Source organism: Paenibacillus sp. KS1 (assembly GCF_001680695.1).
GTDB classification, from domain to species: domain Bacteria; phylum Bacillota; class Bacilli; order Paenibacillales; family Paenibacillaceae; genus Paenibacillus_B; species Paenibacillus_B suaedae.
This window is the reverse complement of sequence record NZ_MAIS01000052.1, coordinates 1-43,607: the sequence shown is the minus strand read 5'-3', so window position 1 is coordinate 43,607 and position 43,607 is coordinate 1. Positions and strand designations below refer to the sequence as shown.

At 44.8% G+C, this 43,607-nt stretch carries 38 protein-coding genes and 1 other annotated feature; of the genes, 24 read left to right on the top strand and 14 right to left on the bottom strand.

The annotated features are described in order from the left end of the window. Positions 1-333 (bottom strand): hypothetical protein (locus BBG47_RS29985; protein ID WP_175400564.1); only part of this gene is annotated, 333 nt, incomplete at its 3' end. 235 nt (positions 334-568) lie between these two features. Here BBG47_RS29985 and BBG47_RS17600 point away from each other — a divergent pair. Genes BBG47_RS17600 through BBG47_RS17590 form a run of 3 tightly spaced genes read left to right on the top strand, consistent with a single transcriptional unit; the run spans position 569 to position 3,841 of the window. After that, the gene (locus BBG47_RS17600) at positions 569-1,534 is read left to right on the top strand and encodes a sugar phosphate nucleotidyltransferase (RefSeq protein ID WP_065292782.1); all 966 of its coding nucleotides are present in this window, start codon (positions 569-571) and stop codon (positions 1,532-1,534) included. Positions 1,535-1,539: 5 nt separating this feature from the next. Continuing rightward, positions 1,540-2,835, top strand: coding sequence for a UDP-glucose dehydrogenase family protein (locus tag BBG47_RS17595; protein WP_065292781.1), 1,296 nt, complete (start codon positions 1,540-1,542; stop codon positions 2,833-2,835). A 55-nt stretch (positions 2,836-2,890) separates the two neighbouring features. Then, a complete protein-coding gene (locus BBG47_RS17590) occupies positions 2,891-3,841 on the top strand; it encodes an NAD-dependent epimerase/dehydratase family protein (RefSeq protein ID WP_065292780.1) in 951 nt (316 codons plus the stop codon). A 50-nt stretch (positions 3,842-3,891) separates the two neighbouring features. Here the strand turns inward: BBG47_RS17590 and BBG47_RS17585 are convergent, their stop codons facing one another. From BBG47_RS17585 to BBG47_RS17575, 3 genes are read right to left on the bottom strand one after another with little or no spacing between them, the layout of a single operon-like run. Beyond that, positions 3,892-5,028: a glycosyltransferase family 4 protein gene (locus tag BBG47_RS17585; RefSeq protein ID WP_065292779.1), complete on the bottom strand. Its 1,137-nt coding sequence runs from the start codon at positions 5,026-5,028 to the stop codon at positions 3,892-3,894. A gap of 20 nt (positions 5,029-5,048) precedes the next feature. Continuing rightward, positions 5,049-6,773, bottom strand: a complete 1,725-nt coding sequence (locus BBG47_RS17580) for a CotS family spore coat protein (RefSeq protein WP_065292778.1) — start codon at positions 6,771-6,773, stop codon at positions 5,049-5,051. A 16-nt stretch (positions 6,774-6,789) separates the two neighbouring features. Then, a complete protein-coding gene (locus BBG47_RS17575) occupies positions 6,790-8,082 on the bottom strand; it encodes a glycosyltransferase (protein ID WP_065292777.1) in 1,293 nt (430 codons plus the stop codon). A gap of 198 nt (positions 8,083-8,280) precedes the next feature. On the opposite strand from BBG47_RS17575, the gene BBG47_RS17570 reads away from it, so the two are divergent. The 8 genes from BBG47_RS17570 to BBG47_RS17535 all read left to right on the top strand — a co-directional run bounded on the left by BBG47_RS17570 (position 8,281) and on the right by BBG47_RS17535 (position 16,614). After that, entirely contained in the window at positions 8,281-9,270 is a 990-nt protein-coding gene (locus tag BBG47_RS17570; RefSeq protein WP_065292776.1) for a phosphotransferase, read from the top strand. Between the two features lie 171 nt (positions 9,271-9,441). Next, positions 9,442-10,137 carry a response regulator transcription factor gene (locus BBG47_RS17565; RefSeq protein ID WP_065292775.1) on the top strand — a complete coding sequence of 232 codons (696 nt, stop codon included), beginning with the start codon at positions 9,442-9,444 and terminating at the stop codon, positions 10,135-10,137. Beyond that, complete coding sequence (locus BBG47_RS17560; protein WP_065292774.1) at positions 10,130-11,248, top strand: HAMP domain-containing sensor histidine kinase; 1,119 nt, start codon at positions 10,130-10,132, stop codon at positions 11,246-11,248. Before BBG47_RS17565 ends, BBG47_RS17560 begins: the two co-directional genes overlap by 8 nt. A 199-nt stretch (positions 11,249-11,447) precedes the next feature. Next, a complete protein-coding gene (locus BBG47_RS17555) occupies positions 11,448-12,314 on the top strand; it encodes a carbohydrate ABC transporter permease (protein WP_065292773.1) in 867 nt (288 codons plus the stop codon). A 50-nt stretch (positions 12,315-12,364) separates the two neighbouring features. Then, positions 12,365-13,234 carry a carbohydrate ABC transporter permease gene (locus BBG47_RS17550; protein ID WP_065292772.1) on the top strand — a complete coding sequence of 290 codons (870 nt, stop codon included), beginning with the start codon at positions 12,365-12,367 and terminating at the stop codon, positions 13,232-13,234. Positions 13,235-13,258: 24 nt separating this feature from the next. After that, positions 13,259-14,428, top strand: a complete 1,170-nt coding sequence (locus BBG47_RS17545) for an efflux RND transporter periplasmic adaptor subunit (protein WP_065292771.1) — start codon at positions 13,259-13,261, stop codon at positions 14,426-14,428. A gap of 33 nt (positions 14,429-14,461) precedes the next feature. Next, a complete protein-coding gene (locus BBG47_RS17540; protein WP_065292770.1) occupies positions 14,462-15,790 on the top strand; it encodes an ABC transporter substrate-binding protein in 1,329 nt (442 codons plus the stop codon). Between the two features lie 299 nt (positions 15,791-16,089). Further along, positions 16,090-16,614, top strand: coding sequence for an NAD(P)H-dependent oxidoreductase (locus tag BBG47_RS17535; RefSeq protein ID WP_065292784.1), 525 nt, complete (start codon positions 16,090-16,092; stop codon positions 16,612-16,614). A 67-nt stretch (positions 16,615-16,681) separates the two neighbouring features. Here BBG47_RS17535 and BBG47_RS17530 read toward each other — a convergent pair whose 3' ends face one another. Next, positions 16,682-17,044 carry a winged helix-turn-helix transcriptional regulator gene (locus BBG47_RS17530; RefSeq protein ID WP_065292769.1) on the bottom strand — a complete coding sequence of 121 codons (363 nt, stop codon included), beginning with the start codon at positions 17,042-17,044 and terminating at the stop codon, positions 16,682-16,684. 53 nt (positions 17,045-17,097) lie between these two features. Continuing rightward, on the bottom strand, positions 17,098-17,730 hold the full coding sequence (locus tag BBG47_RS17525) for a hypothetical protein (protein WP_065292768.1): 633 nt from the start codon (positions 17,728-17,730) through the stop codon (positions 17,098-17,100). A 328-nt stretch (positions 17,731-18,058) separates the two neighbouring features. Here BBG47_RS17525 and BBG47_RS17520 point away from each other — a divergent pair, with 328 nt between their 5' ends. The 4 genes from BBG47_RS17520 to BBG47_RS17505 all read left to right on the top strand — a co-directional run bounded on the left by BBG47_RS17520 (position 18,059) and on the right by BBG47_RS17505 (position 21,961). Then, positions 18,059-19,234 (top strand): oxalate decarboxylase family bicupin, encoded by a 1,176-nt coding sequence (locus tag BBG47_RS17520; RefSeq protein WP_094183181.1) that lies wholly within the window; start codon positions 18,059-18,061, stop codon positions 19,232-19,234. 305 nt (positions 19,235-19,539) lie between these two features. Continuing rightward, a complete protein-coding gene (locus tag BBG47_RS17515; RefSeq protein WP_065292766.1) occupies positions 19,540-20,001 on the top strand; it encodes a CcdC protein domain-containing protein in 462 nt (153 codons plus the stop codon). Positions 20,002-20,376: 375 nt separating this feature from the next. Beyond that, complete coding sequence (locus BBG47_RS17510; protein ID WP_065292765.1) at positions 20,377-21,291, top strand: sensor histidine kinase; 915 nt, start codon at positions 20,377-20,379, stop codon at positions 21,289-21,291. Then, on the top strand, positions 21,281-21,961 hold the full coding sequence (locus BBG47_RS17505; RefSeq protein WP_065292764.1) for a response regulator transcription factor: 681 nt from the start codon (positions 21,281-21,283) through the stop codon (positions 21,959-21,961). Before BBG47_RS17510 ends, BBG47_RS17505 begins: the two co-directional genes overlap by 11 nt. Before the next feature lie 175 nt (positions 21,962-22,136). Here the strand turns inward: BBG47_RS17505 and BBG47_RS17500 are convergent, their stop codons facing one another. Beyond that, positions 22,137-23,801, bottom strand: a complete 1,665-nt coding sequence (locus BBG47_RS17500; RefSeq protein ID WP_065292763.1) for a multicopper oxidase family protein — start codon at positions 23,799-23,801, stop codon at positions 22,137-22,139. A 357-nt stretch (positions 23,802-24,158) separates the two neighbouring features. Between BBG47_RS17500 and BBG47_RS17495 the strand changes: the two genes are divergently transcribed. The 6 genes from BBG47_RS17495 to BBG47_RS17470 all read left to right on the top strand — a co-directional run bounded on the left by BBG47_RS17495 (position 24,159) and on the right by BBG47_RS17470 (position 32,993). Continuing rightward, positions 24,159-25,214, top strand: a complete 1,056-nt coding sequence (locus BBG47_RS17495; protein WP_065292762.1) for a FecCD family ABC transporter permease — start codon at positions 24,159-24,161, stop codon at positions 25,212-25,214. A 3-nt stretch (positions 25,215-25,217) separates the two neighbouring features. After that, positions 25,218-26,252 carry a FecCD family ABC transporter permease gene (locus tag BBG47_RS17490; RefSeq protein WP_065292761.1) on the top strand — a complete coding sequence of 345 codons (1,035 nt, stop codon included), beginning with the start codon at positions 25,218-25,220 and terminating at the stop codon, positions 26,250-26,252. A gap of 324 nt (positions 26,253-26,576) precedes the next feature. Next, positions 26,577-27,455, top strand: a complete 879-nt coding sequence (locus BBG47_RS17485) for an endonuclease/exonuclease/phosphatase family protein (RefSeq protein ID WP_065292760.1) — start codon at positions 26,577-26,579, stop codon at positions 27,453-27,455. A 167-nt stretch (positions 27,456-27,622) separates the two neighbouring features. Continuing rightward, complete coding sequence (locus tag BBG47_RS17480; RefSeq protein WP_094183178.1) at positions 27,623-28,702, top strand: alcohol dehydrogenase catalytic domain-containing protein; 1,080 nt, start codon at positions 27,623-27,625, stop codon at positions 28,700-28,702. A gap of 202 nt (positions 28,703-28,904) precedes the next feature. After that, entirely contained in the window at positions 28,905-30,071 is a 1,167-nt protein-coding gene (locus BBG47_RS17475; protein ID WP_254659851.1) for an MFS transporter, read from the top strand. A 501-nt stretch (positions 30,072-30,572) separates the two neighbouring features. Continuing rightward, a complete protein-coding gene (locus tag BBG47_RS17470) occupies positions 30,573-32,993 on the top strand; it encodes an endo-beta-N-acetylglucosaminidase (RefSeq protein ID WP_175400563.1) in 2,421 nt (806 codons plus the stop codon). Between the two features lie 46 nt (positions 32,994-33,039). Here BBG47_RS17470 and BBG47_RS17465 read toward each other — a convergent pair whose 3' ends face one another. From BBG47_RS17465 to BBG47_RS17440, 6 genes are all read right to left on the bottom strand, one after another. Further along, the gene (locus BBG47_RS17465) at positions 33,040-34,230 is read right to left on the bottom strand and encodes a Ger(x)C family spore germination protein (RefSeq protein WP_065292758.1); all 1,191 of its coding nucleotides are present in this window, start codon (positions 34,228-34,230) and stop codon (positions 33,040-33,042) included. After that, entirely contained in the window at positions 34,227-35,738 is a 1,512-nt protein-coding gene (locus BBG47_RS17460) for a spore germination protein (protein WP_065292757.1), read from the bottom strand. The genes BBG47_RS17465 and BBG47_RS17460 overlap by 4 nt, the downstream gene beginning before the upstream one ends. After that, complete coding sequence (locus BBG47_RS17455; RefSeq protein WP_065292756.1) at positions 35,725-36,834, bottom strand: endospore germination permease; 1,110 nt, start codon at positions 36,832-36,834, stop codon at positions 35,725-35,727. Before BBG47_RS17455 ends, BBG47_RS17460 begins: the two co-directional genes overlap by 14 nt. Positions 36,835-37,024: 190 nt before the next feature. Next, entirely contained in the window at positions 37,025-37,888 is an 864-nt protein-coding gene (locus tag BBG47_RS17450; protein WP_065292755.1) for an MBL fold metallo-hydrolase, read from the bottom strand. Next, a complete protein-coding gene (nhaC, locus tag BBG47_RS17445; protein ID WP_065292754.1) occupies positions 37,881-39,305 on the bottom strand; it encodes a Na+/H+ antiporter NhaC in 1,425 nt (474 codons plus the stop codon). Before nhaC ends, BBG47_RS17450 begins: the two co-directional genes overlap by 8 nt. 98 nt (positions 39,306-39,403) lie before the next feature. Then, positions 39,404-39,598 (bottom strand) — a binding site (T-box leader). Positions 39,599-39,707: 109 nt separating this feature from the next. Beyond that, positions 39,708-40,592: a LysR family transcriptional regulator gene (locus BBG47_RS17440; protein WP_065292753.1), complete on the bottom strand. Its 885-nt coding sequence runs from the start codon at positions 40,590-40,592 to the stop codon at positions 39,708-39,710. A 170-nt stretch (positions 40,593-40,762) separates the two neighbouring features. On the opposite strand from BBG47_RS17440, the gene BBG47_RS17435 reads away from it, so the two are divergent. Further along, positions 40,763-41,512 carry an SDR family NAD(P)-dependent oxidoreductase gene (locus tag BBG47_RS17435; RefSeq protein ID WP_065292752.1) on the top strand — a complete coding sequence of 250 codons (750 nt, stop codon included), beginning with the start codon at positions 40,763-40,765 and terminating at the stop codon, positions 41,510-41,512. A gap of 88 nt (positions 41,513-41,600) precedes the next feature. Here BBG47_RS17435 and BBG47_RS17430 read toward each other — a convergent pair whose 3' ends face one another. Beyond that, positions 41,601-42,095, bottom strand: coding sequence for a hypothetical protein (locus BBG47_RS17430; protein ID WP_065292751.1), 495 nt, complete (start codon positions 42,093-42,095; stop codon positions 41,601-41,603). A 198-nt stretch (positions 42,096-42,293) separates the two neighbouring features. On the opposite strand from BBG47_RS17430, the gene BBG47_RS17425 reads away from it, so the two are divergent. Beyond that, on the top strand, positions 42,294-42,743 hold the full coding sequence (locus tag BBG47_RS17425) for a DUF3888 domain-containing protein (RefSeq protein ID WP_065292750.1): 450 nt from the start codon (positions 42,294-42,296) through the stop codon (positions 42,741-42,743). A 90-nt stretch (positions 42,744-42,833) separates the two neighbouring features. Beyond that, positions 42,834-43,607, top strand: a 774-nt coding sequence (locus tag BBG47_RS30780; RefSeq protein WP_065292749.1) for a collagen-like triple helix repeat-containing protein, incomplete at its 3' end; no start/stop codon positions are given.

Sequence of the window (43,607 nt, the reverse complement as noted above, 5' to 3'; positions counted from 1 at the left end):
ATCATCATCATCGTCGCTGACATACTCATCATCGTCTTCGTCGTCAACGTCGTAACTGTCAGCCTCATCACCATCATCGTCGTCATCATCATCGTTGTCGCTATTCAGTTCGTCTTCCTCGTCATCACCCAATTTAATGCCAGTCTTCTCACCATTAACTAGCTCGACTTCGACATCCTCAACATGATCCCAATCGATTTGTTCTAGAAAAGACGCAAGGTCACTGCCTTCATCAGTCTTAAATTCGACTTTCTCCCCGTCGGCATATTCGACTTCAACGCTGTCGATATCCTCCAACTTTTTAATCTTGTTTACATATTCATTCTTACTCAATCGGATCAATCCTCTCTTGATTGATTTGGAAGCAGTATGAGCGTTCCTTCTATTCTATGTTCATATCCTGTAAGGGTATGGACAAATAAAAGTGTTAGAGTGTGGAATTTTCATATGTTTGTAGTACAGATGACAACCGTATATTTTCATCTATAAACCTCCAGAAGCCCTTACTTGGGAGAGTTGAGAATCATATAGTGATGTATGGCTGTTAACAGATAAAGGAGCGAGCAAAATGAAGGGGTTAATCCTCAGTGCTGGCAAGGGTTCACGGGTTCAACCATTTTCATTCACGACCCCTAAACCTTTGCTTCCCGTTGCCAATGTTCCGCTTCTCTATTACTGCATCGAAAAGCTTATAGAAGTGGGGATACGAGAGGTTGGAATCGTGATTCAACCTGGACACCATATGTTATTCCAGGAACAGTTGGGAAGAGGGGAACGTTGGGGAGTAGAGATTACGTATATTTTCCAATATACGCCTCTTGGTATTGCAGATGCAGTTAGACAGGCGGAAAGCTACATTGGCTGGAGTGATTTTGTACTTATGCTCGGAGATAATCTAATCACGGAGTCACTATCAGGACTCGTGGAAGTTGTAGCGCACAAAAAACACGATGCGTGCATGCTACTAGGACAGGTTGCTCATCCGCAAGATTATGGAATCGTAGAAGTTAGGGATGATCAAGTAGTAGGACTAGAAGAGAAGCCGAAGCATCCAAAATCAAATTTAGCTTCTCTCGGGGCATATGTGTTCACGCCGCAGCTATTTCAAGCTGTACGTTCGATATCTCCCTCTCCGAGGGGAGAATATGAGATTACACACGCCATTCAATGGTTGATAGACCATCAATTCTCAATTGGCTACACGATTACGGACAAGAACCATACTGATATTGGAACGATAGGACGATGGCTGGAGGCGAACCACTGGGTACTGGAAGACATAAGGGATAGAGATTTACATGAATTGCGGTTGCAATATCCGGGATGTCGCCTGATCCCACCAGTTGTAATCGATTCTACCAGTGAATTGAAAGACTGTATCATAGGACCCTATGTAACTATTGGTCCAAGAGCTAAGATTAATCACTGCAGTATCGAGAACAGCATTGTGCTTCAGGATGTCAGCATCACGGATGTACAGCTTAATAATGTGATCGCGAATCAACACGCTATCGCATCACCATCCGGGGGGTGAACAGCATGGATATTTTAGTAGTAGGTCTCGGGTATGTCGGAACAACGACTGCTCTAGCTTTTGCTGAAAATGGTTGGAAAATAGCAGGATTTGATACGGATCATTCAAAGCTTTGTTCTTTAGAGAAGGGAGATCTTCCTTTCTACGAGCCCGGTCTAGTAGAACTGTTGCAGAAGTATGTGGATCAGGGCAACATCCAATTTGTAAGCGATGCTAAGGAAGCGATTGAGAAGCATCACATTCTTTTTATTTGTGTGGGTACACCGTCACGAGAAGACGGGAGTGCTGATCTAACATATATACAGCAGGTGTCCGAATGGGTTGGCGAACATATGCAGGAACACAAAGTCATTGTAGTCAAAAGTACAGTGCCAGTGGGCACTCAGAAACGAATCAAGGAATGGGTTGCTAACAAGCAAACCAAACCAATCTCATTCGACGTCGTATCCAATCCCGAATTCCTCCGAGAAGGCAGTGCACTTCATGATGCGCTCCATCCTGATCGAATTATTCTAGGCAGTGATTCGCAAGCTGCGGCCGATGTCGTAAGCAGCCTGTACCGAAGGTATACGTGTCCAATCATTCGAACAGAGCCATCTACTGCAGAGCTCATCAAATATGCCTCGAATGCCTTTCTAGCGACCAAAATTTCCTATGTAAACGAACTGGCCAGACTGTGTGATCAATGTGGTGTATCGATAACAGATGTAGCACAAGGAATGGGGTTAGATCCTCGAATCGGTTCTTCCTTCTTACGTGCAGGCATCGGATACGGGGGTTCGTGCTTCCCTAAAGACGTCAACGCATTGCTGAGTTCAGCAGAGCAGTATGGCATCCATCTTAGCTTGTTAGAGAAAGTAGTTCACATTAATCGAACGCAGTTTGCTTATTTTCTTACAAAGCTGACAGCGAAGCTCGGCACCCTTGATGGAAAAAAGGTCGCAATCCTCGGACTAACCTTTAAACCAGGAACGGATGATTTACGAGAAGCGCCTTCGCTAGCGATCATTACCCAATTATGGAACAGCGGTGCCACTATAAGCGTTCATGATCCCGTCGCTGCACTTCCTCCCAACTATCCAACAGCTAGGTTGACACAGTATTCTCATATTTTGGATGCATTGCACAATGCGGATGCTGCTATCATTTGCACCGAGTGGGCGGTATACGAATCTATGAATTGGAGTGAGGCCCTCCCTATCATGCGAACTCCTATTCTGTTAGATGGCCGAAATATGCTCAGAGCAAATGAGATGCAAGCAATTGGATACGATTATGAAGGAGTGGGTGGGCACAAGTAGAGAGAAGAGTATGAAATGTTCCGTTAGAAATAGATAAGGAGGAGAGTAGTCGAATATGTATATATTGGTGACGGGAGCTGCTGGATTCATCGGCTCCCATCTCTGTGAACGGCTGCTGCTGGATGAACATGTACACGTTATTGGCATTGATGGCTATATTGACTCGTCAACACCGCGCCCTCAGAGGGAACTCAATCTAAGCTCATTGCGAACTCATGATAGATTTACCTTTCACGAAACAAATTTATTGCAATCTAATAATGAACTGCTGCTGAAGGATGTCGACGTCGTGTGCCACCTCGCAGGCATGCCGGGCGTGAGATCGAGCTGGGGGCCGGATTTTCTTCACTATGCCTCTCACAATATTGTGGCAACACAGCGGCTGTTGGAAGCGTGCAAGTCGAGCCCGGTACGCAAATTTATTTATGCTTCTACGTCATCCGTGTATGGAGAAAAGACGGGGAGAGTGGATGAAGGGGCGATCACGGAGCCATTGTCGCCGTATGGCGTCAGCAAATTAACTGGGGAGAACCTGTGCCGCGTATATTTGCATAATGATGGGATTCCCGTAACGATACTTCGCTTTTTTACTGTATATGGGCCAAGACAGCGTCCTGATATGGCCTTTCACCGCTTTATTCATCAAATGATTCACGGTGAACCGATCACCTTATTTGGTGATGGAAGCCAAACACGCGACTTTACTTATGTATCCGATTGTGTTGAGGGAATTGCAGCCGCTGTTCATACGGATGGTATTCTGGGACAAATATTGAATATTGGCGGCAAGCAGCGAGCGTCAATAATGGATTGCATTCATATGTTGCAGCAGCTGATTCCACATCAAGCAGGCATTCAATATATGGGAAGAACTTATGGGGAGCCAAGCCACACATGGGCAGATATCAGTAAGGCGCAGAAGCTGCTCGCTTACGATCCACAAATCGATCTGCTACAGGGGCTAGAGCGGGAGGTTGCATCGATTCGACAATTGTACGGACTATAACGGAGGAGGTGGCGCCGAGTTGCCGGCGCCACAGTTATGACAGCAGTAAATCAACCCCATACCTCTAATATTTCTTGAGCGACACGCTGCCACACGAACCGTGTCTCTGCAATTCTTCTTCCTCGCAGCCCCATTTGTCTGCATTCATCCATATTTGCAAGAAGATGATTCAGCTTATTCGCATATTCTAGTGGATTCTCTGGGTCTTCAACTAGAAGACCATTTCCCTGAAGAATCACTTCAGGATTACCGCCGCGAGAGGTCGTAAGGAATGGAAGGCCAGCTGCCATCGCTTCATAATGTACTCTCGCGAGTGGTTCATTCCATATTGAGGTGCATACAAATATATCTGCTGCACAGAACCAGCGATGGACTTCGTTCGCCTGCACATAGCCGGTTGTAATCACAGGAACAGGAGAGCGAGCCGCAATTGCTCTTACGTATCCAATATAGTCACTGACTTTATTATCGCTGTACCATGCGCCGCCAACTACGACTAATACAGCATCTGAATGTTTCAGATGTGACATCGCACGCACAAGCACATGCGGGCCTTTATTACGAGACAATCGCCCAACAAATAAAATAACTTTCTTCGAATTCAGCTGATACTCTGTACGAAGGCTATTGCGTGCCTGGCGAGCAGAATCGGATTCAATCCAAGGAGCGAATAGGGAGAGGTCTGCTGCGGAATATATTGTACGTATTTTCGCTGCGGCGTGAGGGTGATATCTGCATATTTCCTGTCCTATATAATTGCTTATGGTAATAATAGCATCCGTTTGTTCGACAACGGCTCTTCCTTCTTCCGGATGAATCTTGCCAGGATGGAACATGTCATTGTGCATACTTAAGACGATTCGGGCATGAGGTGCTATACTCCGCACAGGGAGAACAAGTCGTGGGCGATTAAAGATATGGATCAGATCGTATTGCTTGCCATTCTGAGCGAGAAATCGAATAACTCCTTCGGCATATACCTCGAATAGTCCCTCCGAAGGAATGCGAACATACGGAATCCCATCGACCACTTCAACATCAGGCAGTTCCGGATCCGATCTACCGACTATCGTAAGGTGATGACTCCGGCTCAACAGCGAGCTTACTCCTCCGATATAGGTCTGAATGGCGCCGCCCCTAATATTCGGGACAGGAAGCTTCTCTGTACAGATCATTAATATGTTCACGCCGTATGCTTCCTCCTGTCTTATCCCGTTTTACCGGAACGTGATTTTTTTCTAGATTTGCGTATCGCTGCTGAACGGGAGATCCGCTTCTTCCGACCGACGAATGTGCGGGACAACTTTGTTCTCTGGATTCGGCGCAGGATCGAAGATTTTTTGCGGCGCTTGCGGCGAATAGCAAGACGTCTTCGCGTAAGCACTCTTCTTGAGCGGTGGCGGCGTATTCTTCTACGCTTGCGGCGAGCAGTTCTACGGCGGCGGACGGCATAGATCGTATCAGGAGTAAGAGTGAGGGTAGGGAAGAGCGGAAGCGCTTCATTAGCGGAAGCGGCAACGGCTGTCTGCTCGGCGTGTAGCTGCTGTGCAGGGACCTCTTGAGGGACAGCTGCGTCAATTACTTCAGCTGGTAATAGGCTCGACACTGCATTCTCGAATTGACCGACGGCATCAGGTAGTAGGGTAGATATTGTATCAGGAACAATTTCTCCGGCTGGCTGAAGAGCAGGATCAGATGATTGTTCGGGTAGCGAAGGAAGCTTGTCGAATACAAGTTCTCCGTTAGCATATTCGATACCAGGCATGGTAAACTGCCACATTGATGATTCAGGAACTTGCGAATAATCTCCGGGTTCATAATTTTCGATGTCGCCAGCAAGCTCGTTTAGGGCCTGCCATTTGGTGCTCTCTGTAGCAAGTACACGTTGCAGAATACCTTCCAATTCCATACTCATGAAGGTGGTTGGGTCAAATACGATTTCTTTGACATGCTTATAGAATTCGTTCGGGAACGCCATATCCAAGCAGAGCAGCTCGAACGTTTCTCGATCCATTGGGTTCGCTTCATGATAAGCGCCTATCATTCCGCGAATCCAGGTTGTATCCCAGTAGCCCATATCATCCATCGTACTTGTAATCAGTTTGCGTAAATCACGAAAAGGAAGGTCGTATGCGACCCCATCCAAGTCAATAACCCATATTCCACCTGGGCCCATTTGGCCATTAGACCATCCATAGTCTTGATGCACTAATCCCCAATAGGGTTCACCCATTGCCACCATTTTGAAATATTTCGATACATTCAGCAATCGATCTAATGTCTCTTTGGCCTGAGTTTCGAAACTATCTACGACTTCGAGTAGTTTCTGACTGACAGGAAATTCGGTATAAACGGCGGCAATGTCACGGAACCAGCCGATTTTGGCGATGATCTTCTCATAATATGCTGGCCATGTGTATAGTCTTGAGGACTTGCCGGCACTTGAAGGAGGAATGTATCCTTTCGAGAACTTATGGAATTCACCGAGACCGTAGCAGAGAAGAGCAGCTCCTTCTAAGTCAACCTTCGACACAGGCTGCATGGGCTCAACCCAGTCCGTTACAATCCACAGCTTTCCGCCAGTCTCAACATAGATATCGTTCTCAACCGTCCGGATGAGTGCTGGTACGCGAGCACCTTGCTCAACCAGATATTGCTGTGCACCGATGCTGAATAGACTGCGAGCAGGAGTACGATGAAGGACTTTAAGGCTTCGTGGCCCATGATTCGTTTCAATTCGCCAGATCGCACCGCCCTTGTCAGGTTTAGAGGTAATCAGCACCATGCTGGACACATGCATATCATATTTCGTTATCACATAACGTGCTGCTTCTTCAACCTCGGGAGGCACATATTGTTCCAGAATCGTGCCGGGTGGTACGGTATCAATAAGATGTTCCCACGGTTCTATATGAAATTGAACCAACGGCATTCCCTCCACATCGATTTTAGTCACGCTTAGGAAATAGTAATTGACGATACACATCCAGCATTTTACTTGTGATTTGTGCGACATGAAATCTTTGCATGACGAATGTTCGTCCGGACTGAACCATCGCGTTCTTTTCTTCGAAGTCCATATTCCAGATTCGTTCAATATGTGCCGTCAATAGTCCCTTCGGTACGGAATTGGCAGCATGGTGATCCCCGAACCAAGAGTTCCACGCTTGTTCATAACAGCTTGCATCTACGACCCCAAGATAACCTTTACTCCCCGAACAAATAAGAGGACGTTGACAGGCCATTGCTTCTAATGCGATGCGCCCCGTACCGATCACACAATCGCTTATGGCGTAACAAGCCCTCATATTCAGCATTTCTCCCGGATAGATGATGAAGGAATCTCCAGCTTGATGACGCTCCTTCTCGACGAGCTTAACGACCTGTTCTTGATGGATACCGCCGCCTACAATCAGAAGGACGATAGGGCTGCCTGATTTTTTGCGTAGTGCAGATGTCGCTTGGATGACGTCTTTGCATATATCTGCCTTCTCCCATGTTAGACGGCCTACATACATGACGACGAAGGCATTATTTGGAATGCCCAGTTTGCTTCGCAAATACCGCTGATAGGCTTCGGGGTAACTGCTGAATTCCACTGCATCGAGTCCATTCGGGATAAGATGGGACGTAATGCCATCCATGTTCAGTGAGTGCTCGATCGCTGGACTGACACTTACAAAAGTGGTATTTGGCTTCAACTTCTGCATATGCGATGCATCATAATAACAGCCATGAACGGTAAAGACAAAGGGGATATTCATCTCCTCAGCTGCGCGCTTAGCAAGCTCTCCGGAAGGGTGTTGATGCGCGTGTATAATTTGAATGCGTTCCGTGCTAATAATCATTTTTAATACATCGAGATGCAGCTTTGCATTTTGGACATCAGGCTCATAATTATCAAGCACGAAATCAACCTCATAGTACGGACAGCCGAGACCAATGAAGGAATCCAATATCTTGCCTCGCTTGCCTGCTACTGCTACGACTGCCCCGCTCCGAATAAGCTCTCGCGTCAATGAGAGTGTGTAAGTCTCGGTACCTCCAATATTGAATTGATCGATGATCATTAATATACGCGGTGGCCATTGTACAGGAGGGGGGCGATATAAGGGGGCAGCAGGTTCTGAAAGGGTAACCGAAGTAGAGTGTCGTATGGTATTGATAATCTTTTTGCGTCTAGGATTTTCGCGCTTTCTTTGATTCTTTGTTACATTCGGTGTCCGTTTTTTTCTCTGCATTGGTTCACGCCCTTTATAAGGGGATTAGCGTATAGTATATTCATATGTCATAGGAACAAAAGTGAAAGGTACAATCGTATATTTTGGAAATTGTCCTGCTTATTCCACCATTGTAATGCCAATACTGAAGTAGTTTCGAATATAGTGAATAGCAGAGTCTACTTGCTTCGTGTTAAGCAAGAAGAAGGAGATGTGAGTATGGAGCCATCACTCGATATGATCACAGACGAATCGCTGCGAACAGCAGCAGCTATCGATTTCGTTTGTCAACATTTCTCCTTAGGGGAATTGGTAGGCATAGGAGATAGGTTAAAAGGCTCATATAATATTAATCTGAAAATAACGACAACAAATGGGGAATTCGTTGTACGTTTTATTAGCTCATCCGTAAGTGAAGCTCACCTTCAATATGTCTCGAATCTGCTTGCGAAGCTAGAGAATGAAGGGATTCCTGTACCTCGTCCTGTTCAGGATGAGAAGGGTATGAGCTTTGTAGAGCTTGATGGGAAGCGGGTTCAAGTTACTCCATTCGTACAAGGCAGATCGTTCTTGTGCCGGGAGCAGCAAGTGCATTCGAGTGCAAGTATGCTTCGAAGATTCCATCATATTCTGGGAGATGAGCCGCCGGGCCCACTTCCTGAATGGTCATTCTACCATAAAAGCAGCGATTTAAGGGAACGGTTGAGCCGGCTTCGAGAATTGCCGACAATTCCTAGCAAGGAGCATGCAGAAGTATCGCGTGTCATGAACCGAGTACTTCATAAATACGACAAAGATGCATCGTTGCTGCCTCGGACAATCATCCACGGTGATTGGCATTTCTGGAATCAGAAGTACATTCGCAATGAAGTGAGCTGTGTGCTGGATTTTGACTTTGTACGGAACGGAACACGCCTCTTCGACATTGCCTATTCGATATGGGTAATCTACTTATTGCTGCCGAATTATGCGAGTACTTTCGACGCCCGTTTTCTGGCTGGATATGGGAAGCTGTCCGATATTGAGTTATACTTGCTCCCTGCTGCTGTGTCTCGAATCAGTTTGTTTTTCCTATGCCAATCCATTCATTCCGCAGAACCCGATGTGAAGTGGAAGCATCAATATAGGAAGCAAATGCCGTTTCTGGAATGGATGGAGAAAGAGGGGAAGGCTAGGATTCGAAGCTTGGCTTCAGCAGTTCAAGCATAGGTTGACAAATCCGATCACAGCGCACAAAATGGGCAGCACTCCTTACATGAAGCGACTATAGCTTAGCTAAGCAGGTGGTTGATCATTCTTCGATGCCTGCTTAGCTCTGTAATTGTAGTGAGGATCTGTTACAATGGGAGGAAATGTTACCATTTCACAGGAGTAGATCGCATGAGAGAAATTACGATACTTATTGCAGAGGACGAGAAGGAAATAGCTGATTTAATCGCTTATCATCTTGAGAAGGAAGGCTATCATTGTATCATTGCAACAGATGGTGAGGAAGCAGTACATGCTGTTCATCGCCATTCCATTGATTTGGCGATACTCGATATTATGATGCCGAAGCTGGATGGCTATGAAGTTACCCGGCAAATCCGAGAACAGAACCATATGCCCATCATATTTGTAAGCGCCAAGACAAGCGACTTGGATAAAATCACGGGTCTGGTTAGAGGAGCGGATGATTATATGACCAAGCCGTTCAACCCCATGGAGTTGGTTGCTCGGGTGAATGCACATCTGCGGCGCAGCATGCAGTTCAATTCTTCTGCTGCATCAGCTCGCAATGTACTGGAGAACGGCGGACTTGTTATGAACCTCGAGCAGCGCTCGGTTCGGCTGTATGATGAACCGATTGAACTTACACCGAAAGAATTCGATATCTTGCACCTGCTCGCGAGCTCCCCGAAGAAGGTATTCAGCTCGGAGCATATTTTTCAACAGGTGTGGGGCGAAGCTTATTTTGAGAATGCGAATACGGTCATGGTGCATATTCGTACACTTCGCAAAAAGTTGAAAGAAGATACCGCGAAAAACAAATTAATCAAAACAGTCTGGGGAGTAGGTTACACGTTCAATGGGTAAAATCATTCGCAGCTTCCGTGCTAAAATGCTGTTCCTTTTTGGTGTCAGTATCCTTCTATCCGGAGGAATCATTTTCTTACTATACAAACTTCTTCAGATGTATTATCACACCATGAAGTACGAACATCCATTAACCTCCGTTCGATATTTCATTAGGGATATAGGGGATATTAATTTCTTTTTACTTATTTTCACACCGCTTGCGATCTTGTTTTTCTTCTTGCTTACGAAGCGGTATGCAGTATACTTTAACATGATTTCTGATGGAATTAACCAGCTTGCCAACGGAGATTTCGCAAGTCCAGTACATATCGAATCCAAAGATGAATTCGGGGTTATTGCGAAAGACATTAACTTGGCCAAGATTAAGCTGCAGCAGGCGGTTGAGAGAGGAGACTTTGCTGAGAACAGCAAGGATCAATTGGTCATGAATTTGGCACATGATTTGCGTACTCCACTAACGTCTATCCTTGGGTACCTGGATCTCATTCTTCGAGATAAAAAATTAACAGAAGAACAAATCATCCATTACACGGAAATTGCTTATACTAAATCGCAACGATTGGAGAAACTCATCGATCAGTTATTTGAAGTAACGAGAATGAATTATGGTACAGCGGCCATTGAGAGGCATCGAATGGATGTAAGTGAGCTTCTCATACAGGTTACCGAGGAACTATATCCCGTTCTAGAGAAGAATGGTTTACAGGTTCGTTTGAATATACCGTCACACATGTATATTTGCGGAAATGGAAAGATGCTAGCGAGAGTATTCGAGAATCTACTGTCTAACGCGAATCGCTACGGAAGTGATGGGAAGTTTGTAGATATTCAAGCCCAAATCGTGTTGAATGAGGTGATTGTGAAGGTGATTAATTATGGGGATCAAATCAAGCCGGAGCATATCCCTCATTTGTTTGACATGTTCTATACCGCTGATCAAGCCCGATCCCAGCAAGGGGATAGCACAGGCTTAGGCTTATTCATTACGAAGAATATCATTTCACAGCATGATGGAACGATATCCGTTCAGAGTGATGCGGTACGAACGATGTTCGAAGTGCGCTTGCCTTATCACAACGATGATTCTCTCTTAGCCCAAAAACGTTAATTTAAGAAAAACTTTATTTTTACCCCACTTTTTCTTTAAACAGTTTGCTCTATTCTAAGTGCAGGATAAGAGAAGCGTTGAGAGAAAGTGGGTTTTTTCATGTTTATGTGGATGCTTCATACTACGTAGAGTCTGATATCAACTTCCATAGTTTATATGAAGAATTTTCATTTGGGATAGGAATGATGGGGGATGTGAAATGACAAAATGGCTCCGCAAGGATACACCTGCAGCTTTTATGTTTCTTTTGCCTAGCGGAATAGGGTTTGCGATCTTTTATTTCATCCCTTTTGTACAAGGGATGATGTATTCATTTCAGAACAACGCTGTTCAAGGACAATTTGTCGGACTTGACAATTATCGCGAACTGCTCGATAGCGACTCTTTTCGCAAAGCTTTTTTACATACGACATATTTTACAGTTATAAGCGTTCCGATCCTCATCGTGCTGTCCCTATGCATCGCTATTATGTTGAACAAACACATCTATTGCCGCAACATTCTGCGTACAGCCTATGTATTGCCGCTCGTCGTTCCTACGGCGTCTATCGTGCTCATTTGGCAGATCCTCTTTGACTGGAATGGTTCCCTTAACGCTTGGTTAGGCACTTGGATGCTTGAACGTGTGGATTGGATGAAGACTGACGCCGCTCGCTATGTAATCATCGGTGTATACATATGGAAAAACATTGGCTATAACATGATTCTATTCTTGGCAGGCTTACAGCAGATTCCGAAGGACTATTATGAGACAGCCTATATAGAAGGGGCAGGCCGCTTCCGTCAATTCAGAAGCATCACGCTCGTGTATCTAACACCTACGATGTTCTTTGTAGTCCTCATGTCGATTATGAATTCGTTCAAGGTATTTCGGGAAACATACTTAGTTGCCGGCGACTATCCGCATGACAGCATTTATATGCTGCAGCATTTTATGAACAATATGTTTGTGTCCTTGGACATCCAGAAGCTTACGGCGGCGGCCTCATTAATGGCAGCTTGCATCTTAGTCATCGTATTCGGGATGTATTTCATAGAGCGTCGTGTTCGACATTCGTTGGACTAAGCAACAGATAGAGCAGCAGACATGAGAAAGGAGGTAACGAGATCAATCGTATGAGAAGAATACAAAAAATCGTAATGACGGCCATTATGGTAGTGTTTGCTGGATTGTTATTGTCACCAATTGTGATTACATTCACAAATTCAATAATGACAGAACAAGAAATTGAAATGAATTATGGATTGATTGGCCATGTAGGTTCAACTGTATCTGCTTTTGCCCAGCAGTTCGTGAATTTGAAGCTGCTTCCGGATCAAGTGTCCATAGAGCAGTATTCCATGCTATTGATACGGAACTCGAAATATATAGCTATGTTCTGGAATTCTGTATTTATGGTGGTGCCGATTATCGCTGGTCAAACCTTAGTTGCAGCTCTGGCCGCATATGCATTCTCCAAACTGCGTTTTCGTGGTCGCGAGCTCCTATTTCTTGTTTACCTGTTCACGATGCTAATGCCTTATCAAGTTACGCTTGTTCCCCATTATATGATGGCCGATCAACTTGGATTGCTGAATCATCCTAGCTCGGTTATTCTTCCTGGGATATTTGCCGCCTTCGGTGTATTTATGCTTCGCCAGTTCATGATGCACATTCCGTACGATTACATCGAGGCAGCTAAAATTGATGGGGCTGGTCACCTCCGAATTTTCTGGTCGATTATCGCACCCTTAATCAAACCAGGAATAGCGGGTCTTGTCATTTTGCTATTTGTGGATTATTGGAACATGGTGGAGCAGCCTCTTATTTTCCTGCACGATGCACTTAAGCAGCCACTCTCCGTATATTTATCGAACATCAATAAAGGGGCCAGGGGAGTCGCTTTCGCTGCTTCGATGCTGTATATGGCCCCCATGGTGCTCTTGTTCTTATATGTGGAACCTTACTTTATCGAAGGTGTCCAGTTGTCAGGCATCAAGGGATAGATTGGTTTGAAGGGAGTATTGGAAGTGGGGAGTGAAGGACAAGTCGCTGCTACAGAGAAAAAGCGTCAACGAACGATAGTCATTTTGTTCGGGTTATTTATCGGACTGTTAGTGTTCTGTACCTTATTCAGCAATACATTGGAATCGTTAACGCTCCCCAAGGTTGTTACTGAGAAAGCGGCACTAGGGAGCCTTGATTATAAGCTTGAAGCAAGTGGTATCCTGCGGCCTGTGTCCGAAGTAAAATTAGCGAATGCGGCACCGTGGCGGGTTAGCAAGATCTACGTGAAAGAAGGGAGCTACGTCCAAAAAGGTCAGACGCTGCTGACTTATGACAGCAGTTCCGCCGAGCAAGAATTGCAAGATGAGATTGCCCATCTAGAGAAGCAAAAGATCGAGCTGCAAACCTATCAGGATCGATATATTCAATCTGCGACATCAGAAGAGGATGACATGAAGCTGCGCGCCGCGTCGCGCGAAATACAAACACGTCGTCTGGATTTGGGGATACAAACTCGTAAAATTAACGAATTGAAAAAGAAGTTGGAACAACAAAAAGAAATCAAAGCTCCATTCGATGGCATTGTGACGAAGATTAACGCGGTAACAGGCGTAGTGTCTTCTGGGGCGGCGGATATCATTCTAGCCAATAGCAGCCGTGGGTATCAGTTGGACATTACGATTGATGCTGAATTGTTGAATTTACTCGCGATATCGATAGGGGAGAAGATGCCGGTTGTAATAAAGGGGGACAAAGCGAACAAGTCACAAGAGTATCAAGCATTGATTATGGATATCGTCGATAATGAACGGCGATCTGCAGCTGCTGATGATCTTGTGACGAATGCGAAATCAACCATTGCACAGAAAACGGTTCGTCTCCAAATGGTGAACTCCGCTTTGAAAGGCGGCGAGGAAGGTCGTGTACATATTACGAAGCGTTCTCGTGAAGAGGGAATTCTCATTTCAAATAAAGCGATTCATCGAGAGCGAGAAGGACTGTACATTTATGCAGTTGAGGAGCAGTTGGGGCCGCTTGGCAACGTCTTTTTGGCACGCAAGGTTCCCGTCACATCAAGTGAAAGCAATGACAAGGTAACGTTAATCACATCAGGAAATGTCTATGAACAAACACTAATTATTGTAGACAGCAGCGAGCCTTTGCAAGATGGCAATCGGATTCGGCTCCAATAGATTTCAAAGATGGAATAGAGGAGAGATCATATTATGAATAAGCGGCTTATCATTATTTTCACTAGTTTGTTGCTCGTTACAATGACAGTGGCATGCGGTTCATCGAATGAAGGGGACAAGACGAACAAAACGAAGGAAGGCAAGACGATCGTAACGATGTCCTTGTTCAATCCAAATTCCTGGTATGTATCTGCAATAAAGAAATTTGAGAAACAAAATCCAGATATTGAAGTTCGTCTTCAATTGTTTAAGCAAGAAAATGAGAAAGTGGAGGAACAAGATGACGACAGGTATGTGCAAAAAATCAATACGGAGCTATTATCTGGCGCAGCGGCGGATATCATTGATGTTGCCAACCTGCCTGTCGAGAAATATGTCAATAAAAAGCTGCTCCTCAATATGAATGACTTTATCAAAAAAGAGAAGCTGCTGGAAAAGGGCGATTTGTACCCGAATATCGTGGATGAGATGAGGATCGATGGTGGGCTATATTCGATGCCGCTTAGCTTACACCTGCATACCTTCCTAGGGGACGGCAATATACTGGAGAAGGCTAACGTTCAGGTAGATGATCAGAAATGGACATGGCAGCAATTTGAACAAGTAGCGAAGCAGATTATGAAGAGCATGGATGAAGGCGATTCCCGATATGCATTGGCGAACACACCGCCTGAGGAGCAGCTGCTTGACATAGTCATCGATCAGTCTTCCGAGTTCATCGATCGCAGCAATCAAAAGGCTAACTTCGATTCTCCAGGCTTTATAACTCTTATGGAGCAAATCAAGAGCATGTATGACCATCAAGTTGCTACTTCGAAGGAGGCAGATTACGGAAAGCAGTTGTTCAGCTCGATAACACTGGTATCTACTCCTGACTTTATCTTTTGTCCCCATACGCTTTATAAAAAACCTGTGTTGCTGAATAAGCCGCATGCTGCAGGACAGACAAGCGGAGTTTCTTTTTCTGCTCCAAAACAGCTTGCAATTTCATCCAAGTCGGTAGTTTCTGAAGAAGCTTGGAAATTGATATCCTTTTTGGCATCTGAGCAAGCGCAATCTATGCCAGAGAGAAGTGGGTTTTCCGTACTTGCATCGGTGAATGAACAGGAGCTTAACGAAAGACAGAAGCAAGTGGAAAGTGGAGAATTTAAGCTGGAATCGGGCCAAGCTGTTAAGGCGACAGAGGGATATTTCATAAAGGCCAAGCAGCTGCTGGCAGCAGCGGGCGGTTATCGGTCTAGTGATGACAAGCTGTCCGCGATCGTAACCGAAGAAGCGAAATCGTATATTGCTGGTCAGAAATCTGCCGAAGAGGTAGCAAAATTAATCCAAAATCGGGTGACAACGTATTTGAATGAGTAAGGAAACAGAGAGGACGTGCACATGCGCGAGCTCTCTGTTTATGTTGCACATGGTATTGAGGATAGACATCTCCATTGTAACAGGTACTAGCCTCCGAACAGGCCTCTTTCATCAATGGAAGCAATCTTCGGGTGGACGGGGGATCGGTTTCCAGCATCTAGTCAACTGCACAAGTGTTGTCGGTTTTGACCATTTGATACTAACCTTTATGTAAGTACCTGAACTAAAAGTGCGTACTTACAAATAGATAGTTTACAGCATATACTCAAGAGGCAAACCAATCTATGGAGGTCAAATCGATGAAAACACTTGTTGTCTTAACTCATCCTAACTTAGATACGTCCGTTGTCAATAAACGCTTGGCCAAAGAACTCAAGAAGTACCCGGACAAATATACAGTTCACGAATTGTATAAGGTATACCCTGATGGCAACATTGATGTTCAGCAAGAACAACAGTTGATTGAATCTCATGGCAATCTTGTCTTGCAGTTCCCAATCTATTGGTTTAATTGCCCGCCTCTTCTTAAAAAATGGCTTGATGAAGTATTTACTTATGGTTGGGCCTATGGTTCAAGTGGCGATAAACTGAAAGATCGCAAAGCTGCATTGGCTGTATCTGCCGGAATTAAAAAAGAGGATTTCGAGGAGGGGAAATATCGTTATACATTCGAGCAAGTATTATCCCCATTCGAATTAAGCTTTCAGTATTGTAAAGCAGATTATCGCTCGTTCTATGCGTTTTACGGGGCGGAGCATGAGCCGTCAGCAAGCAAGCTGGATCAGGGGGCAATTGAATACGTGAAATTCATTGACAATCTGTAAGTTATTCTTTTTATCCCGTCTAATAGCAAAAGAAGTATTTCCTCATGCAGGAGATACTTCTTTTGCATTATGAATGTTCCACAGTTTCTAAGGGTGATAGTCTGTTCTTCTCTCCCCAATCACACATCATATCTACTATAGGGATGAGCGATAGACCACGTTCCGTTAAGGAATATTCGACTTTTGGCGGCACTTGTGGATATTCCTTGCGTTGGATAAGGCCATCTGCCTCCATCTCTTTTAACATAACGCTCAATGATTTGAATGAAATGGTACCGATGCTTCGCTTCAGCTCATTATGCCGCATGACCTTATGCTCGGACAGCCAATACATAATGATCATTTTATATTTGCCGCCTATTAAAGACAGTGTGTAGCCAAACGGGGTGTCTTTGACATCCACACCAGTAGGAAGACATGGTTCTTGCACAAACAACACACTCCTTCGTGAATGATAGTAGCATAAACATGATGTACCGTAAATTAATCATCAAACCGCAAAGTGAAGAGGATCGCCTGCTCGACTTTGCTTAGTGATTCCTGTGAGAAATCTGCAGTAATCATGTGATTTGCACTCGTCATTTGCATGCCCCATACCCGAATCGTACCCTGTGCAATAAAGGATTGAGGCTCATGATATGAAATGATCCCCCGTCCCATCACCTTATGATCTGTTGGGGGCGAAAGGCCGTACAGGGTTGTACCAGATTCATGGACGATGCCAATCTTGATATGATTCATATTGTCCTGTCCTAAGACAGCAACGGTATCAATAGATATGATAAGCTCAATCTCTTTCCGATCCTCCTTATTAGGTGTGAAGAATATGTCTCCAATGCCGCCAACGGATTTTACTTTCTTGCCATAGTTCCAGATCTCAATATCCAAGTTTACTTGCGTTTTTTTGCCATTGCTATCATATCGCAAAATAAACGCCCCTGTCATATTGCCGAGGAAAGGCTTTAATTTAGCTGCTTCACCTTGAAATGGATCTGTAGGAGTTAAGGTTATCGTTGCGGGAGTATTAATCAGCTCAGGAACGGATGATCTCGGTATACAGCCAGTTACCAGAGACAAAATGAAGAAAACAAATGCCGATACTCGGTAGTGTTTCACCTCGATCCCTCCTTCAGTTTACTATACCATAATGCGGGGAGATAAATAACAATAAATACCATTTAAATCAAGGTGCTTGTATATACCTCAGATAAGGGATCACTCGTTGTTGTTGAAACATATCCATTTTCCTAGTCCTGAATTGCATCCGAACGCGGATATTACAGCATAATCGAAGCATCATGTTCATAAGGATCAATGGAATCGTTGCCAGTTCCTTGAGTTGTTAATCAGGCAACATTATATGTAGGCAACATCTCATTAGCGTTGTTCGATAAGTTTCAGAGAAGGGAGAGGTGGGATCGTGAATATACATGATTCGAAGCAGATGCATATTCCGCAGCCCATTCGCGAAAGTGACGGTGCAGGGGCAACTGATCTCGGTCCACGCGATGTTATGCGGGATATGGAAAATCCAGATATGCTCGTTCCTCCGCCAACGGATGCAGGACTTGTTCCGAATTTGAAGTTTTCCTTTTCCGATGCACACATGCAGCTGAATAAGGGGGGGTGGTCACGCGAAGTCACGGTAAGAGAACTGCCGGTAGCGAAGACGCTGGCAGGTGTCAATATGAGGCTTACTCCAGGTGGGGTAAGGGAGCTTCATTGGCATCAACAGGCAGAATGGGCGTTCATGATCCTGGGGAGCGCCCGGGTGACCGCGGTCGATCAGAACGGTCGTAATTTTATCGCAGATGTTAGACCGGGAGATCTGTGGTACTTCCCTCCCGGCATTCCACATTCCATTCAGGGGCTAGAGGAGGGCTGCGAGTTCCTGCTCGTGTTCGATGACGGGAGTTTTTCGGATCTAAATACCCTTTCGATATCGGATTGGTTTGCGCATACACCGAAGGAGGTTTTATCAGCTAATTTTGGTGTACCGATAAGTGCATTTGAGCACATTCCTTCTGAGCAGGTGTACATTTATCAATCTCAAGTACCAGGATCGATTGAGAGTCAGCAGGTGCCTGATCCTTACGGGACGATTGAGCCGGGTTTCGTACATCGCTTGATGGCTCAGCCGCCAATCACAACTCCCGGTGGGACAGTTCGCATCGTGGATGCAACCAATTTTCCAGCTTCACGAACGATAGCTGCAGCACTTGTTGAGATTAAGCCTGGCGCCATGAGAGAGATGCATTGGCATCCTAACAATGATGAATGGCAATATTATCTTACCGGACAGGGCAGAATGACTGTTTTCTCGGGGAATGGTGCAGCACGGACTTTTAACTATCGGGCAGGGGATGTCGGATACGTTCCTTTTGCGTTTGGACATTATATTCAGAATACAGGGACAGACAGCTTATGGTTCCTCGAAATGTTCAAAAGTGATCGGTTTGCAGACGTGTCCCTCAATCAATGGATGGCACTTACGCCGAGGCAGCTCGTCCAACCGAATGTGAATGCTTCGCCTGAATTAATGAATGCCCTGCGAACGACGAAGTGGCCAGTCGTGAAATATCCGGGAATCCCGCCAGTTGTCGAGCAACAACATCAATAATATCGGATAACTGAACGTCATTCGTCACTGGAATTACATACAGAAGCAAATGAACATTATGGTGTACATCCTCACATTCTGCAGGCAGCAGCTTGTTTTTGTGAGGAAGTGCACCGTTTTTTTGTAACACGCTGTAATGGCTATGAATGTCTAATTCAACCATTGGCTCTACGATGAACAGCGTGCAGCAATGAACCAACCTGCATACTATTTATCAAAATTCAATCTGTAGGTGGACTTCAATATGCAGCATTCTGTTTATACTGCTAATTAGAAAATCAAATATAAGGTAAAGAGGAGATATCATGACATCTGCTTCAACTTTTATTATTGTGCTGGCAATTGTACTTCTACGCATGGGAAAGGAAAAGGAATTGCGCCCATCACGCATGTGGATCACTCCAGTATTGTTCATTTGGGTAACCTTTACGACAATCTCACAGACTGCGAACTTGACTTGGATGAGCTTCCTGCTATATGCGATCTGTCTTGTTCTTGGCATAGGGCTGGGCATGTGGAGGGCTTCCCTGGAAAAACTCCGTGTTCATCCGGTTACTGGGAGAATAACTTCACAGAGTTCAATTGCAGGCGTCATTATTTTTATGGCTGCAATGCTTCTACGCTTGGCAATTGGCTATTGGGGGAGAGAGCATGCTCTGGTATCATTAAGTAATGCACTCGTTATGATTCCGCTTGGCAGTGTATGTGCGAGACGCTTTTTTCTATTTTTACGCTATCGGCAGCTGCAAGGCCACGGGAGAATATGAGGCATGAATCCCTCTCTCAGAAGGTGTGATCTGCAATCTATGCGAGTCAATCGACCCATAATTCCATATGAGAAGCCTATGCATAGCCGATTGAGGGTGATTATATTAAGTCTAATCATCCTCATCATCTTTATTCCGTATGAGAATTCTTCTTCAGTTTGGAGTATCGGGACAGGACTGGCGATGTTCGTCTCGTACGTCTTCCTTCTGATATGGACCCCAGGCGGACGAGTTCGGAATACACAGAACTATTACATAATCATCCTATTACTATGGTTACTTACCATGTCTTCATGGTTGTTCTTTGATACAGTACGAACGTCAGCATCATTAGTAATTTACCTCATCGCATACATCGCATTGAGGCTAAAAGGGATGCTTGCAGCTGTGCTTGCAGCTGTAATCACGGCTGTTAGCGCAGTTATGTTGTTTTATACCAGCCATTCACCTGAATATGGAGTAGGAGTCTACATGCTTCTGCTCGTCGGCATCTATGTCATCTTCTGGGGAGCGCGTACGAGACGTGAGGCGCACCAACAATTGAGCGACATGCATATCGATATGGAGCAGGCGCATCTTGAATTGAAGCGTGCTCATTACGAACTGGAAGAGGCTACAAGCCGCCTGCTTCAATATGCTGTATTAGAAGAACGAACCCGTATTGCAAGAGACATTCATGATAGTATCGGACATGGATTAACCTCGGTTATCGTCCAGCTTCAGGCATTGCCGTATATGATGCAAGCGAATAAGGAAGAAGCCGAGCAGGCTATGGCCACTGTGCTCGAAGTAGCTCGAAATTGCCTGACCGAAGTCCGTGCGGTCGTGCATCAAATGACAGATCATAACCAGATTTATGGCGGAATGAATGCGCTGGAGAAACTTATCCAGCAAGTTAGAGAACAGAGTCAGTTATTGATTACATTTGAAGCTGTAGACTGCGGCAGTGCTTGGACACCATACATCACTGAACTACTATACCGGGTTCTTCAGGAAGCATTGACAAATGTCATCCGTCATGCTGCTGCGACGGAGGTCAAGATAACAATCGTGGAGCGTGACGAGGAGATTAGAATGACTGTACAGGACAATGGAAAGAACGATAGCCAGACGCCTATAATTCCAGGGTTTGGCTTATCTCATATGGAGATGAGATGTAAGGCGGCAGGAGGAACCTTGCGATTAGTACACATACATCCTCATGGGCTTGCGCTATCCGTAGCGATACCGACTCACGATTACGTAGATCACGATCCTATTGTAGAGGAGGGAAGCAGGGATGAGGGATGAGTTGATTCGAGTCGCGATTGCAGATGATCAAGAGCTTGTTCGCAGTGGTTGGAGCCATATTATTAATGCTCAGTCAGATATGGAGATGGTCGGTTATGCAGCCAATGGTCGCGAAGCAATTGCCGTAGCAGAACAAGTACAGCCGCATGTATTTTTAATGGATGTTCAAATGCCGAAATACAGCGGGATTGCAGCAACACGCGACATTGTTGCATCATTTCCCGAACTGAAGGTAATCATTCTCACAACATTTGAACTTGAACAATATGTATACGACGGCATTCGTGCTGGCGCTGTAGGATATATGCTCAAAGATGCTACCCCCCATGAACTGATTGAGGCGATTCGTGCAGCACATCGTGGAGAAGCGATCTATCGTACAGCAGTTGCATCCAAAGTAATGAGTCAAGTCATACGAATGGGTGAGAAGTCTGCGCTTCAACGATTTGGACCATTATGCCAGGATGAGCGTGCGGAATCATTTACCGGAAGAGAAATTGAAGTGCTTCAACAAATGGCATATGGATGGCGCAATGAAGACATTGCTTCAATACTCCACATCAGTGAAAGCACAGTGAAAACACATGTTCACCGGATCTTGCAGAAGCTGGAAGTCGAAGACCGTACACAAGCAGTCGTAAACGCACTTCGGAATGGGATTGTCCAGTAAAATGCCATTAAACAGTAATAGCAGTAGAAATATCGCTCTCGATATAAAGCTAGTACACAATGTGACATGAAATTACGCCATGAAATCAATCAACGTCTATTTATGCTGATACCCTGTGAACAGCCAAGCCTATTGACTCTCTAACCAACAGGCTTGGCTGTATTCATTTCGTTCATTATTCAGGTTTATTGTCGACATTCGAATCTGGTACATACGTACTCTTATAGTCTTTGTATTTAACATCTGTCACCATGCCTGCCGAAGCATGATGCAGGTCATGGCAATGGAACATCCAATCTCCGGGATTATCTGCTTCAAAAGCGATAACATACTGCTCACCGGGTTTAACGTTCAATGTATCCTTGACGACAGGAGAGCCTTGTAAAGGCTGCCCGTTTCTGCTCAATACCTGAAAGAAATGTCCATGCAAATGCATGGGATGATCATCGGTTGGTGATTGATTAACGAAGGTAACCATGACTTTGTCACCCTTGGCAACTTTGATTTTGTCTGTGTCCGGAAATACCTTGCCGTTAATGGTATAAACCATCTCGCCATTTCGTTTTTCTGTGTTTAGATTCATCAGAACCTGTTGATCATACTTCTGGTCGAGTGTGAATGCCGTTTCCGCCATCTTGCCATACGCAGCGAGATTGAAGTGAGGCAGGGTTTCCAATGCATCGGATTTGGCAGCCTGCTTCGTGAAGTCCTCATATTGAATGACAGCTCTCATATTGCGAGCTCGATCCTCTTTGCTGTGTTCATCCAACAGCCACGTACCGGGGTTGTCAGCAACGAACTCAAGGTCGTATCGTTCGCCAGGCGCAATTGATATCACTTGATCTTGAATGACAGCAGGACTGTTGACGTATTGACCATCCATAGCGATGACCTTGAATCCATGCCCTTGCAGGTGCATCTGATGTGAGAGATATCCGGCATTGATTAAGCGAATCCGGACCTTTTCTCCTTGCTTGACCATGAGCGGTTCTATTGCATCACCCGATTTTCCATTCATAGTGAACAGGTCGTACATGCTCATATCATGACCGCCCATTGACATCGTTCCATGATCCATGCCACTCATGCCGGATTTCGACATATTCATCTTGGAGTGATCCATGCCTGACATATCTGATTGAATATTCGATTGATTTTCATCTGCTCGCTCCGTATTCATCTTTCCCATGCTTATCCATTCATCCAGCACAAGCGTAAAATCTCGATCAACTTGCTCCTTCGGATCTTCGACGATGAGCGAGCCATACAGTCCTTTGTCTACTTGATTTACACTGTCTTGATGCGAATGGTACCAATACGTTCCCGGTACCGTTGCTTTGAACTCATAGATGAAGGACTTCCCAGGCACAACAGCATCTTGGGTGACGCCAGGAATACCATCCATACCATTGGGAACGGGATATCCATGCCAATGGATTGATACAGGCTCCGGCAATTCATTTTCCAGCTTAATCTTGACAATATCGCCAACCGTTACTCGAATCTGCGGCCCAGGAACTGAGTTGTTAAATGTCCATACGGGCAGCACCACCCCATTGGATACTTCCAAGTTACTTGGTTGAGCAGTAATGGTTAGGGATGTGCCATCAACAGTGGGTGTAGTTACAGTACGCTTCACTATTTCTTTTACTATATCTGTGTCGGTATTCGATGTAAGCTTCGACTCTTGTTTGTTCGACATAGAAGCATGATCCATGTTGGTATGATCCTTGGCAGTTCCTCCGTTCCAGCATCCACTTGCTAGTAATGCAATTATCCCGGTGACGACCATGGTTTGGAGCATCCGATTGCGAGTTGAGAATAAGCTTTTCAATTCCATGCCTCCTGAATTATCATTCTTGTAGAATACAGTCTCAGTATAGACAGCAAATATGGAGAAATGATGGAGATTCATAAAAAACACAAATTTATGCAGTATTGTGAATATACAAAGCTTGAACATCGAGGAGGAGATGCACAGCGGCAAAATTTTGGTCGTGGACGACGATTGGAAAATGAGAAATTTAGTCCGCATCTATTTGAAAAAAGACGGATATGAACTGAATTAGTAGTGACAATTGTACAAAAAATCAATTCATTTTCTCCATTGCCACAAGAGGAAAAATGTCCTAAAATATATCTTAATGCAAATGATAATCAATATCATTTTAATTTAGAATCAGCAAGGGTGGCATGTATGGGTCAAGTGGCTAAGTCTTTACCTAAGGAAGCTGCATCGCAAGCATTTGAATTTCGCTCACGTCCAATGGCAGCAACACTTATTCTTATTGGTGGTTCCTTCGCATTGCTGTTAGGGATCGCTATATCTGTATCGTTCGGTGCGGCAGATATTCAGATGTCTACCGTATGGGAGGCAATTTTTCGCTTCAATTCAGAAGTAACACAGCATCAAATTATTCAAGAAATTAGACTTCCGCGTGTATTGGGCGGGGCAATGGTAGGAGCCTGCTTCGCGGTTGCCGGAGCTATTATGCAAGGCATGACTCGCAATCCGCTGGCGGATTCAGGCTTGCTTGGCCTGAATGCAGGTTCAGGGTTCATGCTGGCCATATGCTTCGCATTTTTTCCAGGTCTGCCTTACATGTATTTAATTTTGTATTCTTTTCTTGGCGCAGGCTTGGGCGCAGGGCTAGTGTATGGAATTGGATCATTGGCTAAAGGAGGATTAACCCCTGTTCGAATGGTATTGGCCGGGGCGGCACTCAGTGCTCTCTTATCCGCACTGAGCGAAGGCATCGCATTATATTATCGAATTGGACAGGATTTGGCTTTTTGGTACGCCGGTGGAGTAGCGGGCACGAAATGGCCGCAGCTAGAAGTGATGTTTCCGTGGATTGCAGCTGCTCTTGTAGGGGCGATTGTATTATCACGTTCGATTACAATGCTCAGTCTTGGAGAGGAGATCGCCAAGGGACTGGGGCAGAGAACACGCCTCGTAAGATTGGCAGGCACGGTCATTGTGCTTATTTTGGCTGGTGCAGCCGTATCTGTTGTTGGAGCTGTTGGCTTTGTAGGCTTGATTATTCCACATGTTACCCGTTATTTAGTTGGCGTGGATTATCGCTGGATTATCCCATGCTCAGCCTTGCTTGGCAGCTTGCTGGTTATATTCGCTGATCTTGCCGCTCGCATGGTGAATCCGCCATACGAAACACCTGTTGGGGCATTAATCGCTTTAATCGGTGTACCCTTCTTCCTCTTCTTGGCACGTAAGGAAAGGAGGGGGCTGTAAACGATGACAAGTCTATCTTTACCGATGATTCAAAAACGAAAGAAGCAGCGGAGCATCGCGATTATGATTACGATAGCCGTGCTGATTGTCATTATGGTTATCATTAGCATGAATACAGGATTTATTCGCTTATCCCCCATGGATTTGCTGCGTACATTGTTCGGTTCAGGAACAAAAAAAGAAGAGCTAATCTTATTCGACTTCCGATTACCGCGCATTGTAATTTCATTGCTTATCGGTGCAGGTCTGGCGGTATCCGGCTGTGTCATGCAGGCCATATCGCGCAACGCATTGGCTGATCCAGGCATTTTAGGCATTAATGCGGGCGCTGGTCTTGCCGTAATGTTGTTCATCTCGTTTTACCCGTCAACTGCACAGGCTCCAATCTATTTATTGCCTGTGTTCGCGTGGCTTGGGGCTGGACTTACAGCAGCTCTCATCTGCTTGCTATCCTTCAAACGGCATGAGAATATATCGCCTACACGATTACTGTTAACTGGTATAGCGGTAGCTGCCGGCATCAGTGCAGCTATGATCGTTCTGACATTAAAGCTTAGTCCCGAAAAATATCAAACGATGGCGACATGGCTTGCCGGAAGCATCTGGGGAACGAATTGGAAGTATGTACTTGCACTTCTTCCGTTCATCGCCGTGCTATTACCCTACATTTTCTACAAAGCTCGAATCATGAATGTTCTAAACTTGGGTGAACAGACGGCAACTGGGCTGGGGGCATTTGTATCGAGAGAACAAATTTTGCTGTTGGCAGCAGCAGTAGGATTGGCAGGCTCATGTGTGGCGGTCAGCGGTGGCATCGGCTTTGTGGGGCTTATTGGACCGCATTTAGCTAGACGACTTGTGGGCTCCAAACACCAACTCCTTCTGCCGACTTCGGCTTTAGCCGGTTCCTTGCTTGTGATTACGGCAGATACAATTGGGCGATGGATATTACAGCCATCAGAGGTGCCCACGGGAATTGTCGTCGCTGTAATTGGCGCCCCTTACTTTCTGTATTTATTAACTCGCTCGAAAGCATAAGGTTCACCGGCCGAGATCATGACGAATTAGGTGTTGCGAGGTTAATGCATGAACGGCACATTCGATTAAATGTGCCGTTTTCTGTGATATCTTCCTTCAGCCTTGTTCCACGCAGAACCATGCAAGTACTCATTGCATGAGCAATAAGACTATTATTATCGTCAGCCGGTTCAGGCACTACTTCTATCCCTCTCATCCGTTAACATGGCAATCTGGCATTCCGATTTCAATCATGCGATAATGAACATACTTCTGGAGTTATTTTAGCTCTATGAATTGGATTAGTGCATAAGTAAGCTTAGCATCAGGAGGAGTGCAGAAAGTATGAAGAGCAATGTTGGAGAGCAGCATATCAGATTCATGACTTTTAACGTCAAGTATGACGACGCTTACAAACAAGATTGCGAGAATAGCTGGAGCCGCAGGTCAGGTATGGTGGCTAGCATGATTCGTTACCATCAGATAGATGTGGTTGGCACACAAGAGGCATTGAGGCATCAGGTTGCTGATTTGGAACGAATGCTTCCTGAGTTCGGCTGGATTGGGGCAGGCAGGGACGATGGTGCAGACACAGGAGAATTCGTTGCTATATTCTATCGCAAGGATCGCCTTGAGCCGCTAGAGTTCGGAACGTTTTGGCTATCCGAGACACCCGAAATCCCAGGAAAACGAGGATGGGATGCCGCTTGTCCACGCATTCTGACGTGGGTTCAGTTTTTGGACAAGCTGACAGGAACCAAGTTCATACATTTCAATACGCATCTTGATCATATTGGAACCGTTGCGATGAAGCAGAGTGCCTATATGATCTTGAACCGGATTCCCGAATTGGCTGGTAATGAACCAGTAGTAGTAACAGGAGACTTCAACTGCACGGAATCGTCCGAACCTTATCAGATTCTCACGACGGGCAAGGCTAACGGCAAAGCGGTGCTGAGGGATTCGCGATACGCCGCTAAGAACTCCCACATTGGGCCTTCGTTCACGTTCCACGGTTATCAGTTGACACAATTAATCAACTGTCTATACTACAATGGACCAGTATTCAAAGGGGATAACGGGGAGGAGCTAGATTCGCCTATCGACTATGTATTTGTGAACGAGCATGCCGATGTTCTTCAATATGCAATTCTTTCGGATCAGGCAAATGGTCAGTTTCCATCCGACCATTTGCCTGTAGTTGTAGACCTAACATGGTGCTAATTTTTCATATTCATACGATAGAATACAGGCCGCCTCAGCGCGGCTTTTTTCATGCCAATATAGAAGTCCGTGTTATTTTGAATAACTTACTAACCCTGATACATAATATCGATGATTATATTGTCTCAATAACGGAATAACATACAACCATAGCGAAGTGCATCATGATGAAAGCCGTAACATATCAGGGAGCAAATTCAATCGAAGTAAAAAACGTAGATGACGCGAAGATTGAAAAGAAAGATGATATTATCGTGCGGATTACAAGCACATCCATTTGCGGATCAGATCTTCATTTATATCAAGAAAATTTTCCACTGCCAAAAGGCTATATCATCGGTCACGAACCAATGGGAATTGTGGAAGAGGTAGGATCGGAAGTAGCTCGAATGAAGAAGGGTGATCGTGTTGTAATCCCCTTTACTGTAGCCTGTGGTCAATGCCATTACTGTACGCACAATTTGGAGAGCCAGTGCGATAATAGTAATCCCCATTATGATTCGGGAGGCTATTTCGGATATTCTGAGAAGTTCGGCAATTACCCCGGCGGTCAAGCGGAATACCTTCAAGTGCCTTTTGGCAATTTTACGCCATTCGTTATCCCCCCGTCCTGCGAGCTTGAAGATGAGCCGCTTCTATTCCTGTCTGATGTGCTTCCGACAGCCTATTGGAGTGTGGAACATGCAGGTGTCAAAGCAGGCGATACCGTAATTGTACTTGGATGCGGTCCTGTAGGATTGATGGCTCAACGCTTTGCTTGGATGAAAGGGGCCGAACGCGTCATAGCTGTTGATCATCTTACCTATCGAATGGAACGTGCCAAGCAAATAAATCGTGTCGAGACGTTTGATTTTACGAAGAATGATGATATGGGGGAGCATTTAAAGGAAATTACACATGGGGGAGCCGAAGTAGTCATTGATTGCGTTGGTATTGACGGGAAGAAATCAACACTTGAATATATCGAGCAGAAGCTGAAGCTGCAGGGGGGAACGCTTGGACCGATCCAAATATCGACGAAAGCGGTTCGCAAATGCGGCACAGTCCAGATAACAGGTGTATATGGAGGCAATTATAATTTGTTTCCGTTAGGTGCTTTTTTTGCAAGGAATATTACACTAAAAATGGGACAAGCACCAGTAATCCATTATATGCCGGGGCTGTATAACAAAATAATGGAGGGCAGTTTTGATCCTACAGCCATCATTACGCATCGAATGCCGTTGGATCAAGCAAGCCATGCGTAAAGGTCGTATTAAAGCCATAAGTGTTGCTTAGATGTACCCATACTTCGCTTTAAATCCGTTTTAATTCATCGGAATTAGAGAATAAAAGGATTGAGGAAGTGTACAATAATTCTAAAATGACGTGGATACCCCACGGAGGTGTGCCCAAGTGCAAGCTGACAAACGTTTTGACTTATTAGCACTTTCATCAATTCCTTTGATAATGACGTTAGGCAATTCAATGCTAATTCCCGTATTGCCTGAAATCAGGAGACAGTTGAAGGTGAGCTCATTCCAAACAAGCCTGCTCATTACCGTATATTCCGTAATGGCGATTTTCCTCATACCCATTGCCGGCTATTTATCTGATCGAATTGGCCGCAAGGCAGTCATTATTCCCAGCCTTATCATAACAGGCATTGGAGGTGGTGTGTGCGGCGCAGCAGCGGTCTGGATGGATCATTCCTATTCAGTCATTTTATTGGGAAGGGTTCTGCAGGGAATTGGTGCTGCTGGAGCAATGCCCATCGTTCTGCCGTTAGTAGGGGATATGTTCAAAAGTGAAAAAGATGTGAGCAGTGGTCTCGGCATTATCGAAACGGCCAATACATGCGGTAAAGTATTGAGCCCTATTTTGGGAACAGCCCTGGTAGCAATCGTTTGGCATCTTCCTTTTTGGGCCATTCCAGTATTGTGTCTAATTTCGATTCTGCTCGTCCTTTTTTTTGTCAAGCAGCCCAAAGAATCTGATTCTGATTCCGAACCAATACCCGTTCGCGACTTTTTAATACAAGTGATGAAGTTGATTCGAGAGAATTCGCGTTGGTTAATCGCCATATTTGTTATCGGGGGACTCGGCATGTTCATGCTGTTCAGTTCGTTATTTTATTTATCGGAATCGCTGGAAGACAAGCATGGGTATAAGGGAATTGTAAAGGGTCTGCTGCTTGCGATACCGTTGGCTGTATTGAGTACTTCCTCTTTTATTGCTGGAAAATGCATAGGAAGTAATAAAATCGCGATGAAATGGATCATTGTGTGCGGATTGGCCTTAACAGCAGCAGGACTTGGCATGTGCATACCAACGAAATCTGTTGTATCCCTGTTCATTTGGCTAAGCGCTGCTTTCCTCGGAATAGGAGCATCCTTGCCCTGTCTCGATTCCTTTATAACCGCAAGCATTGAGAAGAAGCATAGAGGTACGATTAGTTCCTTGTACAGCAGTATGCGTTTTGTCGGCGTTGCTGCCGGCCCAATGATAGCAGCACTGGTGATGAATCATACACAGATCAATTTATTTCTGGTCTTATGTGCTTGTGGGATAGCTGCTGCACTTTCCGGCTTGTTTGCAATCAGAGCTTCAAGCGGTTCACAACAATCGCAAGGCTAACTCTGTACGGCAGTTGTTTCTCGGCAGAGCTAGACTGTCAGAGAACAGGCCAGGGAAAATTTCTGTAGGAAGGTATTACTGAGGTCGAGACCAATAGAACAGGGGGATATTCATCTCGTTGGTCTCGCTAGCCATCATCGAAGCACTATACAGAAAATGTAATTTAACGAATTGAGTAAACACTCAAATCAGACAGTATAAAGCAGTTGAGTTGACCACTGTAAACGGCTACTCCCCCAATATCTAAATTATCAATATCTTCGTAATTGACTTCAGCACACTGATCGCCTCTCAATGCAAGAGATTTCTTTTTCAAGCACAAGTAAAGAGGAGTGTTTTAAATTTTGATTGATATGTATATAAATACCAGATATACAATTCAAACACACTATACTTTATACATTGAATATAAGTTAATTACACTTATGTAAGCGCTTTATTTCTAGTAGATTTAAATTGTATTCGAATATAGCACCTCATGGTGCGAGGAGGAGACTTACAGTGGTCAACACGATGAAAAAGAAAGTTAAGCTTCTACTCATCACCTCGCTTCTGGCTATTTCCACATTCGGCCCGGTGATGGCTCCCACTACATATGCGGAGCAGCCGCACACCTCATACTGGCATCCAGCTACTCTCCTAGAGTGGAGCCCAACAACCGACAAGGATGCGAAATTCAACCGTGGAACGATCTCACTTGCAGATCGATTCACAGGACAGAAAGTAAATCCGAATGCGCAAGACCAATCCAGGCTTGTTGCATTGTCGGCGCTGAATGATAATACGAGTGGTGTTCCGTCTCAAGGTACAGGGCAGTTCCGTACCGATGCCTTCGGTTACTGGCAATATGTTGATGTTATGGTGCTGTGGGGAGGATCAGCTTCCGAGGGCCTGATCGTTCCGCCAAGTGCAGATATTATTGATGCAGCACACAAGAATGGAGTTCCGATTCTCGGAACCATCTTCTTCCCTCCAACTGCATATGGTGGCCAATACCAATGGGTAAAACAAATGCTGCAGCAGAAACCGGATGGTTCCTTTCCAGTAGCTGACAAACTGATTGAAGCAGCCAGCTACTTCGGCTTCGATGGTTGGTTCATCAACCAAGAGACAGCTGGCGGGAATTCTTCGGACGCCACGAAGATGCAGCAATTTATGCAATACTTGCAAGCGCATAAGCCATCCAATATGCAGATCATGTGGTATGACTCAATGACGAACGGCGGCAGCATCAGCTGGCAAAATGAATTAAATGCACGAAATCAAATGTTCCTGCAAAATGGTGCGCAAAAGGTTGCAGACAGTATGTTCCTCAACTTTAATTGGTCCGCTTCGATGCTTCAGAACTCTAAAAATAAAGCGATCAGTTTAAATCGCGATCCTTATGATTTATATGCCGGCATTGATACAGAGGCGAATGGCTACAACACGAACGTCAACTGGGCTGGAATCTTCCCTAGCAATCAGAAAGCTGCTACCTCACTCGGCATTTATCGGCCAGATTGGGCATATCGCAGTTCAACGAGCAATGATGAATTCTATACGAAGGAGATGAAATATTGGGTAGGTCCGAACAGCGACCCGCGCAATACGACAACATCTTCGAGCTGGAAAGGGATCGCTAATTACTTTGCTGATAAATCATCAATTCAGCATCTGCCGTTCACGACTACCTTTAATACGGGGCACGGCAATCAATTTGCAGTCGATGGTACCGTCCTAAGTATGAAGGAATGGAACAATCGCAGCTTACAGGATGTACTGCCAACTTGGCGTTGGATTACAGAAAGCTCCGGTACAGCGTTGAAGCCGAGTTTCGATTGGAGTACAGCTTATTACGGTGGAAGCTCACTGAAGGTGTCTGGCTCATTGAGTTCACAGAACGCAACGCATCTGAAGCTCTATCGAACGAATCTGCCGCTGTCCGGTGATACGGAAATATCCGTTACCTATAAAACAGGACAAGCTGCATCTCATATGAAAGTTGGCGTTTCGTTCGCTGATAATCCGGGTCAATTCGAATTCTTCGAAGTAGGGGATGGGGATCCAGGCGTATGGAATACCAAGGAGATATCCGTCGGCAGCTTCGCAGATCGAACTGTTGATGCAATTTCACTGAAGTTCGACAGCAGCAATGCAATTAACAACTACGCGATCAATATTGGGCAATTATCTATTCGGAATAGAGGAGATATGTCCTCTCCAGAAGCGGTAACCAACTTGGCTATCGAGGAAGTTGATTTCTCAGGCAATACAGCAGATGCTCGGTTGAATTGGAATGCATCTGCAAGCGGCAATGTGCAAGCGTATGAAGTATATCGAGTGAAGCCAGATGGAACACGTGAGTTCGTAGGGGCGACACCGAATACAGCCTATTATGTTCAACCGATGAGCCGCAACTCCGGGGAGCAGCAAACAACATTAGAAGTGTTGGCGCTAGGAACGAATGGGGTACGAAGTTCCGCTGCTCAAGCAAGCTTTGCATGGCAGGAGGCCCCTTCCACAATGAATTTAGCTCTTAATCAAAATGCTACGGCAGACCGCTTCGTACCGGGTGAGACACCTGCCAAGGCGTTTGACGGAACTACTGCAAATAATAGCAAGTGGTGTGCAACGGGCTCTGAGCCCCACTGGCTGCAGGTCGATCTGGGCTCCGTATATACCGTTGATAAATTTATCATCAAGCATGCGCAAGAAGGCGGAGAAGCGGCAAGCTTCAATACAAGAGATTTCAACATTCAGCTAAGTGAAGATGGCGTGAACTGGATGGATGTAGTGACGGTAAGCGGCAATAATGCTGGCAAGACGACACATAATATTGTACCAACTTCGGCACGTTACGCGAAGCTGAACATAACAAAGGCAACACAAGAATCTGATTCTGCAGCACGCATCTATGAGTTTGAGGTGTGGGGACAGTAGCTTCAATCATACAAGCAAGCCCTGACACAGGTTGTCAGGGCTTTTGTTATCGGTTCAGACGATTCATCCCAGAATCCTCTATCTGGACATTGACGTCAATCCGTTCAAGAGAGTTGGGCGTGAGCTGCAGTAAGGAACCATTTTTGTTTTTTTGCCAAATGGAGATGTACTTGCGATATGCACGATTTTGCAGCGAATAAATGTCGAGTTTTCTATTCAATCCTTGTTGAAATGTTTGTTGTACGTCATTCCTTATTTTTTCCTTGGCCGCGGCAACGATATATTCTTTGGTTGAATTATCCGTAATTTCTTCGACAGAGCCTCGGACATCGATTACGAGGTTGAACTTAGGGACTTCGCCTTGCAGCAACACCTTAACTGATGCTTTCGGTTTATTTATTGTAAGAACCGCATCAGGAGTGGTTGGACGCCCTACTCCTATATGAACCCTTTTAATTTGATTTGACATCCATCGCAAGCCAAGTACTTCTTCCTGCTTCAGCCAACTTTTATACTTCCCTTTTTGAAGTACAAACACTCCATTGAGCTCGTACTGACTAATTTTCTTCTTGTCCTTCGTCCATTCCTCATTGTTCAAGGAAAGGCTGGGCAATAATACGGTACTTCCCGGCTCATTCAGCTGTGCGACCATTTTCATCAACTGCAGTGGAGGAATGTTCGACTGCTGCTTCAGTACATCGTCCGGGGAATATAGCATAGAAGCGATGGGTGACAAATTGAATGGAAGCGATACCGTGAATAGGTCTTCGATTGGAGTTTTGGTGCCGTACACCCATGGCGTATAACGAATTCCTGAAAAACGAAGAAGGGAATCAACCATCTTATTCACATCTTTTTGCAAGGCGCGCTCACTGAAAATGAGTACAGCCGTATGATCCCAAATAATTTGCAGCGTGGAAGCTGCAAAAATGTCATTTACTGCTGTGTCCAGTGTATATCCTTCTCCGCGTCCAATCCAAGTAGGTGTTTTGCTAGAGATTCTTGTCCCTTCTTGCTTGGCGACATTTGTGAACTCCAAGGAGTTCGTATACACAATATATTTCCCGTTATCATAATCAATGCCAAAAGCAGTGACGTAGTTCAGATCCTGAACATTTTTAATGTCCCAGCAGCCCGTAAGGAGCAAAAATAGGCAAGGCACGCTGATAAGTAAGCATAGTTTATTTATACCGTGTCTGCACGGAGATTTATCTACTGTGTGATCAAATACGCTCATTTTGGCTCCTTTCCTTCGCGGGTCTTGTCAGTAGTTCGGAGCATAATAGGGCGACGATTTACAATTTTGACAGGCAAAGCAATAAGCGATTTCAGCATATCCCCGAAAATAGGCGGTGACAGTGGTGATAAGTAGGGTATGCCAAATGAATGCAGTGACGACAAATAGACAAGTATGGCCATGACGGAAATGAAGAAACCGTACATGCCAAGCATGGAAGACACGATTAACACAAACAGACGCAATATACTTACCGTGCCGCTCAGCGATTGATTTACCAAAGTAAAGGTAGCGACGGCCGTGACTGCTGCTACAACAAGCGTAGTAGGGGAACTGAGACCTGCTCGAATCGAGGCATCTCCAACAATGAGCCCTCCTACGACGGCGATCGTCTGCCCGACCGCCTTTGGCAAGCGAATGCCTGCTTCACGGAAAATCTCAAATAACCCAAGCATTAATACCATCTCCATAGGAGCAGACAGTGGAAGCCCTAATCGAGAGTTCGTTACTGTTGCTAATAGAGGGAATGGGAGCTGTTCTAAATTGAAGGCAATTAACGCAATCCAAAATCCCGGCATAAAGATAGAGATCATCAAACCGACAATCCGCAGCAGCCTTTGAAACGTTACGAAAAAATACGGGAAATGGATATCTTCAGGCGATTTTAATGTTAATACCAAGTTTGCTGGACCAATCAGCACCATGGGTGTCCCCTCAACAATGATGATGAATCTGCCCCTGACGAGGGATTGTACGGCATAGTCGGGTCTTCCAATGTAATCGAGTAAAGGGAACAAGGAATAAGTTGAGTCGCCAAGAGCTTCTCCTAGCTGCGAACTGCTGACGATTGCATCTGTATCGATTGCTTCAATGCGCTGCTTAATATCACGCATCATGCTTGGATTCGCTATATCCTCGATGTAGAGCAAGGAAACTTTGGTTTGGCTTCGAACTCCAAGAACAAAGGACTCACACTTTAATGAGCGGGTACGAAGACGCTTGCGAATAAGTGCAATGTTCATCATACAGCTCTCCGTAAAGCCGTCCTTCGATCCTTTAATTGAAATTTCGGTATTGGATTCTTCGGGAGCTCGATTGGGCGGGTCTGCAATGTCGAGCGAATAGTAAGCGTTTTGTTCTTTGAACTCGATAATGAGATGCCCAGCGAACAATAATGTCTCTACATCATGTACTCTATTCTTTGCCTCGATAGGCTGGATTGCTAATAAGCTATTATGTTTGTGAAGCAGATCCTGCACAGAATTGGCATCCTCCAAATTGGCTTTCAACTGGGGGATCACATATTGATTCAACTGTTTAGTGTCAGCCAATCCTTCACAATAGATGAAAGATACAGTGTACGAACGCATGCTTGATCCAAATGAGTAGGTTTTCTTCTGAACATCTGCACAATTCTCCAATGCACAAAATAACTGTTGGAGGGTAATCGGCTGGCTTTCAGCTGAATGATCCTTCGGTCTTTGATTCAACGTTTTATTTGGTTTCACGAACGATCCCTCCTTTGTATCTGTGCTGTCTGTAGTAGGTGAGAACAGCGAGCATCACGGACAGAAATATAAGTACATACGTAACGATTGGGAAATAGACGATTCTTAACAAATTGACGAATTGAATGTCATCTCGATAAGTAACAACAGCAAGGAATATGATTGCAGTCGTCGCCACGCCAACACCGATCCTCGTATGATGGCTTCGATGTGGAATGGCATCGATGATGAGGAAGATCGCCAAAGCTATTCGGATGAAAGAACCCGATAACCATTGATAAATTGACAAAAAATCAAGATGCTCAATGTATTTGCCTGCGGTTACAATTCTCCACTGCTCGAAGGCCGGATACCGCATGGAAGAAGCATTTACAATTCCGAAGTTAGCTATAGAGCCGATATAAGGGCCGATTGTAAGGCCGGCAAGAATGAACGCAAGCGTAGACATACCCCAGAATCTTGGCTTATTTGACATGTGCGGCAGCATGAAAATGATAAGAATCAGCTCGGCCATACCGGCTCCGATCAGAATGAGCCCATTTATAATAGGAGTAAACCCATGTTCGAATAATGGTAATATCAGGGAATAATCCTTATATTGAAAGTTAGCACTCATTACGACATATCCGAGAATAATGACGATCGGAAGAAGAATGCCAGCACAGATCGCAATTGAATGTATGCCGATTAAGGCACTGGAGAGGGACAATAGAATCAACGCACCAGCGATTACAGCTGCCGGGGTACTTGGCAAATATGAGATTCTGGTCCAAGTTGCCGTGTCTTCTAATGTCACAAATGCCGAGAAGAGCAAATACGTAATAATCAAAATCGTAACCGTCCAAGCGGCAAAGCTGCCACCCAGCGAATAAACCCAAGAGAACAATGGTAGGGGGCGATTCGGCTTGGCTCGAACTATGATCAAAAGCAGCGGAATCCAGCACAAGGCGAGTACGAGTGCAATCAGAACACTAACCCAACCGTCTTTATGAGCTTCACGCAGCAGAAGTGGAATAATAGTAACGTGATTCATAAGGCCTGTAGACATAATGACAATAAAACAAGCTTGCAGAAAGGTAATGGAAGGTCGCGGCATGAGGATCGTTCTCCTTTGTTCGATTCTTAGATCAAACCTGCAGTCAATTTAATCTTGTATATCTGTTATTTTGATTCGAAGTTAGGAAATTCATCCATGTATGCCTTACATATCATGCTGGCGGGGGCAAAAAAATAACACTGCCTTCTTCTTAATGGGAGAAAGGCAGTGTTTGTGAATCGTTCATTATTTACAATTTTAGTTCCATTCCATCTTCAGCGATAAAGAACGCTCTATCCAGTACGAGCTTCGAAAAGGAACTTGCTTGGTCGTTAACCGGATTCGTATGATTGAAGTGTGTAAAGTAAATCTCAGTATGCTCAGCCAATCCTTGCAACCGATCCATCGTTTCGGTCATGACAGGATGGGGTATTTCTTTGTAATTGCGTCCCATCCGCTCAATTTCTTCAATGGAATGAAATGTTCCATCTAATAAGCATATATCTGCTTCCTTCGCTATGTCATAAATATCACGATCCCATTCGTTCCATCGATCGATGTCCGGAATGTAGAGCAGCTTGCGTGAAGGGCCTTCGATCCAGAACCCGAATGTCTCCGACAACTCATTGCGATGCGGTACTTCAATCGGCGTCATTCGAACGAGAGGAGACAACTGCTCTTGCCGCTCGTGGTGAATGCTGTTCAATTGAATATTATTCAATTCCACCAATTGCGACCAAGGGGCGTTGGTTTCCAGCATCTCTTTCATTTTGTCCCCAGTGAAGACAGGAACACCCTTTGCTCCGATCGCCTCTCTGCCCAAGAACATCAAACCAGGGTAGTGGCCAATATGCGCATGGGTCAGCCAAATACTGCTCATGAGCTCCCCTTGAAGCTGGTACTTCATCTGTACGGAAGCCATCTGCTCTCGCATATCTGGTGTTGCATCTATAAGATGCCATTGTTTGCGATCCGGTTCGATAATGGCTAAGGAAGCGGCGCGTCTGCGCGTACCATTGTGCATTGCAGCCATACAATTCTGACAAAAACAATTCGGGTGCGGTACCCCAGCATCTTGTGCTGTTCCGACAATATTGACGATAACCTCATTCATGTCCGATTCCTCCTGCTGTTACTTGATCACCCTTCGCGTGAACAGGATATTCCTTCTTCACAATGGTCCAACCGGTGATCCCGTATACGATATTAATAAGCGGAACAAGGAAGGCGAAGAAAATGTATGGAATAAATTGTTCCGCACTCACGCCAAGCATGTTTGCAGCGAACACAGCGGGAACTCCCCAGGGTACTAGCGTTATGCCGACTGTTCCAGCAGCTTCCACACATCTTGATAAATTTTTCGTATCAATATTCATGTCCTTATAGGTCTGAACGAATGTACGTGTAGGCAATATAATCGCCAGAAATTGCGCGCCACTTGCAAAGGCTACAAGGAAGGTTGATGCAATAGTAGTCGCAATGAGCGAACTTGAAGTCTTAATTCTGGATACGAATGGCCGAACAAGTGCTTGGAAAATGCATGTTCCTTCAAGCAATCCACCAAGTGCAGTTGCAATGGTCAACAGCCCGATCGTATTCAGCATAGAGACTAGACCGCCGCGATTCAATAAGGAATCGACTGCTTTCACGCCGGATTCAGTATGGAATCCGTTCGTCATTGTGTTCACCATCGTTGTGAGGCTATCACCTTGCACGACCATAGAGATTATTCCGCCAATGATGCCTACTAACAGCAATGTCGGCAGAGCCGGAAGTTTCTTAATCATTAAGAAGATGGTAAGAACAGGCAGCAACAGCAGTAAGGGATGGATAATGAACGAATTTTGAATTCCGGTTAATATCATATCGATATTGGCTGTATCCACAGCACCTTCTACTGTGCGCGTGCCAACTAGGGCATATAAAGCAACTGCGATAACAAACGCGGGAATCGTATCCCATAACATGTGTCGTACATGGCTGAATAAATCCGTATCAGCCATTGCTGGTGCAATATTCGTTGTATCGGATAACGGCGACAGCTTATCGCCGAAGAATGCTCCTGATATGACTGCCCCTGCAATTAAGCCGGGGGAGAATCCCATGCCTTCACCTATGACCATGAATGCCAACCCAATCGTAGCGATGGAAGTGAAGGAGCTGCCGAGCGTAATGGCAACAATGCCAGTTACGATAGCGACTGCTGGAACAAAGAATGAGGGATGAATAAAAGATAAGCCGTAGTAGATCATGGTAGGTATGACTCCACTAGAAATCCATGTTCCAACGATCATCCCGATGACAAGCAAAATGAATATTGCTGGCATTGCTTTGGATACGCCATTTACCATCATGTCCTGAAGCTCATCCCATTTATAACCGCTAATCACCCCTACTATAACGGTGACGATGATGCCAATCATAAGCGGGATGAACATGCCTGCTTTCCAGATGGAAATCGAGGCAGCCCCCGCAGCCATTAGCGCAAGGATAGGTAACAGCGCTAACCCAATTGATACTTGTCGTTTCATGTTCGTTTCACTCCTTTATGTCGTAGTTGTAGTGGTTGATGCTCATAAGTCGACTTGTTGAACAACCTGTATATATAAAAAAAGAACCTCCATCCCCAAATAGGGACGGAAGTTCCGCGGTACCACCCTGATTAACAAAATAACTTTTGTTCACTCATCTATTTAACGGCATTGCCGGACCGAAGTCAGCTCCCTAATTGTAATTCACTGCATGTCCCGGCTTAGTTCGCACCTTCCACCAAGTCTCTGATTTTCCGCCACAGACAGCTACTGTATTAGTTCTACGCTTTTTGATATTCTACTGTTTTGCTTTCTTGCTTTTTTGCTTTTGGGCTTTCATGTGATAAATCAAATTATAGACCTCTGCATTCGTTTGTCAACAGTAATTTTTTGACGACTGAGTTAGAGTTCGGATTTTAAACGATTCAGAAACCGCTTCGCCACATGCGAAATTTGCTTGTCTGAGGCATGCACCCAGCCATAATAAAATCGCTCTATATTAGGAGATTCCAAGGTTATAGGAATGATTTGCTGACTATCCTCTTTGAACGAATAGTCTATTCCTATCGTCACCGCAATTCCTTCTTTTACCGCATTGTGAATCGCTTGCGTATTGTTGCTGATGAATAAAATATCAACCCCACCATGCGCTTCGACAAACTGTGACATGTAATTCCGAATATGTTCATCCTCATAGAGGACGAACGTCTGATTGATTAGCTTCTCTGGTGTCATCACATGTTCCCAGCGCAGTGGTGATTGCTCATTCACTCCGACGACAAGCTTGCCTTCGAGCAATCTCTGAAATGTTAAATTGCGCTGTTGATGAAGGAGACTTTCCGATAAAGCGATCAAACCGATATCAATCTTATCCTGCTTGATTAGATCCACGATTTCTTTGGGGCCTTTTTCCATGATTTCAAATTTGACAGCAGGGTAATCGCGCTTGAAGCGGGATATAACATCGATTAATAAATGCATTGGCCCGGGAATTGTGGCTATCCGTAATAGTCCGTTTACGGTATTGGTATAAGACTGTGCTTCTGCCTTCAGTTCATTGAGTTTCGCTAATACTTCACTCGCAATGCCAATGATTGCTTGACCCTCAGGCGTTGGAACCGCTCCTTGTCCGCGTGAACGCTGGAATATTCGAATGCCGAGTTCTGATTCCAGCAAGGAAATGGACTGACTAATGGCCGAAAGGGTTACATGCGATTGTTGTGCGGCTTTCGTTAAAGATCCTGTCTTCGCCACCTCAACAATATTCTCAAGCTGCTCAATATTCATATAGACACCTCAATTCATTACTTAAGTAATACTTAATTATATATTAGTTTATATAAATTTTAGTTAATTATCTAGAGTGTTACAATAAAGGCATAGCAAGTAGCAAGAGTCAATGAATAATCTCACAGTTATGATGAAGAACGTACACATTCGACGAGGAGGAATCGAGCATGGCTGAGACAAGAGTAGCGGTTATTACAGGTGGGGCAAGTGGAATTGGGAAAGAGACGGCATTGAAGTTCGCCAAAAAAGGGGATCGTGTCGTTGTCGCTGACTTTAATGAACAAGCAGGACAAGAAGTCGTTGCCCTCATTAAAAAACTGGGCGGTGAAGCGATCTTTGTCAAAACTGACGTGTCCAAACTAGAAGAGGTAGAAGCACTCGTAGAGAAGGCTGTTGAAACGTTCGGCCGAATTGATGTGATGTTCAATAATGCGGGGATTGGCCGCGTGACTCCTGTGCTTGACCAAAATCTGAAGGATTACCATGATGTGATTAATGTGAATCAACATGGAGTTGCGTACGGAATTATTGCAGCTGGACGCAAGATGAGAGAGCTCGGAATTCGTGGGGTAATTATTAATACCGCTTCGGTGTTCGGATTTCTGGCTTCGCCGGGGACATTCGCTTACCATGCAACGAAGGGGGCTGTCATCATGATGACGAAGTCCGCTGCGCTTGAACTCGCTGCATATGGCATTCGAGTGCTTGCTGTTGCACCGGGCGCTGTCGACACACCGATTATTCAAGGCTACAAAGATCAAGGCATGGTAGATGCGATGAAAGCGAAGGTTATCGGCAATAAGTTGACACAGCCTGAACAAGTAGCCGATACGGTATACTTGCTCTCCCTTGATGAAGCTAGCGCAATTAATGGCAGTGTTGTCATGGCTGATGAAGGCTACGCATCGTTTAAATAATATCACAACACAGTAGGATCATACATTGAATAATGGACAAGCACCTCACATCCTTATCATTAGGAGTCAAGGTGCTTGTCTTTTTTGATTAAATATACGTTACCACAATGCGAATGCCGGCCAATATCAAGCTAAATGCTCCATAAATAACGGCACCCTTTAAAAAGCCAATAAAATGGAATTGATAGTCTTTATATCCTCGAGCGCCTTGTGTACCTGGAATGATAATGAATGCAGGCGTAATGATACAGAATAGGAGCCAATCCAAGATGATGAGATCCGTCAGGCTAACCATTGTGAAAATCAAATAAAACTGAATGAAAGTAGTCCAAAACGTAATCTGATTTCCATCGAGTACAATCGATGATAGCAATGGAGCAAGCGTAAGCAGCATGACAACCGAGCCTATAAGAAGAAACTGCCTTTCTTCCGTCTTGCTTTTAGGCTTTGCCAACCGTTGTATTTCCTTCGGATAATCCTGTAGCCATATTCTTGGATTGTAGGCAAGAGAGGTGAGCAAGATGACTAGAAATAGGATTGAGTAAATTGATCCCTCTATTAGAATTCGATACATGTTAACCATATGTATGAATTCTCCTCCTTCAACTGTTTTTCTCTCATAATGAATAGGTGAGCTTTGAATGTAGTATATTCCAAATATGTTTCACCAACAACACATATTTTGCCTGGAGCAAAATAATTTCTTGTGAAGACGAATCTTAGTACCTGAACATGTATAGAGGAACATAATTCTGGAGATAGTCTGCATGAGGTGAATCAAATGAAACAATTTCATGTTCTTACAACCATTATTCTAATCACAGTTGTCTTGTCCCTGCCCATTCAGGCAAACGCCGAGGTCAATAGAACGCTTAAAGAGGCAGATTCTGATTTGTATCCCGACATGCTGTTGCTTCTGCTTCTGCCCCAAATCCAAGAGGCCGTCAATTCTTATTACAGTAAGATATTGAAGGTAGATCCTGTTGTGTATCCATATGAAATAGACATTGTAAAGGCAGAGAGAATAGATCAAAATCCCAAGAATCGTGGGTATGACTTTCTCCTTACGCTTGAGGTTCAGCCTGTCATTGGGCCACATATTGCAGTAGGGCAGGATCGGATGACTCTAGAAATATCGCCACTTATTACGAACATAGTGAAAATAACAAGCTATCAACATGTCCATACTAACCAGTTACCTCTCAATTGGCAGCACCTATTACTGCGATAATTGGTTCTGAAACAAAACGGTTTCCAAATTGGAGCTGCTTACATAAGATGTTATGATAATGGTTTAGTTTTGAATGGAGAGGTATTGCGAATGACAATTACACCTTTACAACGAATTACAAGCAGCAATAAGAATGTGTTTGTCGCTGATTCTGTTGGCGAGGCTGTAGTATTATTAATCACTGGGCATTCCCCGAATGCAGTAAATATTGTAGATGTAAATGAGATATGGCTTAAACTAGAATCTTTCACTAGTGACAATAATGTGTGGTTCAAGCAGATAAACAACCCGACATTTATTTGGTCCAAGCAAGTAGCCAAAGCTGGGGAAGTTTGCAGTTTTGCTACGGCGTCTGTACCATTGCCAATTCTCGAGGGGACGGAAGAGATTTCTTATCTTATCTTTTTTACCCTATTTTGCAACCAAGTTTGCAGTATGCGTATCACTCTTATCGATGCAATAGGCAATCCTGTGATGCCAATTCCGCCGGATTATTTAGATAATGAACTCTATGCATTGCCTGCTGATTTGCATTCTATTGAATCGGGTATTCCGTGGCAGAACATTCGATATCATTCGGTTACAGCTTCATTTCGTTCTTCAGATATTTTTCCAGGCTCTCGATTTTTATTTACGTTTCAGGTTATGAATCATGGTGAGGGAACTCCCGGGTTTGCTTTCGTTGCAGATATTTATCAATTAGCCGAATCCTGGTATGTTGATGGCGTAACAGGGCCGACGGGCCCAACGGGAGCCACTGGAGTGACTGGCAGCACAGGAGCAATAGGGGAAACGGGAGCAACAGGCAGTACTGGAGAGACAGGAGCTACAGGTGCCGTAGGTGAAACCGGGGAAACGGGAAGT

Coding starts and splice junctions, on each gene's coding strand:
- BBG47_RS17600 (WP_065292782.1), top strand. CDS start 569: ATGAAGGGGTTAATCCTCAGTGCTGGCAAGGGTTCACGGGTTCAACCA.
- BBG47_RS17595 (WP_065292781.1), top strand. CDS start 1,540: ATGGATATTTTAGTAGTAGGTCTCGGGTATGTCGGAACAACGACTGCT.
- BBG47_RS17590 (WP_065292780.1), top strand. CDS start 2,891: ATGTATATATTGGTGACGGGAGCTGCTGGATTCATCGGCTCCCATCTC.
- BBG47_RS17580 (WP_065292778.1), bottom strand. CDS start 6,773: ATGCCGTTGGTTCAATTTCATATAGAACCGTGGGAACATCTTATTGAT.
- BBG47_RS17575 (WP_065292777.1), bottom strand. CDS start 8,082: ATGCAGAGAAAAAAACGGACACCGAATGTAACAAAGAATCAAAGAAAG.
- BBG47_RS17570 (WP_065292776.1), top strand. CDS start 8,281: ATGGAGCCATCACTCGATATGATCACAGACGAATCGCTGCGAACAGCA.
- BBG47_RS17565 (WP_065292775.1), top strand. CDS start 9,442: ATGAGAGAAATTACGATACTTATTGCAGAGGACGAGAAGGAAATAGCT.
- BBG47_RS17560 (WP_065292774.1), top strand. CDS start 10,130: ATGGGTAAAATCATTCGCAGCTTCCGTGCTAAAATGCTGTTCCTTTTT.
- BBG47_RS17555 (WP_065292773.1), top strand. CDS start 11,448: ATGACAAAATGGCTCCGCAAGGATACACCTGCAGCTTTTATGTTTCTT.
- BBG47_RS17550 (WP_065292772.1), top strand. CDS start 12,365: ATGAGAAGAATACAAAAAATCGTAATGACGGCCATTATGGTAGTGTTT.
- BBG47_RS17540 (WP_065292770.1), top strand. CDS start 14,462: ATGAATAAGCGGCTTATCATTATTTTCACTAGTTTGTTGCTCGTTACA.
- BBG47_RS17535 (WP_065292784.1), top strand. CDS start 16,090: ATGAAAACACTTGTTGTCTTAACTCATCCTAACTTAGATACGTCCGTT.
- BBG47_RS17520 (WP_094183181.1), top strand. CDS start 18,059: ATGCATATTCCGCAGCCCATTCGCGAAAGTGACGGTGCAGGGGCAACT.
- BBG47_RS17515 (WP_065292766.1), top strand. CDS start 19,540: ATGACATCTGCTTCAACTTTTATTATTGTGCTGGCAATTGTACTTCTA.
- BBG47_RS17510 (WP_065292765.1), top strand. CDS start 20,377: ATGCTTGCAGCTGTGCTTGCAGCTGTAATCACGGCTGTTAGCGCAGTT.
- BBG47_RS17505 (WP_065292764.1), top strand. CDS start 21,281: ATGAGGGATGAGTTGATTCGAGTCGCGATTGCAGATGATCAAGAGCTT.
- BBG47_RS17500 (WP_065292763.1), bottom strand. CDS start 23,801: ATGGAATTGAAAAGCTTATTCTCAACTCGCAATCGGATGCTCCAAACC.
- BBG47_RS17495 (WP_065292762.1), top strand. CDS start 24,159: ATGGGTCAAGTGGCTAAGTCTTTACCTAAGGAAGCTGCATCGCAAGCA.
- BBG47_RS17490 (WP_065292761.1), top strand. CDS start 25,218: ATGACAAGTCTATCTTTACCGATGATTCAAAAACGAAAGAAGCAGCGG.
- BBG47_RS17485 (WP_065292760.1), top strand. CDS start 26,577: ATGAAGAGCAATGTTGGAGAGCAGCATATCAGATTCATGACTTTTAAC.
- BBG47_RS17480 (WP_094183178.1), top strand. CDS start 27,623: ATGAAAGCCGTAACATATCAGGGAGCAAATTCAATCGAAGTAAAAAAC.
- BBG47_RS17475 (WP_254659851.1), top strand. CDS start 28,905: ATGACGTTAGGCAATTCAATGCTAATTCCCGTATTGCCTGAAATCAGG.
- BBG47_RS17465 (WP_065292758.1), bottom strand. CDS start 34,230: ATGAGCGTATTTGATCACACAGTAGATAAATCTCCGTGCAGACACGGT.
- BBG47_RS17455 (WP_065292756.1), bottom strand. CDS start 36,834: ATGCCGCGACCTTCCATTACCTTTCTGCAAGCTTGTTTTATTGTCATT.
- BBG47_RS17450 (WP_065292755.1), bottom strand. CDS start 37,888: ATGAATGAGGTTATCGTCAATATTGTCGGAACAGCACAAGATGCTGGG.
- nhaC (WP_065292754.1), bottom strand. CDS start 39,305: ATGAAACGACAAGTATCAATTGGGTTAGCGCTGTTACCTATCCTTGCG.
- BBG47_RS17440 (WP_065292753.1), bottom strand. CDS start 40,592: ATGAATATTGAGCAGCTTGAGAATATTGTTGAGGTGGCGAAGACAGGA.
- BBG47_RS17435 (WP_065292752.1), top strand. CDS start 40,763: ATGGCTGAGACAAGAGTAGCGGTTATTACAGGTGGGGCAAGTGGAATT.
- BBG47_RS17430 (WP_065292751.1), bottom strand. CDS start 42,095: ATGGTTAACATGTATCGAATTCTAATAGAGGGATCAATTTACTCAATC.
- BBG47_RS17425 (WP_065292750.1), top strand. CDS start 42,294: ATGAAACAATTTCATGTTCTTACAACCATTATTCTAATCACAGTTGTC.